The organism is Asanoa sp. NPDC049475 (assembly GCF_040676915.1).
Lineage (GTDB): Bacteria > Actinomycetota > Actinomycetes > Mycobacteriales > Micromonosporaceae > Asanoa.
The window spans coordinates 772190-828715 of the sequence record NZ_JBFAPY010000004.1 but is presented as its reverse complement, the minus strand read 5'-3'; the positions used below and the strand labels follow the sequence as shown (position 1 = coordinate 828715).

50 protein-coding genes and 2 pseudogenes are annotated in these 56526 nt (G+C 71.4%); 24 read left to right on the top strand and 28 right to left on the bottom strand.

Going from position 1 to position 56526, the window contains the following annotated elements; genetic code table 11:
• Positions 1-3: 3 nt before the first annotated feature.
• From AB0J88_RS19485 to AB0J88_RS19470, 4 genes are all read left to right on the top strand, one after another.
• Positions 4-513 carry a CinA family protein gene (locus tag AB0J88_RS19485; protein WP_364342348.1) on the top strand — a complete coding sequence of 170 codons (510 nt, stop codon included), beginning with the start codon at positions 4-6 and terminating at the stop codon, positions 511-513.
• A 158-nt stretch (positions 514-671) separates the two neighbouring features.
• Positions 672-1205, top strand: a complete 534-nt coding sequence (locus AB0J88_RS19480) for a helix-turn-helix transcriptional regulator (RefSeq protein WP_364342351.1) — start codon at positions 672-674, stop codon at positions 1203-1205.
• A gap of 172 nt (positions 1206-1377) precedes the next feature.
• Positions 1378-2292, top strand: a complete 915-nt coding sequence (locus AB0J88_RS19475) for a PspA/IM30 family protein (protein ID WP_364342354.1) — start codon at positions 1378-1380, stop codon at positions 2290-2292.
• A 16-nt stretch (positions 2293-2308) separates the two neighbouring features.
• On the top strand, positions 2309-3094 hold the full coding sequence (locus tag AB0J88_RS19470; protein WP_364342357.1) for a hypothetical protein: 786 nt from the start codon (positions 2309-2311) through the stop codon (positions 3092-3094).
• Positions 3095-3218: 124 nt separating this feature from the next.
• Here the strand turns inward: AB0J88_RS19470 and AB0J88_RS19465 are convergent, their stop codons facing one another.
• Genes AB0J88_RS19465 through AB0J88_RS19455 form a run of 3 tightly spaced genes read right to left on the bottom strand, consistent with a single transcriptional unit; the run spans position 3219 to position 5342 of the window.
• The gene (locus AB0J88_RS19465; RefSeq protein ID WP_364342360.1) at positions 3219-4016 is read right to left on the bottom strand and encodes a DNA-formamidopyrimidine glycosylase family protein; all 798 of its coding nucleotides are present in this window, start codon (positions 4014-4016) and stop codon (positions 3219-3221) included.
• Between the two features lie 42 nt (positions 4017-4058).
• Complete coding sequence (locus AB0J88_RS19460; protein WP_364342363.1) at positions 4059-4832, bottom strand: SAM-dependent chlorinase/fluorinase; 774 nt, start codon at positions 4830-4832, stop codon at positions 4059-4061.
• Positions 4833-4835: 3 nt separating this feature from the next.
• Complete coding sequence (locus tag AB0J88_RS19455) at positions 4836-5342, bottom strand: GNAT family N-acetyltransferase (RefSeq protein WP_364342366.1); 507 nt, start codon at positions 5340-5342, stop codon at positions 4836-4838.
• 18 nt (positions 5343-5360) lie between these two features.
• Here AB0J88_RS19455 and AB0J88_RS19450 point away from each other — a divergent pair, with 18 nt between their 5' ends.
• Complete coding sequence (locus AB0J88_RS19450) at positions 5361-6287, top strand: LLM class F420-dependent oxidoreductase (protein ID WP_364342369.1); 927 nt, start codon at positions 5361-5363, stop codon at positions 6285-6287.
• Positions 6288-6336: 49 nt separating this feature from the next.
• Here the strand turns inward: AB0J88_RS19450 and AB0J88_RS19445 are convergent, their stop codons facing one another.
• Positions 6337-7743: a hypothetical protein gene (locus AB0J88_RS19445; RefSeq protein WP_364342372.1), complete on the bottom strand. Its 1407-nt coding sequence runs from the start codon at positions 7741-7743 to the stop codon at positions 6337-6339.
• Between the two features lie 91 nt (positions 7744-7834).
• Here AB0J88_RS19445 and AB0J88_RS19440 point away from each other — a divergent pair, with 91 nt between their 5' ends.
• Positions 7835-8437 carry a phosphoribosyltransferase family protein gene (locus AB0J88_RS19440; RefSeq protein ID WP_364342375.1) on the top strand — a complete coding sequence of 201 codons (603 nt, stop codon included), beginning with the start codon at positions 7835-7837 and terminating at the stop codon, positions 8435-8437.
• Here the strand turns inward: AB0J88_RS19440 and AB0J88_RS19435 are convergent.
• The 4 genes from AB0J88_RS19435 to AB0J88_RS19420 form a co-directional block, all read right to left on the bottom strand.
• Complete coding sequence (locus AB0J88_RS19435; RefSeq protein WP_364342378.1) at positions 8384-9253, bottom strand: hypothetical protein; 870 nt, start codon at positions 9251-9253, stop codon at positions 8384-8386. The genes AB0J88_RS19440 and AB0J88_RS19435 overlap by 54 nt on opposite strands.
• Positions 9246-9752, bottom strand: a complete 507-nt coding sequence (locus AB0J88_RS19430; RefSeq protein ID WP_364342381.1) for a SigE family RNA polymerase sigma factor — start codon at positions 9750-9752, stop codon at positions 9246-9248. Before AB0J88_RS19430 ends, AB0J88_RS19435 begins: the two co-directional genes overlap by 8 nt.
• A 308-nt stretch (positions 9753-10060) precedes the next feature.
• On the bottom strand, positions 10061-14626 hold the full coding sequence (locus tag AB0J88_RS19425; protein WP_364344510.1) for an ATP-dependent helicase: 4566 nt from the start codon (positions 14624-14626) through the stop codon (positions 10061-10063).
• Positions 14627-14810: 184 nt separating this feature from the next.
• Positions 14811-16040 (bottom strand): bifunctional pyridoxamine 5'-phosphate oxidase family protein/GNAT family N-acetyltransferase, encoded by a 1230-nt coding sequence (locus tag AB0J88_RS19420; RefSeq protein ID WP_364342384.1) that lies wholly within the window; start codon positions 16038-16040, stop codon positions 14811-14813.
• Positions 16041-16080: 40 nt separating this feature from the next.
• Between AB0J88_RS19420 and AB0J88_RS19415 the strand changes: the two genes are divergently transcribed.
• Both AB0J88_RS19415 and AB0J88_RS19410 read left to right on the top strand, forming a co-directional pair.
• Positions 16081-17415, top strand: coding sequence for an aminotransferase class I/II-fold pyridoxal phosphate-dependent enzyme (locus AB0J88_RS19415; RefSeq protein ID WP_364342387.1), 1335 nt, complete (start codon positions 16081-16083; stop codon positions 17413-17415).
• Positions 17416-17467: 52 nt separating this feature from the next.
• Complete coding sequence (locus AB0J88_RS19410) at positions 17468-18160, top strand: UdgX family uracil-DNA binding protein (protein WP_364342390.1); 693 nt, start codon at positions 17468-17470, stop codon at positions 18158-18160.
• On the opposite strand, the gene AB0J88_RS19405 is transcribed toward AB0J88_RS19410, so the two are convergent.
• The 6 genes from AB0J88_RS19405 to AB0J88_RS19380 form a co-directional block, all read right to left on the bottom strand.
• Positions 18144-18782 carry an HAD-IB family phosphatase gene (locus tag AB0J88_RS19405; protein ID WP_364342393.1) on the bottom strand — a complete coding sequence of 213 codons (639 nt, stop codon included), beginning with the start codon at positions 18780-18782 and terminating at the stop codon, positions 18144-18146. The two genes, AB0J88_RS19410 and AB0J88_RS19405, sit on opposite strands and share 17 nt — an antisense overlap.
• Positions 18779-19573: an alpha/beta hydrolase gene (locus AB0J88_RS19400; RefSeq protein ID WP_364342396.1), complete on the bottom strand. Its 795-nt coding sequence runs from the start codon at positions 19571-19573 to the stop codon at positions 18779-18781. The genes AB0J88_RS19405 and AB0J88_RS19400 overlap by 4 nt, the downstream gene beginning before the upstream one ends.
• 15 nt (positions 19574-19588) lie before the next feature.
• Positions 19589-19906, bottom strand: coding sequence for a hypothetical protein (locus AB0J88_RS19395; RefSeq protein ID WP_364342399.1), 318 nt, complete (start codon positions 19904-19906; stop codon positions 19589-19591).
• An 84-nt stretch (positions 19907-19990) separates the two neighbouring features.
• Entirely contained in the window at positions 19991-22159 is a 2169-nt protein-coding gene (locus AB0J88_RS19390) for a bifunctional polysaccharide deacetylase/glycosyltransferase family 2 protein (protein ID WP_364342402.1), read from the bottom strand.
• On the bottom strand, positions 22159-22431 hold the full coding sequence (locus tag AB0J88_RS19385; RefSeq protein WP_364342405.1) for a hypothetical protein: 273 nt from the start codon (positions 22429-22431) through the stop codon (positions 22159-22161). Before AB0J88_RS19385 ends, AB0J88_RS19390 begins: the two co-directional genes overlap by 1 nt.
• Before the next feature lie 60 nt (positions 22432-22491).
• A complete protein-coding gene (locus AB0J88_RS19380; RefSeq protein WP_364342408.1) occupies positions 22492-25134 on the bottom strand; it encodes a DUF4062 domain-containing protein in 2643 nt (880 codons plus the stop codon).
• 314 nt (positions 25135-25448) lie between these two features.
• Here AB0J88_RS19380 and AB0J88_RS19375 point away from each other — a divergent pair, with 314 nt between their 5' ends.
• The gene (locus tag AB0J88_RS19375) at positions 25449-26774 is read left to right on the top strand and encodes an MFS transporter (RefSeq protein WP_364342411.1); all 1326 of its coding nucleotides are present in this window, start codon (positions 25449-25451) and stop codon (positions 26772-26774) included.
• Between the two features lie 164 nt (positions 26775-26938).
• Here the strand turns inward: AB0J88_RS19375 and AB0J88_RS19370 are convergent, their stop codons facing one another.
• From AB0J88_RS19370 to AB0J88_RS19360, 3 genes are all read right to left on the bottom strand, one after another.
• The gene (locus AB0J88_RS19370; protein WP_364342414.1) at positions 26939-27934 is read right to left on the bottom strand and encodes an ABC transporter permease subunit; all 996 of its coding nucleotides are present in this window, start codon (positions 27932-27934) and stop codon (positions 26939-26941) included.
• Positions 27931-28830, bottom strand: coding sequence for an ABC transporter ATP-binding protein (locus tag AB0J88_RS19365; protein WP_364342417.1), 900 nt, complete (start codon positions 28828-28830; stop codon positions 27931-27933). Before AB0J88_RS19365 ends, AB0J88_RS19370 begins: the two co-directional genes overlap by 4 nt.
• A 61-nt stretch (positions 28831-28891) precedes the next feature.
• Positions 28892-29278: a GntR family transcriptional regulator gene (locus tag AB0J88_RS19360; protein WP_364342420.1), complete on the bottom strand. Its 387-nt coding sequence runs from the start codon at positions 29276-29278 to the stop codon at positions 28892-28894.
• A 146-nt stretch (positions 29279-29424) separates the two neighbouring features.
• On the opposite strand from AB0J88_RS19360, the gene AB0J88_RS19355 reads away from it, so the two are divergent.
• The 3 genes from AB0J88_RS19355 (at position 29425) to AB0J88_RS19345 (ending at position 31912) form a co-directional block, all read left to right on the top strand.
• Positions 29425-29625 carry a DUF3046 domain-containing protein gene (locus AB0J88_RS19355; protein ID WP_089254668.1) on the top strand — a complete coding sequence of 67 codons (201 nt, stop codon included), beginning with the start codon at positions 29425-29427 and terminating at the stop codon, positions 29623-29625.
• A gap of 185 nt (positions 29626-29810) precedes the next feature.
• Positions 29811-30857, top strand: a complete 1047-nt coding sequence (gene recA / locus AB0J88_RS19350; RefSeq protein WP_089254688.1) for a recombinase RecA — start codon at positions 29811-29813, stop codon at positions 30855-30857.
• Positions 30858-31318: 461 nt separating this feature from the next.
• Positions 31319-31912: a regulatory protein RecX gene (locus AB0J88_RS19345; RefSeq protein ID WP_364342423.1), complete on the top strand. Its 594-nt coding sequence runs from the start codon at positions 31319-31321 to the stop codon at positions 31910-31912.
• Between the two features lie 670 nt (positions 31913-32582).
• On the opposite strand, the gene AB0J88_RS19340 is transcribed toward AB0J88_RS19345, so the two are convergent.
• Positions 32583-33053 carry an NUDIX domain-containing protein gene (locus AB0J88_RS19340; protein ID WP_364342426.1) on the bottom strand — a complete coding sequence of 157 codons (471 nt, stop codon included), beginning with the start codon at positions 33051-33053 and terminating at the stop codon, positions 32583-32585.
• A 559-nt stretch (positions 33054-33612) separates the two neighbouring features.
• On the opposite strand from AB0J88_RS19340, the gene rny reads away from it, so the two are divergent.
• Together rny and AB0J88_RS19330 are read left to right on the top strand one after the other, a co-directional pair.
• Positions 33613-35388, top strand: a complete 1776-nt coding sequence (rny, locus tag AB0J88_RS19335; protein ID WP_364342429.1) for a ribonuclease Y — start codon at positions 33613-33615, stop codon at positions 35386-35388.
• A 253-nt stretch (positions 35389-35641) separates the two neighbouring features.
• Entirely contained in the window at positions 35642-36289 is a 648-nt protein-coding gene (locus AB0J88_RS19330; protein ID WP_364342432.1) for an isochorismatase family cysteine hydrolase, read from the top strand.
• Position 36290: 1 nt separating this feature from the next.
• On the opposite strand, the gene AB0J88_RS19325 is transcribed toward AB0J88_RS19330, so the two are convergent.
• The 4 genes from AB0J88_RS19325 to AB0J88_RS19310 all read right to left on the bottom strand — a co-directional run bounded on the left by AB0J88_RS19325 (position 36291) and on the right by AB0J88_RS19310 (position 39632).
• Positions 36291-37151, bottom strand: coding sequence for an amino acid ABC transporter permease (locus tag AB0J88_RS19325; RefSeq protein WP_364342435.1), 861 nt, complete (start codon positions 37149-37151; stop codon positions 36291-36293).
• Positions 37148-37822, bottom strand: a complete 675-nt coding sequence (locus AB0J88_RS19320; RefSeq protein WP_364342437.1) for an amino acid ABC transporter permease — start codon at positions 37820-37822, stop codon at positions 37148-37150. Before AB0J88_RS19320 ends, AB0J88_RS19325 begins: the two co-directional genes overlap by 4 nt.
• A gap of 80 nt (positions 37823-37902) precedes the next feature.
• On the bottom strand, positions 37903-38784 hold the full coding sequence (locus AB0J88_RS19315; RefSeq protein ID WP_364342440.1) for a glutamate ABC transporter substrate-binding protein: 882 nt from the start codon (positions 38782-38784) through the stop codon (positions 37903-37905).
• 89 nt (positions 38785-38873) lie between these two features.
• The gene (locus AB0J88_RS19310) at positions 38874-39632 is read right to left on the bottom strand and encodes an amino acid ABC transporter ATP-binding protein (protein WP_090794675.1); all 759 of its coding nucleotides are present in this window, start codon (positions 39630-39632) and stop codon (positions 38874-38876) included.
• 120 nt (positions 39633-39752) lie between these two features.
• Here AB0J88_RS19310 and AB0J88_RS19305 point away from each other — a divergent pair, with 120 nt between their 5' ends.
• Entirely contained in the window at positions 39753-40253 is a 501-nt protein-coding gene (locus AB0J88_RS19305) for a hypothetical protein (protein ID WP_364342443.1), read from the top strand.
• Between the two features lie 29 nt (positions 40254-40282).
• On the top strand, positions 40283-41770 hold the full coding sequence (miaB, locus tag AB0J88_RS19300) for a tRNA (N6-isopentenyl adenosine(37)-C2)-methylthiotransferase MiaB (RefSeq protein WP_364342446.1): 1488 nt from the start codon (positions 40283-40285) through the stop codon (positions 41768-41770).
• 144 nt (positions 41771-41914) lie between these two features.
• On the opposite strand, the gene AB0J88_RS19295 is transcribed toward miaB, so the two are convergent.
• The gene (locus tag AB0J88_RS19295) at positions 41915-43501 is read right to left on the bottom strand and encodes a cellulase family glycosylhydrolase (RefSeq protein WP_364342449.1); all 1587 of its coding nucleotides are present in this window, start codon (positions 43499-43501) and stop codon (positions 41915-41917) included.
• Between the two features lie 135 nt (positions 43502-43636).
• On the opposite strand from AB0J88_RS19295, the gene AB0J88_RS19290 reads away from it, so the two are divergent.
• The gene (locus tag AB0J88_RS19290) at positions 43637-44497 is read left to right on the top strand and encodes a DUF4262 domain-containing protein (RefSeq protein ID WP_364342451.1); all 861 of its coding nucleotides are present in this window, start codon (positions 43637-43639) and stop codon (positions 44495-44497) included.
• A 28-nt stretch (positions 44498-44525) separates the two neighbouring features.
• On the opposite strand, the gene AB0J88_RS19285 is transcribed toward AB0J88_RS19290, so the two are convergent.
• Together AB0J88_RS19285 and AB0J88_RS19280 are read right to left on the bottom strand one after the other, a co-directional pair.
• Positions 44526-44684: a hypothetical protein gene (locus AB0J88_RS19285; protein ID WP_364342454.1), complete on the bottom strand. Its 159-nt coding sequence runs from the start codon at positions 44682-44684 to the stop codon at positions 44526-44528.
• A 179-nt stretch (positions 44685-44863) separates the two neighbouring features.
• Positions 44864-46072, bottom strand: coding sequence for a DUF349 domain-containing protein (locus tag AB0J88_RS19280; RefSeq protein ID WP_364342457.1), 1209 nt, complete (start codon positions 46070-46072; stop codon positions 44864-44866).
• A 239-nt stretch (positions 46073-46311) separates the two neighbouring features.
• Here AB0J88_RS19280 and AB0J88_RS19275 point away from each other — a divergent pair, with 239 nt between their 5' ends.
• From AB0J88_RS19275 to AB0J88_RS19260, 4 genes and pseudogenes are all read left to right on the top strand, one after another.
• Positions 46312-46992, top strand: coding sequence for a hypothetical protein (locus AB0J88_RS19275; RefSeq protein WP_364344513.1), 681 nt, complete (start codon positions 46312-46314; stop codon positions 46990-46992).
• Entirely contained in the window at positions 46989-47906 is a 918-nt protein-coding gene (miaA, locus tag AB0J88_RS19270) for a tRNA (adenosine(37)-N6)-dimethylallyltransferase MiaA (RefSeq protein WP_364342460.1), read from the top strand. Before AB0J88_RS19275 ends, miaA begins: the two co-directional genes overlap by 4 nt.
• 44 nt (positions 47907-47950) lie before the next feature.
• Positions 47951-48529 (top strand): annotated as a pseudogene (gene dapF / locus AB0J88_RS19265) (diaminopimelate epimerase); the annotation flags it as partial.
• Between the two features lie 411 nt (positions 48530-48940).
• A pseudogene (locus tag AB0J88_RS19260) lies at positions 48941-49180 on the top strand (diaminopimelate epimerase); the annotation flags it as partial.
• A 488-nt stretch (positions 49181-49668) separates the two neighbouring features.
• On the opposite strand, the gene AB0J88_RS19255 reads toward AB0J88_RS19260, so the two are convergent.
• On the bottom strand, positions 49669-49881 hold the full coding sequence (locus tag AB0J88_RS19255; protein ID WP_364342463.1) for a hypothetical protein: 213 nt from the start codon (positions 49879-49881) through the stop codon (positions 49669-49671).
• Positions 49882-50148: 267 nt separating this feature from the next.
• On the bottom strand, positions 50149-51576 hold the full coding sequence (locus AB0J88_RS19250; RefSeq protein WP_364342466.1) for an NAD-dependent malic enzyme: 1428 nt from the start codon (positions 51574-51576) through the stop codon (positions 50149-50151).
• 169 nt (positions 51577-51745) lie between these two features.
• On the opposite strand from AB0J88_RS19250, the gene hflX reads away from it, so the two are divergent.
• Together hflX and AB0J88_RS19240 are read left to right on the top strand one after the other, a co-directional pair.
• Positions 51746-53146, top strand: a complete 1401-nt coding sequence (gene hflX, locus AB0J88_RS19245; protein ID WP_364342469.1) for a GTPase HflX — start codon at positions 51746-51748, stop codon at positions 53144-53146.
• Between the two features lie 55 nt (positions 53147-53201).
• Positions 53202-54848 (top strand): hypothetical protein, encoded by a 1647-nt coding sequence (locus AB0J88_RS19240; RefSeq protein WP_364342471.1) that lies wholly within the window; start codon positions 53202-53204, stop codon positions 54846-54848.
• A 90-nt stretch (positions 54849-54938) separates the two neighbouring features.
• Here the strand turns inward: AB0J88_RS19240 and lexA are convergent, their stop codons facing one another.
• Positions 54939-55727, bottom strand: a complete 789-nt coding sequence (gene lexA, locus AB0J88_RS19235) for a transcriptional repressor LexA (protein ID WP_364342474.1) — start codon at positions 55725-55727, stop codon at positions 54939-54941.
• 204 nt (positions 55728-55931) lie between these two features.
• Between lexA and AB0J88_RS19230 the strand changes: the two genes are divergently transcribed.
• Positions 55932-56285: a LysM peptidoglycan-binding domain-containing protein gene (locus AB0J88_RS19230; RefSeq protein ID WP_364342477.1), complete on the top strand. Its 354-nt coding sequence runs from the start codon at positions 55932-55934 to the stop codon at positions 56283-56285.
• The last annotated feature ends 241 nt before the right edge of the window (positions 56286-56526 follow it).

Here is a 56526-nt window from a genome sequence, read left to right as displayed (position 1 = left end):
TTGGTGACTACAGTTCCCGATCCCAGCCAAGCCGCGCCCGCCGTACACCTGTTGGTCGAACGGGGTGAGACCCTCGCCGTCGCGGAGTCGCTGACCGGCGGCCTGCTCGCCGCGACGATCGTCGAGGTGGCCGGGGTGAGCGCGGTGTTCCGGGGTGGGGTCGTGGTCTACGCGACCGAGCTCAAGGCGTCGCTCGTGGGCGTGCCGGAGCCGTTGCTGGCCTCCCAGGGCGCGGTCGACCCGGACGTCGCCCTGGCCCTCGCCAGCGGGGTCCGCCGGGTGTGCGGTGCCGACTGGGGTGTGGCCACGACCGGCGTCGCGGGGCCGGAACCGCAGGACGGGAAGCCGGTGGGTCTGGTCTATGTCGCGGTGGCGGGACCCGGCGGCCGCCAGGTCGACGAGTTGCGGCTCGAAGGGGGCCGGGCGGCGATCCGAGCGGGCGCGGTTTCCCATGCCCTGGAATCGCTGGTGACGGTGATGCGTTCGCCTGTGGCGAACAGTTCGGGCTCCTGACGGGTCCGCGTCTCGGCGAGTCGCGGACAAAAGGGATTTCTGACTCTTGGGGGTCCTCCCCTCACCCGGCGGGGCAGGATGTCGGGGAAGCGGAGAACGGGTACGGTTGCGGGAAGCCTTCGACGTAGGTCGGGGCGACGACGGAGGGGGAGGTGCGAATGGTCCTGCTACGTCGGGTGATCGGCGACGCATTGCGCGCACGCCGGCAGGGGCAGCATCGAACCCTGCGCGAGGTCTCCACGGCCGCCAATGTGAGCCTGGGCTACCTCTCCGAGATCGAGCGCGGCCAGAAAGAGGCCTCGAGCGAGCTCCTCTCGTCGATCTGCGACGCCCTCGACACCCAGCTGTCCCAGGTGCTCCGCGAGGCCAGCGACACGCTGGCGCTGGCCGAGCAGATGGAGGGCGTGCTGGTCGGGGTCGGCGGTGGCTCCGAAGAGAAGCCGCCGGAGCTCCAGCCCGCCCGCGTCGAGCCGCCCACGCCTGTGCTGGACCCGTCCAACGCGGCGACTCCCGAGCCGGCGGCACCTGCCGCGCTGGCCGGCGCCGCCCGGGCCAAGGCACCGGTGCAGCAGGTCGCGACCGACGGCAAGGTGTCCGTTTCGGTGCACCAGACGTCGCCGCTCAAGGCCACCCTGCGGGCCACCCGCAACACGCGTGGCCCGCGCGACCGCGACCGTGTCTTCGCCGCGTGAGTCCCATAGCCGCCGGTTCTCACCGCGCGTACTGTGATCAATAGCTGCCAAGGCAGTGACCGGCTGGCGTGCGCCTGAGACGATGGAACGAAGGTGCCGCGCCGCGGCGGTGGCGTGACGCCTGAGGACCCAAGCCTGCCGGTAGGCACGGACACGAGGGGATAACGCGGACATGGCGAACCCGTTCGTCAAGGGGTGGCGCTACCTGATGGCGCTGTTCGGCGCCAAGATCGACGAGTACGCCGACCCGAAGGTGCAGATCCAGCAGGCCGTCGAGGACGCGCAGCGCCAGCACCAGGCCCTGGTGCAGCAGGCCGCCGCCGTGATCGGCAACCAGCGTCAGCTGGAGATGAAGCTGTCCCGCCAGATGTCCGAGGTCGAGAAGCTCGGTTCGATGGCCCGCCAGTCGCTGGTGCTCGCCGACAAGGCCCGCGCCGAGGGCAACGAGCCCGAGGCGGGGAAATACGAGCAGACCGCCCAGCAGCTCGCGTCGCAGCTGGTCTCCGCCGAGCAGGGCATGGAAGACCTCAAGAGCCTGCACGACCAGGCGATCAACGCCGCCGGCCAGGCCCGCAAGGCCGTCGAGAACAACCAGATGATCCTCCAGCAGAAGCTCGCCGAGCGCACGAAGCTGCTCAGCCAGCTCGAGCAGGCGCGCATGCAGGAGACGGTCGCCCGCTCGCTGGAGTCGATGTCGTCGCTGACCGCGGCGCCGGGCAACACCCCGTCGTTCGACGAGGTACGCGAGCGCATCGAGCGCCGCTACGCCAACGCCATGGGCCGGGCCGAGCTGGCCTCCAACTCGGTCGAGGGCCGCATGCTCGAGGTGCAGCGCTCGACGCTCGACATGGCCGGTGCCGACCGGCTGGAGCAGATCCGGGCGAGCATGGCCGGCGAGAAGCTGGGCAGCGCGTCCGAACGCCCCGCGGTGGGTGGCGCGACCGAGGCCGCCGCCGACGCTCAGCAGGGCAACGGCGACAAGACGGCCGACGAGAAGGCCGACGTCGCCGGGATAGCGCGTCTCGACGAGCTGCGCGCGAGCATGTCCAAGGACAAGAACCCCGGCGGATCGAGCGCCGCCGGCTAAGACCTGGGGGACAGAAGTGGCCGACGCGCGGACCCGTTACTTCCGGCGACTACGCCGGTTGCGCAGCTCCGCCCGCCGCTGGAGCGTGGCCGGCGCCGGCCTGGCGGGCGCGGCCGCCGTCCTGACCCCCTACGCCGGCCTTGGCCTGCCCGACGCCGCCTGGGCGGCCGCCGCGGGCGGTTCGCTGGTCCTGGCCGGCTGGCGCTGGGCCGACCTGCGCCGCCTGTCGGCCCTCCCGGCCCCGCCGGCGCCGGACCCGGCCCTGGCCGCCGAACGCACCCGAGCCCGCTTCATCGCCGCCGTCGAGTCGGCGCCGGGAGGCCGTTCCGCATTGGCCGAGGTACGCCGCCAGAAGGGCCGCTTCGCGATGCGCGGCAGCACGGCGGCGGCAGGTTGGGACCGCCTGGACCGCGCCTCGACGACCCTGAGCAGCCTGGCGCCGCGCCTGACCGGCATGGGCGGCAGCGCGGTCCTGGAGGCCGCGGTAGCCGAGGACTCACTGCGCGACCTGGCCCACCGGGTCTCGGGCGTGGAGAAGGCGCTGCGGCTGGCCCCACCGGACGCGAAGCCAGGCCTGACCGAAGCCCACCGCGACCTGACCCAGCAGCTCGACGAAGGCGTAGCGGCCTACGAACGCCTGGTCGCGGCCGCAGCCGCCTACGTAGCGGAGGACGGCCGCCTAGGCACGACCCACCCGTCGGTCTCCCGCCTGACGGAAGCCTCAGACCTGCTACGCGGCGTCGCCTCGGGCCTGTCCGAGCTACGCACCACCACCCCAGACCCGATGCGCGCCGCTTCCTAGCTGGCCGGCTGGTCCTTCCGCCACTCGGAGAAGAAAACCCCCGCGAGCCCGGCAGCGACGCGGAGCGAGCGGTGCGCGCGGGAGCGTGCGGTCGTGCCCACCGCGGACGCGCGAAATCCTGCTTTTAAAGATCGTCGGGTTTGGGTTGGCAACGAGGGCACCAATAGGTCACCCGCTCGCCTTGCTCGGCCTTTTGGATCGCGGTGGCGCACCGGCGGCAGGGTTGGGCGCGGCGGCCGTAGACGTAGTTGGCGTCCCCCTTGCGCAGCGAGCCCGTGGTGGTCTGTGTCCAGCGCCCCCGGTTGCTGGCCAGCAGGCGTTGGGCGAGCGAGACCATGGCCGGCAGGTCCGCCACCGCCCGCACCGGGGTCCAGGGCCAGACCCCCCGCAGGAACAGCGTCTCCGCCTTGTAGAGGTTGCCGATCCCGGCCAGGTTGCGTTGGTCCAGCAGCGCCTCGGCGATCGCTGTGTCGGGATGCGCGGACAGGCGCTCCACCGCCTCCGCCGGGTCCCAGTCGGGGCCGAGCAGGTCCGGGCCGAGGTGGCCGACAAGCTCCGACTCGCGGGCCGTCGGCACCAGCGTCAGGTCGTGCAGGTGGTAGCCGACCGCGACCGCGTCCGCCGTGCGCAACACCACCCGGATCAGGTGGGCGGGTTTGGCCGCCCAGCGCTCGCCCGGCGCGTACGCCCGCCACGCCCCGTCCATCCGCAGGTGCGAGTGCAGCGTGCGGTCGGTGCCCGCCGGGTCGCGCAGGCGCAGCAGCAGGTGCTTGCCGCGCGCGGTGGACTCCAGCACCCGCCAGCCGGTGAGCTTCGTCGTGGCCAGCCGCGGGATCCGGAAGTCGGACGCCGTCAGCTCGCCGCCGCCGATCGCGCGCTGGAGCGTGCGGGCGGTGTTCCTGACCGTGTCACCTTCGGGCACCCTTCCATCGTGCCGCACCGGTGGGCGTCGGTCCTCCCGGCGTCAGGGCTCGACAGTGATCCGGAGCACGTCGCCGGGGCGCACGCCGAGGGCCACGTCGGCCGGTGCGCCGTTGGCGGCCACCGCGACCTGGCCCGCCGAGTCGACCAGCACCACGAGGGCGCCGGGTGCGGCGTCGGCGAAGGTCTCGCCGATCACGGCCGGCTGGTCGGCGACCCGCACGGTGCTCGCGGCCGGCAGGGCGTCGGCCTTGGCGGCCAGCTGGACGTTGCCGAACCGGTCGACCGAGAGCACCGCCGCCTCCAGCCAGCCGTCGCCGTGGGCCGTGGGCGGCTCCGCCAGGCGGACGAGGTCGGCCGGCTCGATCGCGGGGCCGGCGTCGGCCAGCGGCGCTCCGCCGGCGAGCCGCGCGGCTACCGGCGCGAAGATGTCGCGGCCGTGGAAGGTGCGGGTCACCACCGGCGCCAGCCAGGCGGGGTTGCGCAGGTCGACTGCCTCGGTGACCCCACCCAACGCGTCCGCCGCCCAGATCAACAGGCCGTTGTCCGGACCGACGAGCATTCCGCCGGGGGTACGCAGCGCGACCGGCCGCCGCGCCGTGCCCACGCCAGGGTCCACGACCGCCAGGTGTACGGAGGTCGGCAGGTCACCGACGGTCTGCGCGAGCACGACGGCGCCCCGGGCGACGTCACCGGGCGGCACGTCGTGGGTGATGTCGATGATCCGGGCGGCTGGCGTGATCTTCGCGATCGCGCCGTGGCAGGCGGCCACGAAGCCGTCGAACCGGCCGTAGTCCGTGGTGAAGCTGATCCACATTGGTCAGTGACCTTCGATCCTCAGCTCGAGGCGGATCTCGTCGCGGATGGGGATGCCGTTGTCGGCGACCGTCGGGATGCTCGGCTTCATCCGCCGGGCGCGGTCGACGGCGCCCTGGTCGACGCCGACGATGCGCATCCCACGCCGCTGATAGAACTGCAGTGCCCCGAGGTTGTCGTTGGTGGTGACGAGCCAGACCCGGCTCGACCCGGCCGCCCGGGCCTCGGCCACAACCGCGTCGAGCAGCGCCGTGCCGACGCCCGCCCCGCTGGTGGCGGCCGCGATGCTCACGATCTCGAGGGCGTCGCCGTCGACCCGCCAGGACAGCGCGCCCGCGAACTTGCCGTCGGAGTCGACGGCGACCAGGGCCGGCAGCGTACGCAGGTCGATCGCCTCGTCGTGCACCACCACGATCGGGCTGCCCCAGGTGCGCTGATGGAACTCGTCCAGCGCCTCCCGGTCGTCGCCGCTGAAGGACTGGCGGATCTGCCAGTCGGTCGAGGGAAGCATCGGGTTAGGTTGGCATACATGCGCTTGTGCATCTTCACCGAACCCCAATTCGGTGCCAGTTTCGCCGACCAGGTCAGGGCCGTTCGTACGACTGAGGACGCCGGTTTTGACGGCTATTTCCGCTCGGACCACTACGTCCACACCGACGGCGGCGAAGGGCTGCCCGGCCCGACCGACTCGTGGGTCACGCTGGGCGGCCTGGCCCTGGAGACCTCGAGGGTTCGGCTCGGCACCCTGGTCACCTCGGCCACCTTCCGCCACCCAGGCCCGCTGGCCATCAGCGTCGCGCAGGTCGACGAGATGAGCGGCGGCCGGATCGAGCTCGGCCTCGGAGCCGGGTGGCACCAGGCGGAGCACCAGGCCTACGCGATCCCGTTCCCGCCGGTCGGCGAGCGGTTCGACAGGTTGACGGAGCAGCTCGAGATCCTCACGTCGATGTGGGCGTTGCCGGTGGGTGAGCGGCTCAACTACGCGGGCAAGCACTACAGCATCGTCGACTCGCCCGCCCTGCCCAAGCCGACCCAGTCGCCCCGGCCACCGATCATCATCGGCGGCGCGGGTCCGAAGCGCACCCCGGCGCTGGCCGCGCGGTTCGCGGACGAGTTCAACGTGCCGTTCCGGTCGGCGGCCGAGGTGGCCAGGATCTACCGGCTGGTGGACGACGCCTGCGTCTTCGCCGGGCGCACCGATCTGCCGGTCAAGTCGGCCGCGGTGACCGTCGTGAGTGGACGCACGGATGCGGAGGTCCGGGCTCGCTGGGGCACCGACATCCTGGACACCGACTCGGGCGACGGCGCGGTCATCGGCACGCCGAACAAGATCGTGAACGACCTCGGCGCGTACGCGGAAGCCGGCGCGACCCGGCTGTTCCTGCAGATGCGCGACCTGCGCGACCTGGACCTGATCGAGCTGATCGCCGCGGAGATCGCCCCGCAGCTGACCTGACGCGTGTCGCCGGCGCCGCCTCGGGATTGGGGGAGGAGGCGCCGGCGAACTAGGCCGAGGCTTCCGGTCGCTGCTTTGCCTGCGCGGGCCTAGTTCTGGAGGTCTGGGCCGGCGCGGCAGTTTCGGCCGCGCCGGCGGTTCGGCCGGCTATCGTCTCCGTCGGTGCTGTTCGCGGGTCCGCGGCTCCGTCCGCGCTGGCGACCGGTGAGGGCGCGCTCGGCTGGGCTATCGAATCCGGCTGCTCGGCGGAGCCTGGTCCGGTGGCTGAATCCGCTTGGTATGGCCGGATGGCTGGGGCGTCCGGCAGGACGATGCCGCGGATCGTCAGGTAGACCGCGTGCACGGCCAACACGCGCTCGACCTCGTCGAGGATCGGGGCGAAGAACTGGTGTCGCTGTTCCGCGTCGATCATCGACGTGACGGCGAAGTACATGCTCCCGAACCCGGCCAGCACAGCCGCGTTCTTCAACAGCGCGACCGGCACCGAACCCACCATGACCGGGTCGGCGCCGATCCACTGCGCGGCGGTCTCCCTGTTGACCATCAGGAAACCCAGCAACACGAAGAAGCCGAACAGACCGAGCCCGACCACGGCGGCCTGTACGAGCTGGCGCGTGGCGAGGATGACCAGCAGGTTTGTGATTTGACCGTTGGTCAGCCGGACCGGAGCGAGCGGCTCCCCGTGCGGCGTCACGTCGGACATGTCCACCATGGACAGCGGTGTGCGCTTGCAGGCGTGGCTCAGCCGGTCGGGCCGCAGGTCGCGCTCGACCCGGCCGATCTCGTCGCGCAACCGGCCCGCGCTGGCCAGGATCGTCACCGCCGCGAACAGGGCCAGCACCCAACCGACCCGGTCCCAGCCGAGCCGGTGCATCGCCTGCCACAGCTCACCGGTGAAGAAGAAGAACAACGTCACGAACAGCAGCATCGGCAGCGCGCGCCCCTGCAGCCGCAGGCTGTTGCGCATGTCGTCGATGGCGTGCCGGACGGCGCTGCGCAGCAGGGGCAGCAGGCCGTAGGTGACCACCAGGTAGCCGCCCGCCGTGGTCGCCGCGGCCGCCAGCAGGTATTTGGCCACTCCTTCGCCCGACCAACCGACCTTGAGCGCGGCCAGCGGCACGGCGGCGAGCAGGATCGCGTACCCGGCCAGCAATGCCCATGCCGTGACCAGCGAGAACCTGGGCATCCGGCGGCTCAGGGCGGCCAGTGCGGGCCAGGCCGCGAGCGCGACCACGAGGGCGGCGAGCCCGATCAGGTCGTGGGTCCGCCCCTCGGCGCCGGCGGCGAGCGAGCCGAACCAGGCGATGTCGACGACCGCGACCATCGCCAGGTACGGAGCCATGCGGGGGAGCACGTGCCGGCGGAAGTCGTACCCGGCGATCATCTGTGGCACGCCACGCCGGACGAACCAGCGCTCGGTCTGCCGGACGAGGGCACGGGATGCGGTGAGCGGCACGCACTGATGGTGCCAGGCGCGGGTGCCCGGCGCCCGCCCCGCACGTTCGTGTGATGGGGGTTCGGCGGCGAAGTGGGGTAGCTTGAGGCGCGTGGAGCACGCGCACGTGATCGACGACGTGGCCGAGGTCCTCGCGACCGAAGACGAGATCGCCGCCCGTGTGGCCGAGTTGGCCGCGCGGATCGAAGCGGACTACGCGGGGCGCGACCTGCTCCTCGTGGGAGTGCTCAACGGGGCGGCGACGGTGACCGTCGACCTGGCCCGTGCCCTGCACCGGCACGTGGAGATCACCTGGATGGGCATCACCTCGTACGGCGCCGGCCAGGGCGGCTCCGGGGCGGTCCGCCTCCGCAAGGACATCGACGTGGACGTGGCGGGCCGCGACGTCCTGATCGTCGACGGCGTGATCGACACAGGGCTCACGGCGGCCTGGCTGATGACCAACCTGCGCGCCCGTGGCCCCGCGTCACTCGAGTTCTTCGGCCTGTTCCGCAAGCCCGGCGCCCAGAACGCCAACATCCGGTATGTCGGCTTCGACGTACCCGCTGGCGTCGTTGTCGGTTATGGCCTCGACTACCAGGGCCGCTACCGCAACCTGCGCTGCTGCGCCCGGCTGGCCCCGCACGTCTTCGACCGGGCGTCAGCAGGTGTCGTCGGCGGTGCACAGCCGGTCGGCGGCGCGCTGGCCGAGTAGCCGCACCCGTTCCGGCTTGTCGCTCTCCGTCATGACGAAGCTGACCCGGTCGCCCACCCGGACCACCGCCACCGTCATGGCGCCGTGCGAGAGCTCGGCGCCGTCCAGGCCGACGGTGCGGACCCGCAGCCGGACCAACCGCGACTGATCGCCCGCGAAATCCTTCGCCAGCACGGTGTACGTGGTCGTCGTGTTCCCGGGCCGCTGCTCGGTGGTGGCCTCGCCGCCTTGCGTCTCCCAGCTCTCACACGCTGACGTCACCCGGTCGACGTCAGCGATCACCTGGCTGGCCGCCCCGGCGGGGAAGCGGCTGCCCTCCAGAAAGACGCGCTGCTCGCCGTGTTCGAGGTAGGCGTGCCGATACCAGAGGTAGGACTTGTAGGCCGTGATCTGCAGGCCGGCGTAGGCCGGGCAGTCGTCCCGGCCGAACAGCCACGTCGGGTAGGTGCCAGGCGAGTAGCCGTACTCGTTCTCGACGTGATAGCCGGCGCCGACGTCGGCCGGCTGCAGCAGGGCGGACTTCGGGAACAGCTTCGACCCGTCGAAGTCGGCGTCCTCGGTGGGCGGCGGCGTGGGAGCGGGGGAGGTCGGCGCCGGAGAGGTCGCGGTCGGCTCCGGTGCGGCGGGTGTCGAGCGGGGGCCGGTGACCAGCCATCCAGCGCCCGCGAACACGACCAGAACACCGACGGCGGCCAACACCATCGAGCGCCGCTGGGTCCTGGTGCGGCCGCGCAGGCGGATCTGATCGGGCTCGTCCCACGCGACGTCGGGAAGCTCGTGGTCGAGCCGACCGGCCAGCTCTTCGAGATCAGCCACGGTTCACCTCCGCCATGTTGTCGTCACCGAGCAGGTGGGCCAACGCCACCCGGCCCCGGGACAGCCGGGCCTTCACCGTGCCGACGGCGACGTCGGTCTCGGTCGCGATGTCAGCGACGGACATCCCTAGTACGTAGTGCAGCGCGAGCGCCGTCCGCTGGTTGCCCGGCAGTTGCCGCAGCGCGCCGACCAGCGCCACGGTGTCGGGCGTCGGCCCGTCGACCGGGGCCGGAGCACCGTGCCGGGCGTACGCCCGCGCCCGACTGCGCCGCCCCCGCCACCGACTGATCGCGATCCGGGCGGCCACGACCCGCACCCACGACTCGGGATCCGGATAGCGCCCGACGGTCGCCCACCGCTGCCAGGCCCGGACGAACGCCTCCTGCACGACGTCCTGAGCCTCGACAACGTCGCCGGTGAGCACGTAGACGTAGCCCAACATGCGCCGCCGACCAGCCCGGTAGAACTCGTCGAAGTCCGCCTCGCGTGCGCCGTCCATCCACCCCTCCGCCACACCAGATGCGGGATATACGCCCGAGCCAGCCAGAAGGTTGCAGAAATCCCAACCCGGATCCCACCGCGGGCACCGGACGGCTCCGCACCACGTCGGCGTGGCCTCATACAGACCGACAATCACGCGCGCCGGGACGCACCAGCGCGAGGCCGACGGCGGCCGAGCGGATTTGACCGCCGGAAGGTCGCAGTGCCGGCCACCGGCTGTTGCCACGGCGTTCGGTTAGCCGCGTAGTCGCTGGCCGCCTCGGCCATTTCTGCGTGCTAGGCGTGGGCGTTGCCCCGCCGTTTCGGTCATCCGCGTAGTCGTAGGCCGCGTGGGGTCGCCCGGAAGCCCGCCGACGTCAGCGCATCTCGCAGCGGCGACGCGTAGACGCCTTCGCCGTCCGCGCGTTCGACCGACAAAGCACCCAACGCCCCGGTGTGAACAGCGTCGGCCAAAGCCTTCGCCGCGGCGGTCAGCGACTCCTGGTCGTCGGTGAAAGAAAGCAGGGTCCGGCCACCGCGTTCCACGTAGAGGGTCAGGTCTCCGCCGACCACGACCACCAGGGCGCCGGCCTTGCGGCCCGCTCGGTGGCCCGTCGCCGGGCCGGGTTGGCCCTCGCCCGAGTCGACCGCGCGGTCCGGCCACGGTAGGGCCGCGCCGTAGGGGTTGGCCGGGTCGGTTGCTGCCAGCACCAGGGCGAAGCCGCCGGTGGTGCGGCTGCGGCCCGGTGGCTCTTCGACCGCCTCGACGCGGTCGTTGCGGTCGGCGATGGCGCGTAGTCGGTCGACGGCGCCCGGCACCGCGAACTGGGCCGCGCCCAACCCCTCGACGAAGTAGCCGCGGCGGGCCGCTCCGCGTTCCTCCAGTGCCGCGAGCACCGGATAGACCGCTGCGAAGCCGCCCGTCACGCCCTCGGCGGCGGCTACGCCTCGGGTGACCACGCCGTGGCGTTCGAGGAGGACGTCCGCCAGGGCGGCGGCTCGGCGGGTCGGGTCGGCGTCGCGTTCCGGTAGCCGGGACCAGCGGCCTGCCACCGTCGGCGGGCCGGTGCGGCTCGGCATCACCGCTCGGCCGCCCGGGCGGCGGTAGCGGGTGCGCGGCGTGCTCGGCCGCGACCGGTGTGCGCCGCCGGCGCCGAGCACGGCGCGCAGCGGTGCCAGCGTGTCGTTGGTCAGGTGGCCGGCCCAGACCAGGTCCCAGACCGCCGCGACCAGGTCGGAGTCGTCCGTGGAGCCGACCCGGTCGGAGAGGGTGCGGAAGAACAGCGCCTGACCGTCGGACAGGGCGGACAGCACCGCCTCGTGCAGCGGGGTCAGTGCCAGCGCGTCGTCGGGGACCGGCAGCAGCAGCGGCGCCGAGTCGGCGTAGGCCAGCGTGACCCAGCCGTCGCCGCCCGAGATGGCGCCGCCGCCGGCCCAGACCACCTCGCCGCTCGCGCACAGCTCGTCGAGGTAGCCGGGCTGGTAGTCGGCCACCCGGGCCGGCAGCACCAGCCGCTCGAGCGCGGAACCCGGCACCGCCAGGCCCTGTAGCTGCTCGACGGCCGCCTCGACCGCCTCCACACCGCGGGCCGACGAGCCGACCTGCTGCCAGCGCGGCAGGAAGGTGGCCAGCACCCGCGGTGGCACCGGCTCGATCTCGCGGCGCAGTGCGGCCAGTGACCGCCGGCGCAGCATCCGCAGGACCTCGGCGTCGCACCACTCGCTGCCCGCGCCGCCGGGGGAGAACTCGCCGGAGACGACCCGGCCGGTCGCGGCGAGCCGGCGCAACGACTGCTCCACCACGTAGACGCCGAGCCCGAAGCGGGCCGCTGCGGTGATGGCCGCGATCGGCGCGTGCGTGCGGGCGTAGCGGGCCATCAGGTCGCCGAGCGGGTCGGCCACCGGCTCGAGGTGAGCGGTCGGGATGCCCACCGGCAGCGCCACGCCGAGCGCGTCGCGGTAGCGGCCCGCGTCGTCGATGCCGATGAACCGGTCCTCGCCGGCGATCCGCACCAGCAGCGCCCGCCGGGCGGCGACCAGCTCGGTCGCCCACTCGACGGAGGCGCCCCGCAGCGTCAGCTCGGCGGGGGAGAGGTCGCCGAGCAGGCGGAGCAGCTCGGCCACGTCTTCTGCGTCGCGCGGCGACCGCTCGGGGGTCAGCCATTGCAGCTGCCGCTCGGTCTCGGTGACCACCGCCGGCTCGAGGAGCTCGCGCAGGTCGACCCGGCCGAGCAGCTCGCCCAGCAGCGCCGAGTCGAGGGCCAGCGCGGCCGCCCGGCGCTCGGCGAGCGGGGAGTCGCCCTCGTAGAGGAAAGCGCCGACGTAGCCGAACAGCAGCGACCGGGCGAACGGCGACGGCCGCTGGGTCTCGACCTCGACCAGGCGCACCTTGCGGGCGGCCAGATCGCGCATCAGGCCGCTCAGCCCCGGCACGTCGAAGACGTCCTGCAGGCACTCGCGGGCCGCCTCCAGAGTGATCGGGAAGTCGCCGTATTCGCGGGCCACGTCGAGCAGTTGCGCCGAGCGCTGCCGCTGCTGCCAGAGCGGCTGCCGCCGGCGCGGGTCGCGGCGCGGCAGCAGCAACGCGCGGGCCGCGCACTCGCGGAACCGGGCGGCGAACAGCGCCGACCCACCGACGGCCTCCTCGACGATCTGCGTGATCTCGTCGGGGTCGAACGCCACGATGTCGGCGCCCGGCGGCTCGTCGGCCGTGTCGGGCAGCCGCACGACGATGCCGTCGTCGGAGGGCATCACCTGGGCGTCGACGCCGTAGCGCTCCGCCAGCCGCTGCCCGACCGCAAGCGCCCAGGGGCCGTTGACCCGGGCACCGAGGACACAGTGGACGGCCATCCGCCAGTCGCCGAGCTCGTCGCGGAACCGCTCGACCACCACCGTGCGGTCGTCGGGCAACGAGCGCGTCGCCTCCCGCTGCTCGGTCAGGTAGGCCATCAGGTTGCCGGCCGCCCAGTCGTCGAGACCGCCCTCCTTCAAGGCGCCGACCGCCGCATCCGAATCCTGCTTGACCAGCGTGCGTAGCCGGGCGCCGATGGCCCGGCCCAGCTCGACCGGCCGGCCGATCTGGTCGCCCTTCCAGAACGGCATGCGGGCCGCCTGGCCGGGCGCGGGCGAGACCAGCACCCGGTCGGGCGTGATGTCCTCGATGCGCCACGAGGTCGAGCCGAGCAGGAAGACGTCGCCGACCCGCGACTCGTAGACCATCTCCTCGTCGAGCTCGCCCACCCGGGCCGCGCGCTCGGAGCCGGCGAGGAAGACGCCGAACAGCCCGCGGTCGGGGATCGTGCCGCCGCTGGTCACCGCCAGCCGTTGGGCGCCGGGACGACCGGTGAGCTGGTCGGTCGCGCGGTCCCAGACCAACCGTGGACGTAGCTCGGCGAACGCGGTCGACGGATAGCGGCCCGAGAGCATGTCGAGCACCGCGTGCAGTGCCGAGTCGGGTAGCTCCGCGAACGGCGCCGCCCGGCGCACCAGCACCGACAGGTCGCCGACCGCCCACGGGTCGAGCGCCACCATCGCGACGACCTGCTGTGCCAGCACGTCGAGCGGGTTGCGCGGGTAGCGCAGCTCCTCGATCGCGCCCTCGCCCATCCGCTCGGCGACAACCGCACAGGAGACCAGGTCACCGCGGTGCTTGGGGAAGACCACCCCGCGGGAGACGGCTCCCACCTGGTGGCCGGCCCGGCCGACCCGCTGCAGGCCCGCGGCCACCGACGGCGGCGCCTCGATCTGGATCACCAGGTCGACCGCGCCCATGTCGATGCCCAGCTCCAGGCTGGAGGTCGCGACCACGGCCGGAAGCGCACCCGACTTGAGCGCCTCTTCGGTGTTCTTCCGCTCCTCGCGGGAGACGCTGCCGTGGTGGGCACGGGCGATCACCGGTGGGGCGCCGGCAGCCGCACCGGCCTGCGCCATGATCTCGGCCGGCAACCGTGCGGACCCACCCGCCGCGATCTCCTCGACCGCCTCGACCGCCAGCTCGTTGAGCCGGGCGCAGAGCCGCTCGGCGCTGCGTCTGGAGTTGGTGAAGACGATCGTCGACCGGTGCCGGGTGATCAGGTCGTAGACCCGCTCCTCGACCGCCGGCCAGATCGACGCGCGCCGCGGGGTGCCTAGCTCGTCGCCGCCGCCCGGCTCCTCGACCTCGTCGAGCCGCGTCATGTCTTCGACCGGGACCTGGACGCTGACCTCGATCGTCTTGGCGGTGGCCGGCCGCACCACGTCGACCGGCTGCGCGCCGCCGAGGAACTGCGCGACCTCGTCGACCGGCCGCACGGTCGCCGACAGCCCGATCCGCTGGGCGGGCTTGGGCAGCAACTCGTCGAGCCGCTCCAACGACAGCGCCAGATGCGCCCCCCGCTTGGTCGCGGCGACCGCGTGCACCTCGTCGATGATCACCGTCTCGACCCCGCGCAACGAGTCGCGCGCGGCCGACGTGAGCAGCAGGAACAGCGACTCGGGCGTGGTGATCAGGATGTCCGGCGGGGTGCGCGCGAAGGTCCGCCGCTCGTCGGCCGGCGTGTCACCGGTGCGCATGCCGACGGTGATGTCGGGCGGCGGCAGCCCGAGCCGCCCGGCCGCCTGCCGGATGCCGGTCAGCGGAGCGCGCAGGTTGCGCTCGACGTCGACGGCGAGCGCCTTGAGCGGGCTCACGTAGAGGACGCGGCACCGCTGCTTGCGCTCGGCCGGCAGCGGCTCGCGGGACAGCTTGTCGAGCGACCAGAGAAACGCGGCCAGCGTCTTGCCGGACCCGGTGGGCGCCACCACCAGGGCATTGCGCCCAGCACCCACCGCCTTCCAGGCACCGGCCTGGGCCTCGGTGGGCGCGGCGAAGGCGGCGGCGAACCACTCCCGGGTCGCCGGCCCGAAACTCTCCATCACGTCCACGACAGCAATCCTGCCCGAGGGGTGTGACAGAAACACGTGGCGCTATCAAAGAAACGGACAAACGGCGATCAAGGGCATCTTTTCCCGGGTTCGCGGTGGCCGCGACCGTTGCTCCCGCCGGAGACCGCTCGCTTCGCGTCGCTGCCACCTCCGCCGCTGGTCGCGCTCTCTTTGATCAGGGGTTGCGTAGGCGGGATCGCAGGGCGCGCTCGGCGGCGGGCCATTCTTCGGACAGCATCGCGAACTGGACTGTGTCGCGCCACGAGCCGTCCGGGCGGCGGCGGTGGTGACGGATGAGGGCCTCGCGGGTGGCGCCCAGGCGGGAGATGGCGGCCTGGGAGCGCTCGTTGCGGATGTCCGTGTGCCAGACCACCCGCTCCGCTCCTAGCGTCTCGAATGCCCGGGTCAGCAGGAGGAGCTTGGCTTCCGTGTTGATGCCGGTGCGCCAGGCTGACCGGCCCAGGAAGGTGTGGCCGATGGCCAGGGACGGGGCGGCCGGTGTCACCTCGTAGTACGACGTTGTGCCGACGACCTCTCCCGTCGCGGCCGAGCGCTGCACCCACGGCACCCGCTCGCCGCGGTGCCAGGCCGCCACCGCCTCGCTGACGTAGGCCGCCAGCTCGTCGCGGTCCCGGGGCTGTGGTGAGGTCAGGTGGCGCCACACCTCGGGGTCGGCCGTCGCCTTGAACAGCTCGTCCACATGCGACACGTCGAGCGGCTCGAGGATCACGTGCGAGCCGACGAGCGGAGCCGGTTCGAGCCACGGCGAGACGGTGGGTCGCAGGTAGGAGGGCGTCGGCACCGAGACGCCGGCATCCGATGAAGGCACGCCAGGGGTGAGCCGCAGCGGCACCACGCCGGCCCAGTAGGGGAGGTCCAGGTCGAACTCCTCCTCGCGTACGCCACCGGTGCGTCGCCGGGCCGAGACCTCGCGCAGCGGCAGCGCCAGCACCGCCGTCTCGGCCAGCTCGCGCTTCGTCGGCGGCCTGGTCTGCGCGGCCCGGCCGGCGCCCAGCTTCTCCACCAGCGCGGTCATCGCGGCCCGCTTCGCGGTCTCGTCGGTGACCAGGGTCGCGACGCCGTGCGCGACCACCGACCGGTAGTTGGCGCTGTGGTGGAACTGCGAGCGCGCGTAGACCAGCCCGTCGAGCAGCGTGACCGTCACGCACACCGGCAACCCGTCACCGCGGGCGCCGAGCAGCGGGCGGCTGCCGGTCGAGCCGTGCAGGTAGAGCGTGTCGCCCACCCGCACGTGCAACGTCGGCAGGACCCGCGGCGAACCGTCGACCACGAACGCCAGCGCGCAGTGGAATGCCTCGTCCAGGACGGCGTGCACGGTCTCGGCGTCGTAGGCCATCCGGTCGCGGGCGCGGGTCGCGGTCGTCCGTTCCGTCGGCGCGTACATCGTTGCCTCCCCGGTTTTGTTATAGTACATTCTTGAAACTGTGACAGCACATTATCAGATCGTCGGTTCCACGGCGGCCGAGATTTCGGCGAGCATCGAGGAGGGCGTGCGCACCGGCGCGCTCGCGCCCGGCACGCCGTTGCCACCCGTCCGCGGGCTGGCCGACGGCCTCGGTGTCAGCGCCGGGACGGCCGCGAAGGCGTACCAGACGCTGCGCTCCCGCGGTGTGATCGAGACCGCGGGCCGCAACGGCACCCGGGTGCGGCCCCGCCCGCCGGTCAGCGGCGGCCGCGCGACGCTGGTCGTGCCGCCCCCGGCCGGCACCCTCGACCTGCTCTCCGGCGAGCCCGACCTGCGCCTGCTGCCACCGCTCGGCCCCTACATCCGGCGCCTCGCCGACGCCGACCCGGTGGGCTACAACCACGCCGGCACGCACCCCGAGCTGGCCGAGGCGGCCGCGGGCCGGCTCGCCGCCGACGGGGTCGACGCGGCGCACCTCACCGTCACCAGCGGCGCCCTCGACGGCATCGACCGGCTGCTCGCCGCCAACCTGCGCCCCGGCGACAAGGTCGCGGTGGAGGACCCGGGCTGGGCCGCCGTGATCGACCTGGTCGCCGCGCAGGGCCTGGAGGTGGTCGGCGTCCCCGTCGACGACGAGGGGCCGACGCCGTCCGGGACGGAGCTCGCGCTCAGCGCCGGAGCCCGGGCGTTCATCGTGACCAGCCGCGCGCACAACCCCACAGGCGCCGCGGTCACCCGGCGGCGCGCCGCCGACCTGCGCCGGGTGCTGGCCGAGCACCCCGACGTGCTGCTCGTCGAGGACGACCACTGCGCCGAGCTGTCCACGGTGCCCCTGCACACGCTGGCCAAGGCGACCCGCAACTGGGCCTTCCTGCGCTCGGTGAGCAAGCCCTACGGCCCCGACCTGCGGCTGGCCGTGCTGGCCGGCGACGCGGCGACGATCGCCCGGGTGGCCGGCCGGATGCGGCTCGGCTCGGGCTGGGTGTCCACGTTGCTGCAACGGGTGGTCGCCGGTCTGTGGGCGGACCCGGCCGTGGTCGAGCTGGTGGACACGGCGCGCGACAGCTACGAGCGGCGGCGCGGTGCGCTGCGGGCCGCGCTGGACGCGCACGGGTTGCAGAGCCAGGGCCACACCGGGATCAACGTCTGGGTCCCGGTACGCGACGAGACCTCGGTGGTCACGGCGTTGCGGGATGCCGGCTACGCGGTCGCTCCGGGCTCGCTCTACCGCCTGGGCGCGCCGGCCGGCATCCGGATCACGATCAGCCGGCTGGACGACGACAAGATCGAGCCGCTGGCGGCCGCGGTCGCGGCGGCGGCCGGCGGCCGTCAGCCCCGGTCGTTCAGCGCCTGAAGAAGGCGTACCCCCCAGGTGAGGACCCGGGCGGAAGGGGTAGAAAGACCGAATGGCGCCGACCGAACCACCACCCGGGGCAGAACGGTTCATCCCCGACGCAGCACACACCCTGGACGGCCTGAAACGGGCCGCGCCGGACTGCCGGGGCTGCGAGCTCTACGCCGACGCCACCCAGGTGGTCTTCGGCCGGGGCGACGCCAACGCCAAGATCGTCATGGTCGGCGAACAGCCGGGCGACATCGAGGACCAGAAGGGATTCCCGTTCGTCGGCCCGGCCGGCCATCTGTTGCGCCGCGCGGTCGACGCCGCCGGCATCGAGGTGCCCGAGGTCTACCTGACCAACGCGGTCAAGCACTTCCGCTTCGAGATGCGCGGCAAGCGTCGCATCCACCAGACCCCGGAACGTCAGCACATCGAGGCCTGCCGACCCTGGCTCGTCTCCGAGTTCGCCCTGCTCCGCCCGCGCGTGGTCGTGGTGCTCGGCGCGACGGCGGCCAAGGCCCTGCTCGGCCCGTCGTTCCGGGTGACGAAGCAGCGTGGCCAGGTGCTCCCGTGGCCGGACGCCGCGCAGCACCCCGACGACTTCCGCGTCGCACCGATCGAGGGCGGCAAAGAGGTGCCGCCGGCCAAGCTGGTCGCCACCATCCACCCGTCGGCCGTGCTTCGCGCCGACGACCACGACACCGCCTTCAACGGCCTGGTCGACGACCTGAAAGTGGTGGCGGCTACCGCTCGTCGATGAGCGAGCGGCCCAGCGCGTACGCCTCGAACAGGTCCGAACCGGCGTAGGCCGCACCGGCCACACCCGCCACGTGGGCGTCGGCGTTGACGGCCACCGTGGTGCGGCCGAGGTGGGCGAACAACGGAACGTCCGAAATGGAGTCGCCGTAGGCGACGCACCGCGTCACCCCGTGCCGCGCGCACAGGTCGACGGCGATCCGCACCTTGTCGGCCGGCGTCAGGATGCCCAACGGGTCGACCGGGGTCACGAACGGCACCGCGGGAAACCGCGACGCCACCACCTCGTCGACCCCCTCGTCGAGGAGGAGGCGGGCGAAGAAGTCGGGCGACATGGTGATCACCGCCGACCGTTCGCCGCGCCGCCGGATGTCGGCGCAGACCTCGCGGATGCCGGTCAGCCATGGACTGCCGGCGTAGACGGCCGCGACGATGTCGAGGGTCAGCCCGCGCCAGAGCCGGTGCACACCGCGCGCGAACCCGACCGTGTCGATCGCGCCCGCCACGAACGCGGCCTCCAGCGCGGCCACCTCCGCGACCGTCCCCGTCGCCCGGCCGATCTGCAGGCTCGCCGAGCTTCCGCGCAGCAGCGTGCCGTCCATGTCGAACACGTGCAGGATCGTCACGACAGCAGCTCGCGGGCCGCGGCCAGGAAACGGTCCTCGGCCGCGGCGGCCGCCGGATCCGCGTCCCGCATCGTCGGAAAGTCGTGCAGGAGACCGGCTTCACGCCAATGCCGCACGGGTACGCCCGCGGCGGTCAACCGCGCCACGTAAGCCTCACCCTCGTCGCGCAGCGGGTCGTGCTCGGCGGTGACGACCAGCGCCGGCGGCATGCCGTGCAGGTCGGCGACCAACAGGTTGACCGCGTCCGACGCGCGCACCGAAGCCGACGGCACCCACCAGCCGATCCACTCCCGCAGCTGCGCCGGGTCGAGGAAGCCGTTGTCGGCCTCGGATACGACGCTCGGCGAGCTCAACGTCAGATCGGCGTTGGGACACACCAGCAACTGGGCGAGCAACCCCGGGACCCGCAGCGCGGCCAGTGCCGCCAGCATCCCGCCGGACGAGTCGCCGGCGACCGCCACCGGCTGACCGGCCAGCGCGGTGAGCACGGCGACCACGTCGTCCACCGCCGCCGGCCACGGATGCTCGGGCGCACGCCGATAGTCGACCGCGACCACCCCAGCACCGGTCGCCGCGGCCAGCCGGCGTACCTGCGCGTCGTGCGTCTCCAGATCGCCGATCACGAAGCCGCCGCCGTGCAGATAGACGATCACGGGGATCGCGTCGGGCTGGTAGACGCGCACCGGCACGCCACCGACGAGGCGGTCGAGAGTGGACATCGGCGGACCGGGGGAGCGTCGTGCCGCCCGCGAACGCGCACCGTCCCGCAGCGCGGCGATCTTGTGGTCCATCGCCCTCACCCTAGGTCAGCCGCCGGAGAAGCTCTCCTCGACGTCGTCGTCGAGCTCGGTCAGCGCGTGCTCGACGACGGCCGCGAGCGCGGTCTCGTCGAGCCCGTCGGCGGACATCTCCAGCACCGCGAGCGCCCCACCGCTGGGGATGTCCCGGACCACGAGGTCGGCCTGCCAGCCGTCCGCCCGCCAGGCCGCGACGAGCCCGGGCGCCGTCGCCACCGGGCGGTGGTGCAGCGGCTCGGGCAGCCACCCCACCCGCGCTGGATCGGTCGCCACGTTGAAGACGACCTCGGGCTCGGCCGACATGCCCCGTTCTCGTCGAACGCTCACACCAGGAAGCCTAGGGCGTGTCTCGTGGATCATGCCGGCACCCCGCCGGGGCACCACCCTGATCCACGAGACACGCCCTGCGCGTCAGGTGGCCTCCGCAGCGACCTCGCCACTGCGGCGCAGGTGCTGCCACTTGAGCAGGCCGCCGGTCAGCGCCGTGGCCGCCGCATGCACCAGCACCAGGTACATCACCTGGCGGTAGACCAACTGCTGGAACGGCAGTGCCCACAGCGGCCGCAGCGGTTCGCGGTCGAGCCGGAACGCCAGGATCGCGGTCACCACCTGGATCACCAGCACCGCGAGCCAGGCCGCCAGCGCCTCGACCCGGTCGAGGAAGAACAGCCCGTACACGGCGAGGATGTCCAGCACCGGGGCCAGCAGGGGCAGGAGCACCGAGAACAGCGCGATGAAGGGCAGGCCGCGCCGGCCGAACCGGCCCGAGGCGCCGTGCTCGATCACCGCGCGGCGGTGCCGCCACATCGCCTGCATCGTGCCGTAGCTCCACCGGTAGCGCTGCCGCCAGAGCTGCCCGAGCGTGCTGGGTGCCTCGGTGCGGGCGACGGCCGTCTCCTCGTAGACGACGCGCCAGCCGGCCCGGTGGATCGCCATCGTCAGGTCGGTGTCCTCGGCGAGCGTGGCCCGGCTGAGCCCGCCCGCCTCGCGGACCGCCTGCCGGCGGAAGCCGCCGAGCGCGCCCGGGATGGTCGGCATGCAGCGCAGCGTGTCGTAGAGGCGGCGGTCGAGGTTGAAGCCGATCACGTACTCGATGTGCTGCCAGCGCCCGATGATCTTTCGCCGGTTGCCGACCTTGACGTTGCCGGCGACGGCGCCCACCCGCGGGTCGGCGAACGGCTGCACCAGCTTGTGGATCGCGTCCGGCGTGACGACCGTGTCGGCGTCGACCATCACCAGCAGGTCGTGGCGGGCCAGCGCGACACCGGCGTTGAGCGCGGACGCCTTGCCGCCGCCCGGCACCCGGACCACCCGCACGTTGGGCAGGCCGAGCGCCTCCACCTCGTCGGCGGTGCCGTCGTCGGACTCGTCGTCGATCACCAGCACCTCGATGCCGGGATGGTTGCCGGTGGCCAAGGTGCGTACCGCCGCGGCGATGGTCCGCTGCTCGTTGTAGGCCGGGACGATCACCGTGACCGGCTCGTTGACCTCGGGTCCCCACGACCAGGTCCGCGCGCGGCGGCGGCGGGCGTGCCGCAGCGCGAAGCCGAAGAGCACCAGGGTGCGCGCCAGGGTCAGCGCGCCGACCAGCAGCAACAGGAACCAGAGGACCCGGTTGGTGCCGTCCGCGATCTTGACCGCCCAGACCAGCAGCCCACCGCGGATCTGGTCGGCCCGGCTGGCCTTGCCCGCGGCCAGACCGGGCGCCTGCTTGCCGAACGCCCCTTCGACGGTGGTGAACCGGTAGCCGCGCTGGCGCATCATCGGGATGAACCGGTCGAGCGCGGCCACGGTCTGCGCGCGGTCGCCGCCCGCGTCGTGCAGCAGCACCACGGCACCGCGACCGTCCTGGGGCGTGGAGCTCCGGACGATCTGGTCGACACCGGGGCGCGCCCAGTCGCGGCTGTCGGTGTCGTCGAACACCGAGACCATGTCCTGGCCACCCGCACCGCGGACCACCGACCAGTGCTCGTTGTCCAGCGAGTCGACCCCGCTCGAGTACGGCAGCCGCAACAGCGGCGTGGTCACGCCGGCGGCGTACGCGATCGCGGAGCGGGTCTGGCCGATCTCGAGCCGTTGCCGCCAGCCGCTCATCCCGGCGAGGTCGGGGTGTGTGAACGTGTGCACACCGACCTCGTGACCCTCGCGCACCATCCGGTCGACGAACTCCGGATGCCGGCTGGTCTGCGAGCCGAGGACGAAGAAGGTGCCGGGCACGCCGTGCTTGTGCAGGACGTCCAGCACCTTAGGCGTCCACAATGGATCTGGGCCGTCGTCGAAGGTCAGCACGATCGTGCGGTCGGGCACCTGATGGCTGGCCACCCGTCCTGTTCTCGCGTCGACCACCGGGCCGCCCTCGCGTACCGCCGCCGGCACCGCGTCGTGCCGACCCGGCTCACCCTCGTTGTCCGGTGCGAACCGGGAGTTGGCGTACGCGCCGATGGCCAGGAGGTTGGCCAGCACGAGCGTGCCGACACCGGCGATGATCCAACGCCGCCCGGCGAACCGGGACTTGCGGGGTTCGGGCGTGGCGATGTGCTGCGTGTCGCCGATCTTCTGGCCCTGGCGCCACGTTCCCATCAGCCGACCACGAGCACCTGGCTGAGCCAGAGCAGAGCCAGCAGGACCAGGACGAAGAGCAGCACCGCGTACGCCGTCCGGCGCAGCAGGCGACCCCGGCGGCCGCTGCGGTCGACGAAGATGGCCTGGGTGGCATCGGGCAGGCGGATCGCGCGGGTGGCGACGTCGGGCTTGTCGGCCCGGCCGCGCACGGTGCCGCTCGTGGTCGGGCGTGGAGCGTCGTGACGGATCGCGTCATCGGAGCGTGCGCGACCCACGAATCGATCGGCCATGGCACGAAGCGTAGGTTTCTCGCCCGGCACCCACATGATCAACAAGTCGAATGTCGGATATCAGGTAGCTAGGGCCTCCGCGACCGCCCGATCGAGGCCGAGCGCGGCGCCCTGCTGGTGAGCCTTGTCGTAGGTGACGTTGCCGAGGTTGCGGCGCAACATGACCTCGTCGGGGCCGTCGTCGGGCCACGGCAGCACGTACGCCGCCAGCCAGGTGGCACCCGACGGCGTCTGCAGGGCCGCGGCGGCGGCGATGAGCCGGACGGCCCGCTCGGGGTCGCCCTGGCGCGCGTCCAGGTCAGCGAGGGCGGCGATGAACAGCGGCGGGCTGTTGGTGTCGCCCTTGCCGTACGCCGCCGACAGCCCGTCGGTCAGGTAGTCGTGCGCCTCGGCGAAGTCGCCGCGGGCCATCGAGTTGAGCGCCAGGCTGTAGAGCGCGACCGACGTGCCCAGCGAGTCGTCGGCGAGCTGGGCCGCCACCAGCGCGGCGTGGAACTCGTCGGCGGCGGTGTCGTGGTCGTCCTCCAGCAGCGCGATCGCGCCCAACCGGCTGTGGTAGATGCTGGCCTGCCAGTCGTCGCCCGTCTGCGCGCTGAGGTGGCTCGCCTCCTCGATCAGCGGACGGGCGCGCTCGAAGTCGCGCTGGACGATGGCGAGGTGGCCGAGCGGCCCCGCGGCCCGGGCGATGCCCTCCATGTCGCCGACCTCGCGCAGGATGAGCAGCGCCCGCTCCAGCCGGGGTCCGCCCCGGGCCAGATCGCCGCTGGCCAGCGACATCGTGCCCGCGGATAGCAGCGCCCGGCCGTAGCCGCGGCGGCTCAGGTACTCGCTCATCTCGAAGATCCGGGTCAGGTAGCGCAGCGCCTCGTCGACGTGGCCGTGGAGCCACCAGAACACCCAGATCGCCTCGGCGAGCCGCAAGGCGGACTCCGGGTCGTGGTGGTCGAGGAACCAGCCCATCGCGGCGATCAGGTTGTCGTGCTCGGCCTCCAGCCGGTCGAGCATCCCGGTCTCGGCGAGCCGGCTGAGGCAGGGCTCGACGCTGACCGCGAGGTTCAGGTAGTGCGCCGCGTGCGCGTCGTGCGCGGGGTCCCAGTCGGGTCCGTCGCGGAGCTGGTCGAGCGCGAACTCCCGGATGCTGTCGAGCATCCGGAAACGCGTCTCGTTCGCCTTGGTCTCCTGCCGGATCAGGCTGCTCTGCACCAACCCGTCGAGGGCGTCCAGCACGTCCGCGTCGTCGGCGTCCAGCGCGCTGACCGACTCCCCGGCGTCGGCGCCCAGCGCGCCGATGGACTCCCTGGCGTCGGCACCGAGCGCGCCGACGGTGTCCGCGGCCTCGAGCGTGAAGCCGCCCATGAACACGGACAGCCGGCGGAACACCGCCTGCTCACCTGGGCTGAGCAGGTCGTAGCTCCAGCCGACGGCGTCGCGCAGCGTGCGCTGCCGGTCGGGCAGGTCGCGCGCGCCACCGGTGAGCAACTCCAACGGGCGGCCCATCCGCTGCAGGATGGCCGCCGGCGGCAGGACGCGGACCTTCGCCGCCGCGAGCTCGATCGCCAGGGGCAGGCCCTCCAGCCCCCGGCAGATCTCCACCACCGCGGGCAGGTTCTCGTCGGTCAGCGTGAAGGCGCCGGATGCCGCCCGTGCCCGGTCGACGAACAGCCGCACCGAGCCGTAGTGGCGTGCCGCGTCGAGGGTGATGTCCCGGTCCGGGATCGCCAGGGGCTCGAGCGCGAACGCGTGCTCGCCACTGATCCGCACCGGCGACCGGCTGGTCACCAGGGCGGTCACGCCCGCGGCGCCGGCCAGGACGTCGGCGAGCACCGGTGCCGCCTCGGCGACGTGCTCGAAGTTGTCGACGACCAGGAGCATCTGCCGGGTACGCAGGAACGCCACGATGTCGGCCACCGGACGCCAGGTGCTCGACGTGCGCAGCCCGAGCGCGCGGGCGATCGCGTCGACGACGTGTTCGGGGGAGTTGACCGTCGACAGCTCCACGTAGCCGATGCCGTCGGGGAACAGCGGCCGCAGCCGCTCGGCGAGGTCGGTGGCGAGCCGGGTCTTGCCGACGCCGCCTGGGCCGGTCAGGGTGACCAGCCGCACGTCCTCGTCCGTCAGCAGCTCGGTGAGGGCGGCGATCTCCAGGTCGCGGTCGAACATCTGGGTACGCGCGACCGGGATGACCGCCGGCGGCGCCGTCTCGGGCGCCGTGCCGCTCTCCTGGAATCGCTCGGTCAGCAGCACGGCGATGTCGTGCTCGACGAGCCGGCGCAGCTCGCGGGCGTCGCTGAAGCGGCGGAACGAGACGTCGGCGCTCGCCTCGATGTCCTCGATGAGTGCTTCCAGCCGCGGGTCACGCCGGGGCGCGGGCGTCTTGACGTAGATCAACCGAGGCATGTCGGCGGACAGCCGGTACTCGTCCTCGATGCCGGAGATTGCCGAGCCCGGCGCGGTCCAGCCGTAGTCCTCGGCGTACACCCCGACGAAGACGTGGCTCTGCGCGATGTAGGACCGGTAGACGTCGCGGGGCGGGTGCGGCCGGGCACCCTGCTCGAACATCACCGGTGCGAGGTGCAGGCGCTCGATGGCCTCGCTGACCGCCCTCCGTTCAGTCGCGAGCTCGTCCAGCGTCGAGCTGACGAACACGCGCAGCCGCTGATCCGGGGTGTGGATCAGCGACGTGGACGGGGTGGGGGTCGACAAGGTTTTTCACCACCTATTTGGGGCAATTGACGTGAATTAGCCTAGCGCCGGGTCGGTCGGATCCGGAGGCCCGCGGTCACTGGTCATCGGCCACCCACCCACTGGCCCGGGGCGGACAAGGGAGTCTCCCGGGCGTCACAGGGACAACCCACAGCCTCCTGTGCGTATTCGCGCGGGAGCAGTGGCGCGACTCACCTCCTGGCGATTGGTGGCCCGGTGTGAGGTGCGCTACAGCCGTCGCCTTGCGGTCGTAAGGCCGAAGTGTCCACTTAGGCCCTTACGGTGCGGGTGTGCCGGCAGTTAGCCTGCCGTTCATGGATGTCATCGCCGTTCAGCGCCATACCGTCCGGCTGCTGTTCGGCACGCAGATCCTGGCCGGCATCGGCACCACGATCGGCATCGCCGTCGGCGCCCTGCTCGCCGCCCGGGTCGGCGGCACCGCCATCTCCGGCCTGGCCTCCAGCATGGTGGTCGTCGGCGCGGCCGCGCTGGCCATCCCGATCAGCAAGATCATGACGGGGTACGGGCGGCGGACCGGCCTCGTGGCCGCGTACACCGTCGGCATCATCGGCTCGGTCCTGGTCGTCTTCGCGACCGTCGCGGACAGCCTCGCGCTGCTGCTGCTCGGGTTCGCCGCCTTCGGCGGCGGCTCGGCCGCCAACCTGCAGGCCCGCTACGCCGCGATCGACCTGGCCACGCCGGACCGCAGGGCGCGCCAACTCGCCCTGATCGTGTGGGCGACCACCCTGGGCGCGGTGGCCGCGCCCAACCTGACCTCGCTGGCCGACAGCGGTGGCCGGAGCTTCGGGCTGCCCGCGCTCGCGGGTCCGTTCGTGGCCAGCGCGTCGGCGTTCGCGGTCGCGGCCGTCGTGCTGTTCGCGTTCCTGCGGCCCGATCCCCTGCTCACGGCCCGCGCGCTGGCACCGGCCGCGGGCGAGCCGCGCACGGTGACGTCGCGCGACGGCTTCCGTGCCGTCTTCGCCAGCCCGACCGCCCGCCTGGGCGTAGCCGCCGTCGCCGTCGGCCACCTGGTCATGGTCGGTGTGATGTCGATGACGCCGGTGCACATCGACCAGGAGCCGGGCCACGCCGACGCCGACGTGCTCCGCATCGTCGGCCTGGTGCTCAGCGTGCACATCGTCGGCATGTACGCGTTCGCACCGGTCGTCGGCTGGCTGGCCGACCGCCTGGGCCGCCGGACCCTGGTCCTGATGGGCGCGGCGGTGCTGGTGCTGGCCTGCGCGGTCGCGGGCACGTCGGGCCATTCGACGACCTGGCTGACGGTGGGCCTGTTCCTGCTCGGTCTCGGCTGGTCGGCCACGATGGTCGCCGGGTCGACGCTGCTGTCGGAGTCGGTGGCCCTCGACGTCCGTGCGGCGGCCCAGGGCGTGTCGGACACCTTCATGGGCGCGGCAGGTGCGGCCGCCGGGGCGCTCAGCGGGGTCGTGGTGGGTGTGGCCGGGTATCCGGCTCTCACCTTGCTCGCGGCCGTCGCGGTCGTTCCGCTGGTGGCGTTGGCATTGCGGCCGCTGCCCGCCGGGCCGGCACCTTCCTCTCCCGACCCGGCCGGGCCTTCCACCTCCGACGAGAACCTGGTCGGCCCGGAGCTCGCGGGCCGCGACCTGTCAGGGCCGGCCTGACCGGGCCGCGATCCGCTCGCGGCCAGGAGCTCGCGGGCCGCGACCTGTCAGGGCCGGCCTGACCGGGCCGCGATCCGCTCCAGGTTCGCGGCGGGCCGCGACAGTCTGGGTGCCCGGACGGCCCTCGCCGGCTCTGGCCGTCCGGAGCGACAGGCGGAAGGCGGTCAGGACAGGCGGCGGCGGAGCCACCAGAAGCTGACGATGGCGAGTGCCGCGGCCAGCCCGAGGAAGACGGCGGTTTCGGCCAGTTGCAGCGTCCAGTACTGGCTGTCCGGGTGGTAGACCACGTCCTGCCGCAGGCCGAGCGAACCCACCCAGTCCGCGCACGAGCCGTTCGGCATCGTCGGGCCGCAGCGTGTCGGGTCGGCCGGGCCTGTGAAGACCTGGCCGTCAGCGGTGATCGGCTGGTTGGTGATCGTCCAGGCGTTGGTCATGTCGTTCGGCTGGACCGCCATCGAGCCGCTCTGGTCGATCATCAGCGCGTCCAGGTTGCCCATGTCGAGCGGCGGCGTCTCGTGCGTCGCCGGCGCCAGGTGGGTGCGCAGCCACAGCGGCATCGCGGCGACCGCGGCCGTGTAGACCGCCAGCGTTCCGGCCATCGCCGGCACCGTGCGGCGGACCAGCATCCCCGCGGTGACGCCGAGGGTGAAGGCGAAGACGGCGTACGCGATCGGCACGATGCCCCTCGCCCCGAAGACGAGTGGGGTGATGCGGTCGGCCGCCGCGCTGTCGACCCGGGACGCCCATGCCGTGACCGCCCAGCTCAGCACGCCCGCCGCCGCCGCGGTGGCCGCACCGACCAGGGCGAGCTTCGTGGCCAACCAGCGCGTACGCGTGATCGACTGGTTCCAGGCCAAGCGGTGCGTGCCGGCCTCGATCTCGCGGGCGACCAGCGGCGCGCCCCAGAAGATGCCGATCAGCGGCGGTGCGGCGTACATGATGGCCAGGGTCGTGTAGTAAACAGTGCCGCCGGTGCTGTTGTAGAACCGCGTCAGGAAGGCGTCGACGGCGGTGCCGCAGTCGCTCTGGCAGGCGGCGACACCCGTGTAGAGATCGGTGATGGTGCCGCGGCTGACCAGCAGCACGACGGCGATCGCGGCGAGCGCACCGGCGGCCACGACGGCCGGCGTGCGGAACTGGCGCCAGGTGAACCAGATCATCGGGCGTTCTCCAACTCGGGCCGGTGCGCCGCGACGGAGCGCGACAGATAGGCCAGGACCAGGTCTTCGAGGGTGAGCTGTTCGACGGTCAGCGACGCGTCTTCCACGGGTACGAGGCTGCGCACGACGAACGTCGACTGCCGCTCGGTGTGGCTGTGCTCGATCGCCTCGGCGCCGGCGGGCAGGTCGGCGGCGTCACGGCGGGCGCCGGTCACCCGGTAGTGGCTGCCCATCAGCTCGTCGATGTCGCCGGCGACGCGTACCCGGGAATCGGTCAGCACGATCACGTAGTCGCAGACCCGCTCCAGGTCGGACACGAGATGCGAGGAGAGGATCACGCTGGACCGGTGCTCGGCGGTGTGCGCCATCAGGCCGCGCATGAACTCGCGCCGGGCGATCGGGTCGAGGCTGGCCACCGGCTCGTCGAGGATGAGCAGCTCGGGCCGCTTGGCTACGGCCATGGTCAGCGCGAGCTGGGCACGTTGACCGCCGGAGAGCCGGCCCGCCTTCTGGCTCGGGTCCAGGCCGAGCTCGGCGATCCGCGCGTCGGCGAGCGCCTGGTCCCAGCGCGGGTTGGTGTGGGCGCCGAACCGCAGATGGTCTTTCACAGAGAGATTGGCGTACGTGGGAGCGTCCTGCGCCACGAAGCCGACCTTGGCGAGTTGGGCCGGCCCGGCGCCGGGGCGGCCACCGAGCACGGTGATGCGGCCCTCGGTGGGGGTGAGCATTCCGACGGCGAGCTGGAGGAGGGTGGTCTTGCCGGCGCCGTTCGGGCCGACCAGCCCGACGACGCGGCCGGGCGGGACGTCCAGGGTGCAGTCGGCCAACGCGACGCGCCGCCCGTACCTCTTGGTTAGGCCGTCAGCCTGCAACACCGGCCTGCTTCCCTCCGTCATGCCGCCACCTCCCCGCGGTCGGCGGAGCAAGACCGGATGCGGCTGGGTTCGCTGCGCTCGCTCATGCTGACTCCTGTAACTGGGTGCGGAAGGTGGTCGCGAACAGCGCTTCGATGCTTTCCGGGTCGAGGCCGGCGGCCTGTGCCCGGCGCAGCCAGGCCCGCAGCTCCACGCGCAGCGGCTCGACCGCGCTCGTCTCCTCGTTGAGGGTGCGGGCCACGAAGGTGCCGACGCCGGGGCGGGCGGTGACCAGGCCCTCGTACTCCAGCTCGCGGTAGGCCTTGAGCACCGTGTTCGGGTTGATCGCGACCTTCGCGACCACGTCTTTGATCGTCGGGAGCCGGTCACCCTCGCGCAGCAACCCGAGGCGCAGTGCCTGCCGCACCTGCTGGATCAGCTGCATGTAGGGCGCGACGCCGGAGCGACCGTCCAGATGAAACTCGATCATGGTTACCGCATTTCTCTAGTTTCATAGGACTATAGGTTTTAGGGGCGGGGTCCCGTCAAGGCTCGCGGCGCTGTGGGTTACCTGGATGCCGGGCGCGCGGCGTACCGTTTCGGTTCGGACTTTGTTGTGTGAGGGGTGCTGCGACTGTGCGGTTGACGGATTTCTGGACGCGGCTCGAGCAGGCGTTCGGGCCGGGGTACGCGGCCAGCATCGCCGCCGACCAGGTGCTGCCGCAGCTCGGTGGGCGCACCATCGAGCAGGCGCTGGACGCCGGGATCGAGACGGTCGTCGTGTGGCGGGCCGTGGTCGCCGCCTATCCGGACCGGGTGCCGGCGCGGTTGCGCTGAAGCGGGCTCGTCTTTCGAACGGATGTGCGGCGTGTCGCCGCGCGTAGAACACCTGTTCGGCTATTGTCCACAGCTGGCGGTTATCCACAGGCGCGGCACGGCGGCTGTTTTCTGTCATACCCAGCGCCTAGGTTGTCCGCGTGACGAAGAGTTCGAAGATGCCGGCGAAGGCAGGGGTGGCGGCGATGGCACAAGGGCCAGATCGGGACAAGGCGCTAGACCTTGCTCTCGCACAGATCGACAAACAGTTCGGCAAGGGCTCGGTGATGCGGCTGGGAGAGCGGCCGGTCATCCAGACGGCGGTGATCCCGACCGGGTCCATCGCGCTCGACGTGGCGCTCGGCGTCGGCGGTCTGCCGCGCGGGCGGGTCATCGAGGTCTACGGGCCGGAGTCCTCCGGTAAGACGACGGTGGCACTGCACGCCGTGGCCAACGCGCAGCGCGCGGGTGGCATCGCGGCCTTCATCGACGCGGAGCACGCGCTCGATCCCGACTACGCCAGGGCGCTGGGTGTCGACACCGACGCGCTGCTGGTCTCCCAGCCCGACACCGGTGAGCAGGCGCTCGAGATCGCCGACATGCTGATCCGCTCCGGCGCGCTCGACATCATCGTCATCGACTCGGTCGCGGCCCTCGTGCCCCGCGCCGAGATCGAGGGCGAGATGGGCGACAGCCACGTTGGTCTCCAGGCCCGGCTCATGAGCCAGGCGCTGCGCAAGATCACCGGTATCCTCAACAACTCGGGCACGACCGCGATCTTCATCAACCAGCTCCGCGAGAAGATCGGCGTGATGTTCGGCAGCCCGGAGACCACGACGGGTGGTCGCGCGCTGAAGTTCTACGCCTCGGTGCGCCTCGACGTGCGCCGCATCGAAAGCCTCAAGGACGGCACCGACGTGGTTGGCAACCGCACCCGCGTCAAGGTCGTGAAGAACAAGGTCGCGGCGCCGTTCAAGCAGGCCGAGTTCGACATCATGTACGGCAAGGGCATCTCCCGCGAGGGCTCCCTGATCGACGTGGGCGTCGAGCAGAACATCATCCGCAAGTCGGGCGCGTGGTACACGTACGACGGCGACCAGCTCGGCCAGGGCAAGGAAAAGGCCCGCGAGTTCCTCAAGGAAAACCCCGACGTGGCCGCCGAGATCGAAAAGAAGATCCTCGAAAAGCTCGGCGTGGGCCAGGGCGCCGGCGACGCGGCCGGCGGCCTCGAATTGCCGCCGGTCGACTTCTGACCGGCTGACCGGCAATGGCCGGTCGACGCAGGGGTGCCCGTTCCGGCCGAGGCTGGGACGCGGCACCACCACGTCCCAACACCCGCCGCCGCCCACAACCGGCCCCCGACGGAGAAACCCAGACGGACCCGACGGCCGAGTTCCTCTGGCCGGAGGGAGCCGAGGCCTTGGGCGACCCCTACGGAGGCCGAGCCGCCGTCCTGGACGACGACAACGACCCGACCACGGGCCCCGATGCGCCCGCGAGCCGCGGCCGCCCCGGCGTCGGTGGTGGTCAACGCTTCGGGCTTGGTGACGGGTCCGATTCGACTGGCGAGGGCTCGGCTTTCGGCGGTGGCGGTCGTGGTCGCCGCCGTGCTGTTGGTGGCGGCTCTGGGGTCTCTGACGGGTCTGGCGCTGCCGGCGGTCGGTCGCCGGGCGGTCGCGGTCGGCATGGTGGGTTCGGCGCGCCGCGGCGGGTCATGGCTGACGGAGAGCCGCCGCCGGCCGACGAGGCGGAGCTCGCCCGGGAGATCTGCCTGCGGCAGCTCGCGGTGCGCCCGCGCACCCGCACCGAGCTGGCTCGTGCCCTGGCCCGGCGAGGCATCTCTGAAGAGACGGCGTCCGAGGTACTCGACCGCTACGACGAGGTAGGCCTCATCGACGACGCCGCGTTCTCGCGTGCCTGGGTGACCAGCCGCCACGCGGGCCGCGGACTGGCCCGCCGTGCCCTGGCCAACGAGCTACGCAAACGCGGGGTCGACGCCGACACTGCCGGCGCGGCCCTCGAACAACTCGACGACTCGACCGAGGCCGAAACCGCACGAGCCCTGGTGGACCGCAAACTCCGCACGGTCCGCGGCGACCCGGACCAGGTCTTCCGCCGACTGGTCGGCATGCTGGCCCGCAAGGGCTACGCCCCGGGCGTGGCCATCCGCGCCGTCAAGGAGGCCTTGGCAGCCCAGAGCGCCGAGGCCGCCGAGTTCATGGACCAGGTAGACGTCGACGCCATGGCCGAAGCCGAATCGGCAATGGAAGCCGACGCGGACCTCACCCGCCCGACCGACCAGGACTGACCACCGCCGGCACCATTCGCCGCGGCCGGCCCCGAGCAGCAGGCCGATCTCGACCCTCCGGGCAGAGCTCGGCTGGCGACGCTCTGGGCCGGCGTGGGCTGGTGGGGTCGGGCGTTCCGGTTGGGCGGGTTGGCGTGGTTCCCGGCGGGGCTTGGCCGGTGGGGTCGGCGTTGCCGATCCGGTCGGCTTGGCGCCCTTCCGGGGCCGGGCAGCAGGGTCGACCTACCGTGCCGCACTCGGCTGGCGCCGAGCCACTCCTTGCCACGCGTTTCTGACGTCGGCCGTTCCGGTCGGACTCGTCTGGCGTCGGCCGTTCCGGTCGGGCTCGTCTGGCGGCGGCCGTTCCGGTCGGGCTCGTCTGGCGCCGGTCTTTCGGCCGAGCCTCCGGGCCGTCTGTCGTCCGCGGGCATGCCGGTCAAGGTGATACGCCCTCGCGGTCACAATGTCCGCAGCTGGGCCATGATCGTGTGCAGCTGGCCAAGAGAAGCGGTGGGCTGATGCGTGATCGTGTGCAGTTGGTCGGGTTGAAACACGGCGTGTCGTAAGACTGAGACGCACACGATCATGAGCGGTTGGACTCACGCACCCGATGAGCGGCACCCGATCACCCCGCGCCGCGGCCAACCCCCGTCGCGCCACCGCGTCAGCCTCAAGAGACCCCGAAGCAGGCTCACATCGCCAACCACGCATCAGCGTCGGGCGACAACGCCAACTCCAGGCACCGCGCCTGATGTGCGGGCAGCGGTGGCACCTCCGTCGGATCGAACCAACCGACCGCAACCGACTCGTCGTCGTTGACGTGCGCTTCCCCCGACACGAGACGGCAGCGCACCCCGACAGCAACCCACCACACCTGGTCACCATTCGGGGCCACAGACAGGTCGAGAGCCTCCACAGCCAGCAACCGCTCGACCGCCACCTCGACGCCGGCCTCCTCGCGTACCTCTCGGACAGCCCCAGCCGCCGGCTGCTCGCCCGGCTCGAGACAGCCGGTGGTCAACGCCCACTCGCCGGTATCCGACCGTCGCACCAGGAGCACCCGCCCAAGCTCGTCGAAGACGACGGCGATGACGCCCACGAGCGGCAGGGGCGCGCGACCGACGACGGAACGCAACGCGACGACGAAGTCCGGTATGGCCACCCAGGGCACGCTAACGACCGACCTCAACGGTGACTGTGGACCGTGGCTGTGGCACCATCGGGTATCCACGTTGCGCGACCGCGCGATTACCGACACGCGACGTGGATGGTGTTGGCAACTTCAGTGATGGTTCGAAGCGTGTTGAGCAGGTGGTGAGCGCATCCGTGCCCTATGTCCCTCGCCCAGCCGGATCATGAGTCCTTGACCGAACGGCCCCTCGCGACCTAGCCTCGCGTTACAGATTGGATCGCCCGACCATCGCAGGCTAAGCGCACAACATAGATCGCGTAACAAGACGGCATCACTTTTGGCCAGTAACACGGCTACATACCCCGTTTTCGGACAGGCCGGTCCGGTGACGAAGTGATAGCAGCACCGGCCAACCGGCGGCGCAGAGGCGCACCGTCGGTCGGCTCGACACGGCCACAGCCGCCTCGGTCGGGCGTCCGTACAGCCGCGCGTGAGAGCGGGAGGGATACCCCCTCCCTTGCGCCGGACCGGTGAATGGAGGCGTCATGACCGGGCGACACCGGCGATGCCGCGGTGGGGGCGGTGCGGCATGAGCCCACTCGACGTCGTACTCCTCTCCGCGGTCATTCTTCTCGCCGCCGCCGTCCTGGTCGGTCTCGTGCTGGGTGCCCGCGCGCTGCGCCGGCTCAACGCCCAGCCCGTCGGACCCACGCCGGAGGACCCGAGCTACGCCGTCGAGCGTGAGCGGCACGAGCAGTCGCTGGCGACACTGCGCACCAAGGCCGAAGAAGTCAGCGCCACCGTCGACACCGCGAAGTCCGCTGCCGCCGCCGCGCGCACCGAGGCCGCCGCCGCCAAGGCTGAGGCCTCGTCAGCTCGCGCCGAGGCCCGCCGCGTGCTCGACAGCGCCCGCGCCGAGGCCGACACGCTTCTGGAGCGCGCACACAAGCAGGCCGAGCAGGACGCGGAACAGCTACGCGCCGCTGCCCGCCGCAGCGGCGAACGCGAAGCCGCCATGCTCGCCGCCACCACCAAGGAGCACGCCGCCGACGTCGAGCGCCGCGCGGCGCGGATGGACGAGCGCGAGCGGCTGCACAGCGAAGAGGTCGAGCGGCTCACCGAGCGCGAACGCCGGCTCGCCGCCGCCACGGCCGAGCTGGCCGAGCGCGAGCAGGGGCTGGTTGCCCGCGAGGTCGCCATCGCCGAGGCCGAGGAGCAGCGCCGCAAGGAACTGGAGCGCGTCGCCAACCTGACCGCCGAGGTGGCCCGCACCGAGCTCATCGAGTCGATCGAGGTGCAGGCCAAGCGCGAGGCGGCGATCCTGGTCCGCGACATCGAGGCCGACGCCCGCTCGACCGGCGAACAGCGCGCCCGACACATCGTGGTCGAGGCGATCCAGCGGGTGGCCAGCGAGCAGACCGCCGAGAGCGTCGTCAGCGTGCTGCACCTGCCGGGCGACGAGATGAAGGGCCGGATCATCGGCCGCGAGGGCCGCAACATCCGCGCGTTCGAGTCGGTCACCGGCGTCAACCTGATCATCGACGACACACCCGAGGCCGTACTCCTGAGTTGCTTCGACCCGGTCCGCCGCGAGATCGGCCGGCTCACGCTGGAGAAGCTGGTCCTGGACGGCCGGATCCATCCACACCGCATCGAGGAGGTCTTCGAGTCCGCCAAGCAGGAGGTCGAGCGCCTCTGCCAGCGGGCCGCCGAGGACGCCCTCGTCGAGGTAGGCATCACCGAGATCCACCCGGAGCTGGTCACGCTGCTGGGCCGGCTGCGCTACCGCACCAGCTACGGCCAGAACGTGCTCAAGCACCTGGTCGAGACCGCACACATCGCCGGCATCATGGCCGCCGAGCTACGCCTGGACGCCCCCCTGATCAAACGCGGCGCCTTCCTGCACGACATCGGCAAGGCACTGACCCACGAGGTAGAGGGCAGCCACGCCCTGATCGGCGCCGACCTGGCACGCAAGTACGGCGAGTCCGACGAGGTCGTGCACGCCATCGAGGCGCACCACAACGAGGTCCAGCCGCAAACGATCGAAGCGGTCCTGACCCAGGCCTCCGACGCCTGCTCGGGCGGCCGCCCGGGAGCCCGCCGCGAAAGCCTCGAGGCCTACGTCAAACGCCTGGAGCGCATCGAAGAGATCGCGGGCGGCAAAACCGGCGTCGAAAAGGTCTTCGCGATGCAAGCGGGCCGCGAAATCCGCGTCATGGTCAAGCCCGACGACGTCGACGACATCGGCGCCGCCGTCCTGGCCCGCGACGTCGCCAAGCAGATCGAAGAAGAGCTCACCTACCCGGGACAGATCCGAGTGACCGTCGTCCGCGAGTCGAGGGTTACGGAAATCGCCCGATAAACCGCAGGGCCCAAACCCATAAGGCTGTGGTCCCGGGTTCGCTGGGGGCACGACCGTTGCTCCCGCCGGAGACCGGGCGAGGGCAAGATCGGCCCTCGCCCTGCCAGGTCCGCGGCACTCGCGCTCAACCCAAACCCATCCGCCGTGCTCGCCGCGATCTGCCGGGCGTGCGCCGGGCGACGGGCGCCGGGGGTGCGATGCGTGCGCTCAGTCGGCACTGCGCCGCGGTGCGAAGGACCGGTAGCTTCGCGGGGTGGAGCGCAAGGTGCATGCGTGGCGGATCGAGGAGCGGGAGTATGCGCGGCACGAGAGTCGGCGGAGGCGGCGGCATGCTTATGGGAGCCTGACCGCCGCGAGCACCGCCCTCGTTGTCGTCGACATGGTGCCGTTCTATGTGCGGGAGAACGAGTACACCTACGGGATCGTGCCGAACATCGTGCGGCTGGCTGCCGCCGTGCGGGCCGCCGGCGGCACTGTCGCGTGGGTGTTGCCCGGGTTCGCCGAGCCGTCACCCACCGACGTCGAGTTCTTCGGGCCGGAGGTGGCTGCCCGCTATGCCCGCACCGGCGACGAAGGGCTCTGGCATGAGTTCGATGTGGACGGTGCCGACCTGGTCGTCGAGAAGACCGCACGCAGTGCCTTCTTTCCCGGCCGCTGTCCGCTGCCGGGAATGCTGAGCCAGCGCGGTGTCGACACCGTCGTCATCACCGGGACCCTTACCAACGTCTGTTGCGAGTCGTCCGCGCGCGACGCCAGCACGCTCGGCTATCGAGTCGTGCTGGTCGCCGACGCCAACTCCGCCAACCGCGACCAGGACCACAACGCCGCGCTGCACACGATCTACCGTTCCTTCGGCGACGTGCGTACCACCGACGAGGTCGTCGACCTCCTCGAGGCCTGACCTACGCGCCGCCGCCGCCGTCGACGACCGGACCCGCCGCCCGGACCTTGATGCCGCGGCGCTGCGTGCGGCGGTCCAGCCAGTTCGCCAGGCTCGTCAGGGCGAAGTTCACGATGATGTAGAGGATCGCGACCACGATCGCCGCCGCGACGACGTTGCCGTAGTTGGCCGACAGCACGTTGACGCCGAGTTGGAGCAGCTCTGGGTACGACACGATGTAGCCCAGCGCCGTGTCCTTCAGCAGGACCACCAGCTGGCTGACGATCACCGGCAGCATCGCGCGGGCCGCCTGCGGCACCAGGATGTGCTGCATCACCAGGCTCTTGCGCATGCCGACCGCGTACGCGGCCTCGGACTGGCCCTTCGGCACCGCGTGCACGCCCGCGCGGAACGCCTCCGCGAGCACCGATCCGTTGTAGAGGGTCAGGCCGATGACGACCGACCAGAACGGGGGGACCGGCTGCTGGATCAGGAACGGCACGCCGTACGAGATGAAGAAGATCATCAGGAGCAGCGGGACCGCGCGGAAGAACTCGACCACGATGCCGGCCGGGACGCTGATCCAGCGGTGGTCGGAGAGGCGGCCGACGGAGAAGACCAGGCCGAACGCCAGCGCGAACACCATCGCCGTCGCGGCCGCCTTCAGCGTGCCCTCGATGCCCGGGATGATGAAGTTGTTCCAGGTGGCGCCCTTGAGGAAGGGCTCCCAGAGGACCGACGCGAACTGACCCTTCTCGTCGAACTTGCGGTAGATCCAGTAGAGCACCGCGAGGATCAGCACACCGAAGACGACGGTGAGGACCGCGTTGCGGATCCGGGCCCGCGGGCCGGGGTGGTCGTAGAGAACCGGGTTGCCGCTCATCGCTTCACCGCCAGTCGGTTGGCCAGCCAGCCGAACAGGTAGCCGACAGGGATCAGCACGGCAGCGAACGTGCCGGCGAAGACCAAGAAGATCAGGATGACCTGGTCACCGTTGTCGTTGATCAGCTGCTTCATGATGTTGCTGGCTTCGAGCAGCCCGATCGTGCCGACGATGGTCGTGTTCTTGCAGAGCGCGATCAGCACGCTCCCCAGCGGCGCGATCACCGCGCGGCCGGCCTGGGGGAGCACCACGATCCGCAGCGTCTGCGAGAACGTCAGTCCGATGGCCCGCGCCGCCTCGGCCTGGCCGGCGGGCACCGTGTTGATGCCCGAGCGCAGCGCCTCGCAGACGAACGCGGCCGTGTAGACCGAGAGGCCCAAGACGCCGAGCCAGAAGTTGTTGAGGTTGATGTCGTCACTGAGCGACACGCTGAGCGTGGCGTACAGGCCGAAGTAGCAGAAGAGGATGATCAGGGTCAGCGGGGTGTTGCGGAAGATGTTGACCCATGCCGTGCCGAACCAGCGCAGCACCGGCACAGGCGACACCCGCATAGCGGCGAGCAGCACGCCGAGGACCAGCGCCAGCACCGCCGAGGCACCGGTCATCTTGAGGATCCACATGAACCCCGACACGTATGCGTCGAAGTTGGCGGGATCGCTGAACACGGGCACGCCCCGCTCCTTCCTCTTCTGAGGGGCTTACCGCGCAAGAGGCCGGCGGCGTGTCCGCCGCCGGCCCCGCGCGTCGCGCGTCAGGCGCAGTTGGTCAGCTTGCTGGTGTCGAGCTCCGGCGCCGGGGTGCCGCTCGCGCCGAGCGTCTTGTCCCACGCCGCCTTGTAGGAGCCGTCGGTCGCGGCCGCCTTCAGGATCTCGTTGATCTTGTCGCAGCCGGCCTTGTCGTCCTTCTTGAGGCCGATGCCGTAGGGCTCCTCGGAGAAGGGCTTGCCGACGACCTTGAACTTGCCGGCGTACTGCGACTGCGACGCGTAGCCCGCGAGGATGATGTCGTCGGTGGTCACCGCGTCGACCTGGTTGCCGGCCAGCGCCGTGATGCACTTCGAGTACGAGTCGAAGAGCTGCAGCTGCGCGTCCTTGTAGTTCTCCTGGATGCGCTTGGCCGGGGTCGAGCCGGTCACCGAGCAGACCTTCTTGCCGGCGAGCTGTTCCGGCGCGGTGATCGTCGAGGCGGTCGGCACGAGCAGGTCCTGACCGGCGATGAAGTACGGGCCAGCGAAGTTGACCTTCGTCTTGCGCTCGTCGTTGATGGTGTAGGTGGCGACCACCAGGTCGACGGTGCCCTGCTGGATGTAGGGCTCGCGGTTGGCCGACACTGTGGTCACGTACTGGATGCCGGACTCCTGCATGCCGAGGCCCTTGGCGATGATCTTCGCGATCTCGATGTCGAAGCCCTCGTAGGCGGTGCCGGTCTGCAGGCCGAGACCCGGCTGGTCGGCCTTGACGCCGATCTTCAACGAGCCGGACGCTGCCTTACCGACAACCCCGGTCGCGGTGTTGTTGCCCGAGCCGGTGCCACTGCCCGTGCCGGTGCCGCTGCCGTCGTCGCTGCCACAGGCTGCCATCGTCAGCGCGAGCACGGCGGCCGCGGCGGTGGCCGCAACGCGCGTCATCCGCATGTACTTCTCCTTCTCGTGAAGGAGACCCGGCGCCGGTGCGGCCGGATCCCTTGGTGTGCAGGATCGTGATTACGAGAGAACGTGTGAGGTCAGTGCGTAAGGATCTTTGAAAGGAAGTCCTTGGCCCGGTCACTGCGCGGGTTGGCGAAGAACTCGCCCGGTTCGGCCTGCTCGACGAGCTGACCGTCGGCCATGAATACCACGCGGTTCGCCGCATGCCGGGCGAAACCCATCTCATGGGTGACCACGACCATGGTCATGCCGTCACGGGCGAGGGACGTCATGACGTCGAGGACCTCGCCCACCATCTCGGGGTCGAGGGCGCTGGTCGGCTCGTCGAAGAGCATCGCCTTGGGCTGCATCGCCAGGGCTCGCGCGATCGCCGCACGCTGCTGCTGGCCGCCGGAGAGCTGGGCCGGGTATTTGTCGGCCTGGTTGGCGATGCCGACGCGCTCGAGCAGCGCGAGCCCGCGCTTGCGCGCCTCTTCCGGCTTTTCCTTGCGCACCTTGATGGGACCCAGGGTCACGTTCTGCAGGATCGTCTTGTGTGCGAAGAGGTTGAAGGACTGGAACACCATGCCCACGTCGCTGCGCAGCCGCGCCAGTGCACGGCCCTCGGCGGGCAGTGTGTTGCCGTCGAACGTGATCTGACCGGAGTTGATCGTCTCCAGCCGGTTGATCGCGCGGCAGAGGGTGGACTTGCCCGAACCCGACGGTCCGATCACGACCACCACTTCGCCACGGCCGACCGACAGGTCGACGTCGCGTAGAACGTGCAGGTCGCCGAAGAACTTGTTGACCTTGTCGAGCACGATCAGCGGCTCCTGCGACGCGTTACTCGCGACCATCGACCCCTCCCTCTGGATGCAGCCACTCTAAGGGTGACTATGTGCCAGGACGGGTCTCGAACGGTCACGGAGCGGTAACGCGGCAGACGTGCACCCCTGCGGGCAGGCACGATCGTTGGTATGGCGATCCCTCCGGTCCCTGCGATGGGCTCCGCGATGTGGAACTGGCACGCGGAGGAGCCCCTGACACCTTCCGTGGTCATGCGCGCACTAAGCGTCGTCACCGGTTGTGCGGTCGTTCCATTGGGTGACGACGACCCACCGGGTGACGCGGTGCTCTGCGACGTGTGGCTCGGTGTCGGCGAGTTCCCGGTCGCCATCGACTGCTACGCGCCGCCGTCCGAGGTCGCCGAGCCGGCCGCCGCCGCCGAGGTCGCGGCGCTGCTGCGGCGCCGGGTGCTGCTGGCCGACGACACCCTCATCCCCGATCGGCACGTGCTGGCGACGGCCGACGGCACCCTGCGACCCGTACACGTGGACGTGGTGGAGACCGACGACGGTGAGGCGCGGTCCAACCCGCGGTTGTGCACGGGCCACGACCCGTGGTGCCTCCGCCAGCGGGTGCCCTGCCAGCACTCGCGATGGACCCCCGACCGGGTGGTCCCGGGCCTGGCCGCCTGACCTTTCCCGGCGGCTACCCTGTAGGGGTCATGACTACTACAGCGGGCCCTCGCACGTACCAGGTGCGCACATACGGCTGCCAGATGAACGTGCACGACTCCGAGCGGATCTCCGGCCTGCTCGAGGCGGCGGGCTATGTCCGCGCCGAGGCGGATGACGCCGACGTGGTGGTCTTCAACACCTGTGCCGTCCGGGAGAACGCCGACAACCGCCTCTACGGCAACCTCGGCCACCTGCGCCCGACCAAGATCCGCCGGCCGGACATGCAGATCGCCGTCGGCGGCTGCCTCGCCCAGAAGGACCGCGGCGAGATCGTCAAGAAGGCGCCCTGGGTCGACGTCGTCTTCGGCACGCACAACATCGGCTCGCTGCCGACGATGCTGGAGCGCGCCCGGCACAATGCCGAGGCCGAGGTCGAGATCCTCGAGTCGCTCGAGGTCTTCCCTTCGACGCTGCCGGCTCGGCGCGAGTCGACGTACGCCGGCTGGGTCTCGATCTCGGTTGGTTGCAACAACACCTGCACCTTCTGCATCGTGCCGTCGCTGCGGGGCCGCGAGAAGGACCGGCGGCCGGGGGAGATCCTGGCCGAGGTCGAGGCGCTGGTCGCCGAGGGTGTGCTGGAGGTGACGCTGCTGGGCCAGAACGTCAACTCCTACGGCGTCGAGTTCGGCGACCGGCTGGCGTTCGGCAAGCTGCTGCGCTCGTGCGGGTCGATCGAGGGCCTGGAGCGGGTCCGGTTCACCAGCCCGCACCCGAAGGACTTCACCGACGACGTGATCGCGGCGATGGCCGAGACGCCCAACGTCTGCCACTCGCTGCACATGCCGCTGCAGTCGGGCTCCGACGCGGTCCTGAAGGCGATGCGCCGGTCCTACCGGCAAGAGCGCTACCTAGGGATCATCGACAAGGTACGCGCGGCGATGCCCGACGCGGCGATCACCACCGACATCATCGTGGGCTTCCCGGGCGAGACGGAGGACGACTTCGCGCGCACGCTCGACGTGGTGCGCGAGGCGCGGTTCTCCTCTGCCTTTACGTTCCAGTACTCGCCGCGTCCCGGCACCCCGGCGGCCACAATGGACGATCAGGTGCCGAAGGCCGTGGTCCAGGAGCGCTACGAGCGGCTGATGGAGGCGGTCGAGGAGACCACCTGGGCGGAGAACAAGGCGCTGGTCGGCTCGACCGTGGAGGTGCTGGTCGCGGTCGGCGAGGGTCGCAAGGACGAGCGCACCGGGCGGATGTCGGGTCGGGCACGCGACGGGCGGCTCGTGCACTTCGCTACGGGTTCGCTGGAGGGCATCAGGCCTGGCGACGTGGTCGAGACCGTGGTCAGCTACGCCGCGCCGCACCACCTCAACGCCGACGGTGCGCCGCTGTCGCACCGCCGCACCCGGGCCGGCGACGCGTTCGAGGCGGGCCGCACCCCGCGCACGCCGGGCGTCAGCCTGGGCATGCCGTCGATCGGCCGCCCACCGATCCAGCCGTTGCCAGCAGATTCAGCCTGCTCCGCCCACTGACGTCGGGACGCTGGCCTCGCCTGGTCTGCCCGGGCAGCGAATTACTGCCGTCTGGCTCAGCCTGGGTCTGCCGGGCCGCGGGAGACGGCCGTTCCAGGGGCGGCGGCGGGCCGTTGGCTACCCGCCGCCGCGGTCCTGGATTTCTCAGCAGGTCGTGCCGTTCAGGGCGACCGCGCCCGGCGCGGCCGCAGTGCCGTTGGCGGTGAAGCCGATGGTCACCGACGCACCTGGTGCCAGCGCCGGAGACCAGGTCGGCGCCGCCGCGGTGATCGTGGTGCCGGACTGGGTGACGGTGGCGTTCCAGCCGCTGCCCAGGGTGACGCCCGACGGCCAGGTCCAGGTCACCCGCCAGGGGTTGGCCGGCGCGGTGCCGCGGTTTGTCACGGTGAGCTCGCCCTGGAAGCCGCCCTGCCAGCTGTTCGTCGAGCGGTAGGTGGCATCGCAGTCACCCTGCGGTGCCGGCGTCGTGGGTCCGCCGGTCGGTCCGCTTGTCGGCCCGCTGCCTCCCGTCGGCGGGATCAGATAGGGCGAGATGATCGACTGTTTGGCCTGGTTGATCGTCGTCCAGTCGTCGTTGGCGATGCCGCCCGTGTCGCCGGAGTTGGGGTTCCACGACCAGTAGGTGAACGACATCCCGTTGACCCCACTGCCCATATAGGACATGAGGTTGGTGAGCCAGACGCGGTCCTTGGGGTCGGCCAGCGTGGTGCCGAACTCGCCGAGCATGATCGGGGCGGTGTTCTGCTTGAACAGGTAGCCCCAGTACTTGTCCCAGATCCCCGGCAGGTTCGCCGGGTAGTCCGCCGCGTCGAACCAGCTCTGGTGGTAGACGGAGATCGCGTAGTCGTGCGGCGAGTAGACCAGCCGGTTGGCCACCGAGAGCCGCACCGGGAACTGGCCGGCCTTGCTCAGGTTGCCGCCCCACCAGCCGCAGTCCTCGTCGTTGCTGGTATCCCCGTCCCACACATTGGACAGTCCACCGCTCGGGCAGCTCACGCCCTCGACGAAGATCAACCAGTTGGGCTGCACGCCGAGGATCGCGTTGCCGGCCCGCTCGGCGGCCAGCCGCCAGTCGCGGTTGGTGTCGCCGCAGCCCCAGCAGGCACCGGTCGCCGCGGGGTTGGTGCCTTCGGCATGCGGTTCGTTGTGCAGGTCGGCACCGATGACGGTTGGGTTGTTGGCATAGCGTTGGGCGAGCATGCGCCAGTCGCTGATCCAGGTGCTCTCCGGCACGGCGGCCGTGTACCAGAGCGCCGTCTGCTGCGCGCTCGTGGGCCGGTGCCGGTCGAGGATCACCCGCATGCCCTTGGTGCCGGCGTACGCGATGACCTTGTCGAGGATCTGCAGCGGCGAGTTGCCGACCAGGTCGGGGTTGACGAAGTCGTTGATGCCGGTCGCGGTCGCGCCGGCCTTGAGCGCGTCGTTGGAGTAGGGGATGCGCAGGGTGTTGTAACCGAGGTTGGCCATCGTGTCGACCTGGCCGCGCCACGGGTTGCTCGACCACAGACCGTGGAAGGTCTTGTTGTCGGTCTCCATGCCGAACCAGTTGATCCCGGTGAGCCGCACGGTCGCACCGGTGCTGTCGACGATCTTGTTGCCGCTCGTCCGCAGGTAACCGGTCCCGGTGCCGGCGGCGAGCGCTGGTCCGGAGGTCACCCCAACCGCGACGAGCACGGTCGCGGCCGCGACGACAACTGCGGCGAGCGCCGCGCGAACAGGTTTGCGTTGCATGTGCCAGGGCTCCATTTCGCGGGGGTACGAAGTCCGCGCGCGCCGTCATCGGCGCCTCTCGCGGTGCGTGCCCTGGCTCCGCCGCCCATTGTGATCGCGGTCGATGCTTCTGGTCAAGGGTTGTACGATCCCGGCGTGCAAGATCCAGCCTGCCCGTGCGTGATCTGCGGTGGTGTGCCCCGCGGCCGTGACACGGGAACCATCGCGACCGTCGAGAAGCACGGTTGGTGCTCGCTGCTGGTGCCGGGCACGGTCGACTTCGCGTACACGGTCGGCTTGTGGCATTCATTCCAGATCCCCGAGATCGTGATGTTCGGCCTGGCCGGCGAACACATGCAGCTATGGCTCAACACCTGCGTGGAACGCTTGCGTGACATCGGCTGGCCGGCCGCCGAGGAACCGTTCACCGGCGTCATCGAGGGCCACAGGACGATGCTGCGCCCCGTCGACGAGTCGTGGCGCGATGCCCTGTTCGGCACGGCTTATCGGTTCTACGGCGGCTGGTCGGTCCCGATCTGGCAGCTCGTCTGGCCCGACGGAGCCGGCCGCTGGCCCTGGAACGACGAGGCCACGGTCAGCAGCCGCACCCGCCAGGCGTTCGGCTGGCTGCCGGTGTCGGCACACCCGGCCGGAAGCTGGCGCCTGGTCGGCACGTTCGGCAACGACTTCCCGCTGCCGGCGGAGCCGGACAGTTGGGCTCTGACCACGCGGTCGCTGCTGGCCGGGCGGACGTCGCCGGCCGTGGTCGTCTTCGACGACGGCAGGTTCGACGTGCTGGACACCCGCGGCTACGCGGCCGACGACCTGTGCCTGGCCTACCTGGGCCACGCCGTCGAACGCCACCCGACCCTGAGCGCGCTCGCCGACCTGCCCGCCGGACACATCGCCACGCTCGTCCCGGAACGTGACTGGCAACGGGGACCGCTGTCGGAACAGCAGCGTGCCGAGAGCACCACCGCATGGCAGACCTGCCAACCGCTGCCCGTGAGCGGTTGATGCGCCGCGTCCGCTGGGCGACCGGAGCTCATGGCTCCTCGGGACCGGGCCGACGCACACGTAGTCGCAGGTCGCGGCGGGCGGGGCCATGGTCGGTCGCCATCCGTGCCGCGCCGTCGAACATGTCCGCACCGCGGGTGGTCGACGCGGGCGGGTCACCTCTCCGTGCCGCTGAGTCGTAAGTCATGCACGGAGTGTGCCAGCCACCACCGACAATTCTGTGGGTCCTCGCAGCGCCCGCGACAAGGCACTGCGGACCTGGCAGGCCCGGGCCCGCCAGGGACCGGGCCGTTCTCCGGCGGGAGCAACGGTCCGGACCACGACGGACCCGGGAAAAGCCTTGATATCTGGTCTTGCTGGGCCAGGTCAGCTGGCTTGTTCGGCGAGGTTGAGGAACTGCCGCTTCTGGTTGAGGGCGTTCTCCGCTTCGCGGATGCGCTTGGCGTCACCGGCGTTGCGGGCGCGTTCCAGGCGCTGCTCGGCCTCGGCGACCTGCTCGCGCATCTGCACCAGGAGCGGGTTGGCGGACGGCTCGGTGCGGCGCCACGCCGAGTCCATCGCGACCCGGACCTTCTCCTCCACCGCGCGCATCCGGCGGTCGAGCTTGCTGGCGTCGTCGCGGGAAACCCGGCCCGCGTCGTGCCACTGGCCCTGGATCTCGCGGAGCTTCGCCTGCGCGGCGCGCGGGTCGGCGTCGACGTCGATCGACTCCGCCTCGGTGATCAGTGCCTGCTTGCGCTCGAGGTTGCCCCGCTGCTCGGCGTCGCGGGCGCTGAACACGGCGCTGCGGTTGGTGAAGAAGGCGTCCTGCGCGGCGCGGAACCTCTCCCAGAGGCGCTGCTCGGCCTCCTTCGACGCGCGCGGCGCGGCCTTCCACTCGGTCATCAGGTCCTTGAGCCGGGCGGCGGTGGGACCCCAGTCGGTCGAGTCCCGCAGCGACTCAGCCTCGGTGACCAGGTCCTCCTTGGCGGACTGCGCCGTCTTGCGCTGCGCGTCGAGAGTCGCGAAGTGCGCGCCGCGGCGGCGGGTGAAGCCGTCCCGAGCAGCCGCGAAACGCTTCCACAGCTCGCCGTCGGACTTCTTGTCGACCCCGCGGATGGTCTTCCACTCGTCGAGGATCTCCTTGAGCCGGTCGCCGGCGGACTTCCAGCCGGTGGACTCAGCCGCGATCTTCTCGGCTTCTTCGACGAGCTGGGTCTTGCGGACCAGCGCCTCGGCGCGGGCGGTCTCGCGGGCGGCGCGGGCCTCGCCGGCCTTCGCCTCGGCGGACTCGGCCAGCTTGTCGAGCCGGGAGATGAGCCCGTCGATGTCGCCGACCACGTGGGCTTCCGGCAGCGAGGCGCGGATGCGGCGGATCGTCGCGAGGGAGTGCGCCGCGTCGGCCGCCCCAGAGCCCATCCGGGCCTGGACGAGGTCGACCTCGGTGACCACGTCGGCGAACCGCCGGGCGAAGTGGGCCAGGCCCTCCTCAGGCGACCCGGCCTGCCAGGAGCCCACGACCCGCTCCCCATCGGCCGTCTTGACGTAAACCGTGCCCTCCGCGTCCACGCGTCCGAAGGCCGTCCAGTCGCTCATCTGCCCATCCTCGTTCGTCCGACTCCGTCGAGAATGCAAGGAATGCACCCTTCGGGCGTCGCCATAGCGCAGTATTGTTACCGCTGCATTGTCACAGGTCCCACCCCGTCCGCGTCGAGCGCCTATTGGCGACCGTGACCATACGGAGACCGGGGCGGGAATCAGGCGGCGGCGGACCGCACCCCCGATACCGTTATGCCGTGACCCTCGTAGCTGTCGCGGTCTGTCCTCATCCGCCCATGATCGTCCCCGAGGTGGCCGGTGGCGCCGCCGCCGAGCTCGACGACCTGCGCGCCGCCTGCGCGAGCGCGGTGACGACGCTGGGCCAGGCCGGTGCGCGCCAGATCGTGGTGTTCGGGGCGGATTCGGCCATGACGTCCTATGACCCGCCCCAGCGCGGCTCGCTGCGCCCCTGGGGTGTCGACCTCGACGTGTCGCTCGGCCCGCACGACCCGCTGGAGAGCCGCGAGTTGCCCTTGAGCCTGGCGATAGCCGCGTGGCTGTTGCGGCAACACCCGCCACGGCAGCCGGTCATGGTCAACATGCAGGGCATCGCCGCGGACGCCTCGCCCGACACGTGCCGCGACTTCGGTGAATGCTGCGCCCCCGACGGCCCGTGGGGGCTGCTCGTGATGGGTGACGGGTCCGCGTCGCGTGGGGTCAAGTCGCCCGGGTACGACGACCCGCGCGCGGAACCCTACGACGACGCACTGGCGGCGGCGCTCGCGTCGGTGGACCTCTCCGTCCTGCACGGCCTGGACCCGGTCGTCTCTGCGGAGCTCGGCGTGGCCGGCCGCCCCGCGTTCCAGGCGCTGGCCGGGGCGGTGGGCGCCGCCGGCGGCACCTGGCAGGGCGACCTTTCCTACTACGGCGCCCCCTACGGCGTCGGGTACTTCGTCGCGAGTTGGCAACGCTCATGACCGTGATCGCTGTGGTCGGCCCGACCGCCGCCGGCAAGACCGCGCTCAGCCTGGCGCTGGCCGAAGAGCTCGGCGGCGAGGTGGTCAATGCCGACTCGATGCAGCTCTATCGGGGTCTGGACATCGGCACCGCCAAGGTGTCGCCGGCGGAGCGCCGCGGGATCCCGCATCACGTGCTCGGCATCTGGCCCGTGACGGCGCCGGCCAGCGTGGCGGAATACCAGCGGCTGGCCCGGGCGGCGATCGACGACATCCTGGGCCGGGGCAAGGTGCCGCTGCTGGTCGGCGGCTCGGGCCTCTATGTCCGGGCGGTTCTGGAGGAATTCGACTTTCCGGGTACGGACGCCGCGTTGCGCTCGACCCTCGAAGCGGAGCTGGCCGCCGTCGGCGCGCCGGCCCTGCACGAGCGGCTCCGGGCGGCCGACCCGGCGGCGGCGTCCAAGATCCTGCCGACCAACGGCCGCCGGATCGTCAGAGCGCTCGAAGTGATCACCCTCACCGGCCAGCCCTTCGCGGCGGCCCTCCCCGCCGAGCCGGTGCCGTTTTATCCCTCTGTGCAGATCGGGGTCGACGTGGCCGGCCCGACGCTCGACGCCCGGGTGGCCTCGCGGGTTTCGGACATGTGGTCGGCGGGCCTGGTGAAGGAGACCCGCGGCTTGGTGGCGGAGGGCCTGCGCGAGGGCCGCACGGCCAGTCGGGCGCTCGGATACCAGCAGGTCCTGGCGTTTCTGGCGGGGGAGTGCACCGAACAGGAGGCGCACGACGAGACGATCCGGGCAACCCGCCGCTTCGTACGCCGCCAGCGAACCTGGTTCCGCCGCGACCCCCGGATCACCTGGCTGGACGGCGCGGATCCGGAGCTTGTCACGATGGCACTGCACGCGGTCCACGCGGAGCGGGCGGGTGCGCCATGATGGGCGGCGTATCTGTTGGGGGGCGGCTCGACAAGGGGGCAGTGGTGCGGTTCGTCAAGGGGCACGGCACCGGCAACGACTTCGTGATCCTCCCGGACCCGGACGGCGTCCTGGCCCTGACGCCGGAGACGGTGGCGGCACTCTGCGACCGCCGCTTCGGGATCGGCGCGGACGGCGTCCTAAGGGTGGTCCGCGCGGCCAAGCACCCGCACGCGGTCGACCTGGCAGGCGAGGCCGAGTGGTTCATGGACTACTGGAACGCAGACGGCTCGATCGCCGAGATGTGCGGCAACGGCGTACGCGTCTTCGCCCGCTTCCTGTCCACCGACGGCCTGGTCGAGGGAGCGACATTCCCGATCGCCACCCGCGCGGGCGTGGTCCAGGCCACGGTCACCCCGGACTCGGTCTCGGTCGTCCTTCCCCTCCCACGCGTGGGTCCGGGTTCCACCGCGACGGTGGGCGGCCTGACCTTCACCGGCACGTCGGTAGACGTCGGCAACCCCCACCTGGTCTGCGCCCTCCCGTCCGGGATGTCCCTGGGAGACCTGGACCTGACCAGGGCACCGTCGTACGACCCGACGGCATTCCCCACGGGCGTCAACGTCGAGTTCGTCGTGCCCGGCGCCAGCGAAGCGGCCACCTTCGGCCACATCGCGGTGGACTCGCCGCCGGTGACCGGCCCGGACCGTGGTCACATCGCGGTGGACTCGCCGCCGGTGACCGGCCCGGATCGTGGTCACATCGCGGTTGACTCGCCGCCGGTGACCGGCCCGGATCGTGGTCATATCGCGGTGGACACGCCCCCGGCTGACCGACGCGAGCAGGGACACATCGCTGTCGACTCGCCGCCGCCGGTGACCGGCCCGGAGCGTGGTCATATCGCCGTGGACTCGCCGCCGGCTGACCGGCGCGAGCAGGGTCACATCGCCGTTGACTCGCCACCACCGTCCCAGCCGGACCGCGGCCACATCGCCGTCGACCGCCGAGGTGGGGAGTTCGGCCACATCGCGGTCGACAAGCGCCCGGTCCCGGTTGGCGTGGACGCCCATGTCGCGATGCGCGTCTACGAACGAGGCTCAGGCGAAACCCTGTCCTGCGGCTCAGGCGCGATCGCGGTGGCAGCGGTAGCCCTACGCGACGCGGGCAAGCAAACGGGAGTGGTCGCGGTAGACCTACCCGGCGGCCGCCTAACGGTCGCACTGGACGGCGAAACCTGCGTCTTCACCGGCCCGGCCGTCCTGGTAGCCACAGGCGAAACCCTCCCCACCGCCTAACCAACCACGCACACGAGCCACCCCCCGCCCGCACGCAAACGGGCCGATCGCCGTCGCGAATTGTGGGGTCAGCCGGGACGGCCTCGGCGGCCAGGTCGACGTCGGTGCGGGCGGGCTCGCACTACCGGCGACGTAGGCCGCGGCGTTGCCAACTCAGGCCGGTGAACGGCCGGCGGAAGCCGGAAACGTTGCCCGAAGGGGGCCAGTCCGGCCACGGATGGTTCGGGCTGCTGCCGGCAAGGTGACTCCGTCCGAGGCGTTGCGAGTGCGGGCGCGTCGGGCGGTCGTGCTGCGGGCGGAGACACGTGCCACGGACCCATTCCGCGCGTCCGTCTCGCCCGCGCATCGCTGCGCGGCGCCAGCTGTCCGCATCGCCTACGGGCTGAGATTCGGGCCGGGGTTATCCAAAGCGAAAGATCAGCCAATGGACTGTGCCCGACGACCCGAAATCGGAGTCGACAAACCCCGCCCAAGACCGCAAGCAGCCCTCAATCGAAATCCTGCAACGCGAACAGCAACCGGTCGTGGGACGGCCGAAAACCGCAACCACCTGCGGACGGTGCCGCCGCGACGAAGCCGGGTAGGACGGCCAAGGCCGCATCCACCAGGGACCGTGTCGCGGCGACGAAGCCGGGTAGGACGGCCAAGGCCGCATCCACCAGGGACCGTGTCGCGGCGACGAAGCCGGGTAGGACGGCCAAGGCGCATCCACCAGAGACCGTGTCGCGGCGACGGAGCCAGATCGAGCGCCCTAGACCGCAATCCACCGCAGACTGTGCCGCCGCACAGGAGTCGGGATAGGACGGCCAAGACCGAAATGACGCCGCAGCGGGCGACGGGCCGGACGCCCCGAAGAGCGACCAGCCGACGACCTCAACTTCAACGGACGGGATCTAAGAAACCGCGACCAACGACGGACAAGGATTGCCCGGCGGGAGCAACGGTCCGGACCACCGCGAACCCGGGACCTAAGGCGCAGAAGTATCGACAGCCGCAACAGCCGCACTGCTCTGAGCAGCAGCCCGCACCGCAGCGGCAACCGCCACAGCCACCCGAGCATCGAACACGCTGGGCACGATGACGGTCGGGTTTATCTTGTCCTCGCCCACCACGTCCGCGATGGCCTGGGCCGCCGCGATTGCCATTTCCTCCGTGAACTCCTCGGCGTGCGCGTCGAGCATGCCGCGGAACACCCCGGGAAACGCCAGCACGTTGTTGATCTGGTTCGGCTGGTCCGAGCGCCCGGTCGCCACCACCGCCGCGTGCTTGCGAGCCTCCCGCGGGTCAACCTCCGGATCGGGGTTGGCGAGTGCGAACACGATCGCGTTGTCAGCCATCGCCGCGATGTCGTCCCCGCTGAGCAGGTTGGGCGCACTCACCCCGATGAACACGTCGGCGCCGCGTAGCGCACCCGAAAGATCGCCCTGGTAGCCGTCGCGGTTGGTGTTCTCCACCAGCCACTGCCACGGCGCCGGCAGGTCCTTCAATCCGGCGTGCAGAACCCCGGGCCGGTCGTACGCGATGATGTCGCCCACGCCCTGCCGGAGCAGCAGCTTCATGATCGCGGTCCCGGCCGCACCGGCGCCGCTGACGACGACCCGGACGTCTTCCATCCGCTTGCCGACCACCCGCAGCGCGTTGGTCAGCGCGGCCAGCACACAGATGGCCGTACCGTGCTGGTCGTCGTGGAAGACCGGAATGTCCAGAAGCTCCCGCAGCCGCTCCTCGATCTCGAAGCAGCGCGGCGCGGCGATGTCCTCCAGGTTGATCCCGCCGTAGGCCGGCGCGATCGCCTGGACGATCCGCACGATCTCGTCGGTGTCCTGAGTGTCCAGCACCACCGGCCAGGCATCGACGCCGCCGAAGCGCTTGAACAGCGCGGCCTTGCCCTCCATCACCGGCAGCGACGCGGCGGGACCGAGGTTGCCCAGGCCGAGCACCGCCGACCCGTCGGTCACGACCGCGACGGTGTTGCGCTTGATCGTCAGCCGGCGGGCGTCGGCGGGGTTCTCCGCGATCGCGAGACAAACCCGGGCCACACCCGGCGTGTACGCGCGGGAAAGCTCGTCACGGTTCCGCAACGCCACCTTCGGCGTCACCTCGATCTTGCCGCCGAGGTGGAGCAGGAACGTCCGGTCCGAGACCTTGCGGACGTCGACCCCGTCGAGCGCCTCGAGGGCCTTGACCACCGAGTCGGCGTGGGTGGCGTCGGCGGTGTCACAGGTGAGGTCGACGATCACCGTCGTGGGGTCGGAGTCGACGACGTCGAGCGCCGTCACGATGGCGCCGGCCTCCCCGACGCAGGTGGTCAGTCGGCCGATCGCCGACGCGTCGGCGACCACCCCGATCCGGATCGTGATCGAAAAGCCGGCACTGGGCAGGCGGGTCGTCGCCACGTGGTCCTCCGTCGTCCTACGGCGCGGGCCACGGCGCCGGCGCCGTAGCGCATTCTTGCCCACCCCGGTGCAGGTCGGCCAACCGCCTGCGCGATTTGTGGATGCGCTCGCGCTGCTGGCGTGTCACGATCGGTGTTCAAGGAGGCTTGTTTTGCGCACATTCCACGCTGTGGATGATCTTGCCGACATCGAACCCACCACGGGCGAGTTGGAGCTCGAAGACCGACACGCCATGCGACGCGTCGCAGGTCTGTCCACCGAACTCACCGACATCACCGAGGTCGAATACCGGCAGCTCCGCCTCGAACGGGTCGTCCTGGTCGGTGTCTGGACCGAGGGCTCCGTCACCGACGCCGACAACTCCCTGATCGAGCTCGCGGCTCTGGCCGAGACCGCCGGCTCGCAGGTGCTCGAAGGGCTGATCCAGCGCCGCGGCCGGCCAGACCCGGCGACCTTCGTCGGGCGCGGCAAGGTCGACGAGCTGCGGGCCGTGGTCACCTCGACCGGCGCCGACACGGTGATCTGCGACGGTGAGCTGTCGCCGTCCCAGCTTCGCAACCTGGAGCAGCGGGTCAAGGTCAAGGTCGTCGACCGCACCGCGCTGATCCTCGATATCTTCGCCCAGCACGCGAAGAGCAAAGAGGGCAAGGCGCAGGTCGAGCTGGCCCAGCTCGAATACCTGCTCCCGAGGCTGCGTGGTTGGGGCGAGACGCTGTCCCGGCAGACCGGTGGTTCCGGTCGGGGCGGCGGCGCGGGCGGCGGCGTCGGCGTGCGTGGTCCCGGTGAGACCAAGCTCGAGACCGACCGCCGCCGGATCAACCACCGGATCGCCAAGCTGCGGCGCGAGATCAAGAGCCTTCGCACGGTACGCCAGACGAAGCGCGCCCGTCGCAACCGCAACGGCGTCCCGGCCGTGGCGATCGCCGGCTACACCAACGCCGGCAAGTCGAGTCTGCTCAACCGGCTGACCGGCGCGGGCGTGTTGGTCGAGGACGCGCTGTTCGCGACCCTGGACCCGACCACCCGCAAGGCCCGCGACGCCGACGGGCGGATCTACACGCTCTCCGACACGGTCGGCTTCGTCCGGCACCTGCCCCACCAGATCGTCGAGGCGTTCCGCTCGACGCTGGAGGAGGTCGCCGACGCGGACCTGCTGGTGCACGTCGTCGACGGCGCGCACCCCGACCCCGAGGAGCAGGTGCGCGCGGTACGTGAGGTGCTCGCCGAGGTCGGCGCCGACAGCGTTCCGGAGCTGCTGGTGGTCAACAAGATCGACAGCGCCGACGAGGAGACGCTGCTGCGCCTGAAGCGGTCCTGGCCCGACGCGATGTTCGTGTCGGCCAGGTCCGGGCGGGGCATCGACGAGCTGCGCACGACGCTCGAGTCGCGCCTGCCCCGGCCCGCTGTCGAGCTGCGCGTCGTGGTGCCTTACGACCGCGGTGAGCTGGTTGCCCGGTTGCACCGCAGGGCCAAGGTGCTGAGCACCGCCCACATCGCCGAGGGCACGGCGCTGCATGTCCGGGTCGATCCGGCGCTCGCGGCCGAGTTGGTGCCCTACGTGTCGGCATAGGGCGGAGATCACGAGGGGGAGGCGCGCGCCCGGTACGACGTGCGACACTGGCCCGATGCCGCGCGCTTCCTCTTCGATCACGGTCGTCCTGGGCGTGGTCGCAGCGGCGCTCGGTGCCGGATTTGGCACCGCATGGGCCGCTCCATCCCCCACTCCCGCCGGCGCAGCCGGCGCCGCGGCGGTCGTCGAAGGCAAGAAGGTCTGCGCGATCACCGACTCGAAGCTCGTCGAGCTTTCGGGACTGGTCGCCACCAAGTCGGGCTACGTCGTCATCAACGACAGCACCGAGTTCGAGAGCCGCGAGCGCGTCTTCTTCCTCGACAAGAAGTGCAAGGTCGACGACTCGGTCGGCTACCCCGGCGGCGGCCCGCGCGACACCGAAGACCTGGCGCTCTCACCCGACGGCAAGACCCTCTGGGTCGCCGACACCGGCAACAACATCACCAGCGAAGACCAGCGCGAGAGCATCGTGCTGTGGAGCCTCCCGGCCGACGGCAGCAAGCAGCCGACGCTGCACCGCTTCGTCTACCCGGACGACAAGCCGCGCGACGCGGAAGCGCTGGTGATGACCGGCACCGGCGCCGGCACCCCGCTGGTGATCACCAAGTCGGCCGGCCCGGCGGAGCTGTTCGCACCCGCCTCGGCGATCAAGAGCAGCAACTCCACCGGCGTACCGATGAAGAAGGTCGGCGACCTCACCCTCCCCAAGACGGAGACGCCCAACCTCCTCAACGCGGCGGGGCGCCTCACGGTCACGGGCGCGGCGCGCTCGGCCGACGGCACGAAGGTCGTCATCCGCACGTACGCCGACGCGTTCGAATGGGACGTCGCCGACGGTGGCGACGTGGTGGCCGCCGTGACCGGCGGCACCGCGCCGCGGATCACCGGCCTGACGGACCCGTTCGGCGAGGCGATCTCGTACACCACCGATGGCAAGCAGTTCGTCACCGTCTCCGACGGCGGCCAGCTCGGTGACGACCCGGACATCGACATCCTCAGCTACGTGCCGGCCGCCGCGGTCGCACCCACGGAGGGCGCGAAGACCGACGGCGAGGCCGGCGGAGGCGGCGGGTCCTTCTTCGACAGCCTGTCGCTGCAGGACATCACGAAGCTGATCGCCGGCATCGGTGTGATCGGCCTGATCCTGGTCGGCGCCGGCGTCGCCGGCATCATCGTGGCCCGCAAGAGGAAGGCCGCGGGCGGCGGTGCCGAGCCGGCGAGCGCGGGCAACGCGCGGGTCGGCCGCCAGGTCGCGCCGGACCAGGCGACGTGGGACAAGGACGGCAACAGCGGCAACGTGTACGGCGGCGGCCAGTCCGGCGGTGTGTATGGCGGCCAGCCGGCCCCCGCACCGGCACAGGCCGGTGGCGTCTACGGCGGTGGTCAGCCCGCGGCCCCGGCTGGCGGCGGCGGTGTCTATGGCGGCGGCCAGCGCGGCGGTGCCGGTGGTGGCGGCGGCGTCTACGGCGGTGGCGGCCAGCGTGGTGGTGGCGGCCAGCGCGGTGGCGGTGGCGTTTACGGCGGAGCGCCCGGTGGCGGCCAGGGCGATGGTTACGGGCCGCCGCAGCAGGGCGGCTCACGTGGTGCCGGCTATGGCCGGCCGCGCAGCGCGCCGGACGACTACGGCTACGGGCCGCAGGACCAGCGTGGCCAGGACGGCTACGACGGCAACGGCTACGTCGGCTCCGGTTACCGGGGCTGAGCCTCTCGTTCTGCCTGCGGCGCACATGCCCGCCGTTGGAGCTGTTTCGCGCTGGCCCGCCGGTCTGGACCGGCGGGCCTCGCTGGTTCGTCAGATGCGGCGCAGGACCGCCACGACGCGGCCCATGATGGTGGCCTCGTCGCCGTTGATCGGGTCGAACGCCGGGTTGCGCGGCAGCAGCCACACATGACCCTCGCGGCGCTGGAAGGTCTTGACGGTCGCCTCACCGTCGAGCATCGCCGCCACGATCTCGCCGTTGTTGGCGGTCGGCTGCTGCCGGACGACCACCCAGTCGCCGTCGCAGATCGCGGCTTCGAGCATCGAGTCGCCCTTGACGTGGAGCATGAAGACCTCGCCCTCACCGACGAGCTCGCGGGGGAGGGGGAAGACGTCCTCCACGGCCTGCTCGGCGAGGATCGGGCCACCGGCGGCGATCTGACCCAGCATCGGCACGTACGCCGGGGCGGGCCGCTGTGTCCGCGCGGCCTCGTCGTCGAGGTCGGCCGGCGGTCGCACGTCGACGGCGCGGGGGCGGTTGGGGTCGCGGCGTAGGAAGCCCTTCCGCTCGAGCTCCTTGAGCTGGTAGGCGACGCTCGACGGCGAGACCAGCCCGACCGCCTCGCCGATCTCCCTGACGCTCGGTGGGTAGCCGTATCGCTCCACCCAGTCCCTGATGAACTCGAGGATTCGTCGCTGCCGAGCGGTGAGCTCGGAGGTGGTCGCATCGGGGAAGCTGCTGACCACGGGCGCGACGGCTCTGACCTCAGACGTCGCCGCGCGAGCCCGCGCGGCGCCTCGCTTGCGCGCGCTTGGGGACGCGGCCTCGGACGCGATCTTCTGCGGTTGGTGCTGCCGGCTCGCCCGGTCGTCGGTCGACACGTCCGTCCTCCCTGGTCGGCTGTGATGCCCTAATTCGCGGTTGGGGTGACCATGACCGTATCGGTGGGTTGAGACAGTTTCAAACATCTGTACGAGATCCGTGTCCGGCGTGTCGCGCCTTCTGGGCTCGACATCCGAACGCCTGTTCTGATACACCATCGTACGTCCGTACTATCGAACTGGCGTTCGATCTTGGGGGTCGGGATGAGCGTGGTCGGCATTTCGGGCGGTGTGGAAGGCGGGATCCCGCGGCCTCCCGCGAGCAGACCGAAGCCACGCCTGCGTCTGACGCGGCGTGGCCGGCTGGTCCTGGTCGTTCTTTTCCTCGCCGTGGTCGGTGGGCTGGCCGCGATCCTGTCGCCGGCGTCCCGCGCCTCCGATCATGCGGAACCACTGCCGGTCGCGGTCGTCCAGCCCGGCGACACACTGTGGTCGGTGGTCGCCCGACACCGCCCGAGCAACGCCCCGTTCAAGGTGATCGACGAGATCCGTCGCCTGAACGACCTGGACGACTTCACGGTCCACGCGGGCCAGAAACTCGTCCTACCGCCGGACTGACCGCGACCTCGTGGGTCGGGGGACCCCACGACGCCGCTGGCGCGGACCGATGCACCCGCAGCCCGGGCGACCCAATCGGCAAACGTGTCGGCGCGGTCGATCCGGCAGCGCTCGACAAGGTCACGCGGCTATGTCGTTCGGACCATGTGCGCAGACTGGACATCGGGATGCGGTCTTGCGGTGCCCTGGGCTGCGTCGCCCGCCTTGATGCGTGGGCTTGCGGTGCTTGGGCTGCGGCTGG

Excerpts from the sequence above, each read along its gene's own strand:
- AB0J88_RS19480 (WP_364342351.1), top strand. The coding sequence starts at position 672 with ATGGTCCTGCTACGTCGGGTGATCGGCGACGCATTGCGCGCACGCCGG.
- AB0J88_RS19475 (WP_364342354.1), top strand. The coding sequence starts at position 1,378 with ATGGCGAACCCGTTCGTCAAGGGGTGGCGCTACCTGATGGCGCTGTTC.
- AB0J88_RS19460 (WP_364342363.1), bottom strand. The coding sequence starts at position 4,832 with ATGTGGATCAGCTTCACCACGGACTACGGCCGGTTCGACGGCTTCGTG.
- AB0J88_RS19455 (WP_364342366.1), bottom strand. The coding sequence starts at position 5,342 with ATGCTTCCCTCGACCGACTGGCAGATCCGCCAGTCCTTCAGCGGCGAC.
- AB0J88_RS19450 (WP_364342369.1), top strand. The coding sequence starts at position 5,361 with ATGCGCTTGTGCATCTTCACCGAACCCCAATTCGGTGCCAGTTTCGCC.
- AB0J88_RS19430 (WP_364342381.1), bottom strand. The coding sequence starts at position 9,752 with ATGGACGGCGCACGCGAGGCGGACTTCGACGAGTTCTACCGGGCTGGT.
- AB0J88_RS19425 (WP_364344510.1), bottom strand. The coding sequence starts at position 14,626 with ATGGAGAGTTTCGGGCCGGCGACCCGGGAGTGGTTCGCCGCCGCCTTC.
- AB0J88_RS19420 (WP_364342384.1), bottom strand. The coding sequence starts at position 16,040 with ATGTACGCGCCGACGGAACGGACGACCGCGACCCGCGCCCGCGACCGG.
- AB0J88_RS19410 (WP_364342390.1), top strand. The coding sequence starts at position 17,468 with ATGGCGCCGACCGAACCACCACCCGGGGCAGAACGGTTCATCCCCGAC.
- AB0J88_RS19400 (WP_364342396.1), bottom strand. The coding sequence starts at position 19,573 with ATGGACCACAAGATCGCCGCGCTGCGGGACGGTGCGCGTTCGCGGGCG.
- AB0J88_RS19390 (WP_364342402.1), bottom strand. The coding sequence starts at position 22,159 with ATGGGAACGTGGCGCCAGGGCCAGAAGATCGGCGACACGCAGCACATC.
- AB0J88_RS19385 (WP_364342405.1), bottom strand. The coding sequence starts at position 22,431 with ATGGCCGATCGATTCGTGGGTCGCGCACGCTCCGATGACGCGATCCGT.
- AB0J88_RS19375 (WP_364342411.1), top strand. The coding sequence starts at position 25,449 with ATGGATGTCATCGCCGTTCAGCGCCATACCGTCCGGCTGCTGTTCGGC.
- AB0J88_RS19370 (WP_364342414.1), bottom strand. The coding sequence starts at position 27,934 with ATGATCTGGTTCACCTGGCGCCAGTTCCGCACGCCGGCCGTCGTGGCC.
- AB0J88_RS19365 (WP_364342417.1), bottom strand. The coding sequence starts at position 28,830 with ATGACGGAGGGAAGCAGGCCGGTGTTGCAGGCTGACGGCCTAACCAAG.
- AB0J88_RS19360 (WP_364342420.1), bottom strand. The coding sequence starts at position 29,278 with ATGATCGAGTTTCATCTGGACGGTCGCTCCGGCGTCGCGCCCTACATG.
- recA (WP_089254688.1), top strand. The coding sequence starts at position 29,811 with ATGGCACAAGGGCCAGATCGGGACAAGGCGCTAGACCTTGCTCTCGCA.
- AB0J88_RS19345 (WP_364342423.1), top strand. The coding sequence starts at position 31,319 with ATGGCTGACGGAGAGCCGCCGCCGGCCGACGAGGCGGAGCTCGCCCGG.
- rny (WP_364342429.1), top strand. The coding sequence starts at position 33,613 with ATGAGCCCACTCGACGTCGTACTCCTCTCCGCGGTCATTCTTCTCGCC.
- AB0J88_RS19325 (WP_364342435.1), bottom strand. The coding sequence starts at position 37,151 with ATGAGCGGCAACCCGGTTCTCTACGACCACCCCGGCCCGCGGGCCCGG.
- AB0J88_RS19315 (WP_364342440.1), bottom strand. The coding sequence starts at position 38,784 with ATGCGGATGACGCGCGTTGCGGCCACCGCCGCGGCCGCCGTGCTCGCG.
- AB0J88_RS19310 (WP_090794675.1), bottom strand. The coding sequence starts at position 39,632 with ATGGTCGCGAGTAACGCGTCGCAGGAGCCGCTGATCGTGCTCGACAAG.
- AB0J88_RS19305 (WP_364342443.1), top strand. The coding sequence starts at position 39,753 with ATGGCGATCCCTCCGGTCCCTGCGATGGGCTCCGCGATGTGGAACTGG.
- miaB (WP_364342446.1), top strand. The coding sequence starts at position 40,283 with ATGACTACTACAGCGGGCCCTCGCACGTACCAGGTGCGCACATACGGC.
- AB0J88_RS19295 (WP_364342449.1), bottom strand. The coding sequence starts at position 43,501 with ATGCAACGCAAACCTGTTCGCGCGGCGCTCGCCGCAGTTGTCGTCGCG.
- AB0J88_RS19285 (WP_364342454.1), bottom strand. The coding sequence starts at position 44,684 with ATGACTTACGACTCAGCGGCACGGAGAGGTGACCCGCCCGCGTCGACC.
- AB0J88_RS19280 (WP_364342457.1), bottom strand. The coding sequence starts at position 46,072 with ATGAGCGACTGGACGGCCTTCGGACGCGTGGACGCGGAGGGCACGGTT.
- AB0J88_RS19275 (WP_364344513.1), top strand. The coding sequence starts at position 46,312 with ATGATCGTCCCCGAGGTGGCCGGTGGCGCCGCCGCCGAGCTCGACGAC.
- miaA (WP_364342460.1), top strand. The coding sequence starts at position 46,989 with ATGACCGTGATCGCTGTGGTCGGCCCGACCGCCGCCGGCAAGACCGCG.
- AB0J88_RS19240 (WP_364342471.1), top strand. The coding sequence starts at position 53,202 with ATGCCGCGCGCTTCCTCTTCGATCACGGTCGTCCTGGGCGTGGTCGCA.
- AB0J88_RS19230 (WP_364342477.1), top strand. The coding sequence starts at position 55,932 with ATGAGCGTGGTCGGCATTTCGGGCGGTGTGGAAGGCGGGATCCCGCGG.